Source organism: Streptomyces atratus, assembly GCF_040655115.1.
Taxonomy (GTDB): Bacteria; Actinomycetota; Actinomycetes; order Streptomycetales; family Streptomycetaceae; genus Streptomyces; species Streptomyces atratus_D.
The window spans coordinates 219701-275764 of the sequence record NZ_JBFAJH010000003.1; the positions used below are offsets into that span (position 1 = coordinate 219701).

Annotated in this window: 55 protein-coding genes, 2 tRNA genes and 2 pseudogenes (2 of these 59 only partly in view); 26 read left to right on the top strand and 33 right to left on the bottom strand. The window is 69.2% G+C overall.

Annotated elements, in window-relative coordinates:
• From bcp to AB0I23_RS06175, 3 genes and pseudogenes are all read left to right on the top strand, one after another.
• On the top strand, positions 1–333 hold the 3' portion of the coding sequence (gene bcp / locus AB0I23_RS06165; RefSeq protein WP_359107288.1) for a thioredoxin-dependent thiol peroxidase. The gene continues 135 nt to the left of window position 1, outside the view; the window shows 333 of its 468 coding nt (coding positions 136–468); its start codon lies beyond the left edge, outside the window; it ends in the stop codon at positions 331–333.
• 196 nt (positions 334–529) lie between these two features.
• Positions 530–637: pseudogene (locus AB0I23_RS06170) on the top strand (HNH endonuclease); the annotation flags it as partial.
• A gap of 51 nt (positions 638–688) precedes the next feature.
• Positions 689–771: transfer RNA gene (locus AB0I23_RS06175), tRNA-Leu, on the top strand.
• Positions 772–814: 43 nt separating this feature from the next.
• On the opposite strand, the gene rdgB is transcribed toward AB0I23_RS06175, so the two are convergent.
• The 4 genes from rdgB to AB0I23_RS06195 form a co-directional block, all read right to left on the bottom strand.
• Positions 815–1417 carry an RdgB/HAM1 family non-canonical purine NTP pyrophosphatase gene (rdgB, locus tag AB0I23_RS06180; RefSeq protein ID WP_359107290.1) on the bottom strand — a complete coding sequence of 201 codons (603 nt, stop codon included), beginning with the start codon at positions 1415–1417 and terminating at the stop codon, positions 815–817.
• A gap of 34 nt (positions 1418–1451) precedes the next feature.
• Positions 1452–1844 carry a hypothetical protein gene (locus AB0I23_RS06185; protein WP_359107291.1) on the bottom strand — a complete coding sequence of 131 codons (393 nt, stop codon included), beginning with the start codon at positions 1842–1844 and terminating at the stop codon, positions 1452–1454.
• A gap of 102 nt (positions 1845–1946) precedes the next feature.
• Positions 1947–2684: a ribonuclease PH gene (gene rph, locus AB0I23_RS06190; protein WP_359107293.1), complete on the bottom strand. Its 738-nt coding sequence runs from the start codon at positions 2682–2684 to the stop codon at positions 1947–1949.
• A 185-nt stretch (positions 2685–2869) separates the two neighbouring features.
• Positions 2870–3103: a PTS glucose/sucrose transporter subunit IIB gene (locus AB0I23_RS06195; protein ID WP_359107295.1), complete on the bottom strand. Its 234-nt coding sequence runs from the start codon at positions 3101–3103 to the stop codon at positions 2870–2872.
• Positions 3104–3324: 221 nt separating this feature from the next.
• Between AB0I23_RS06195 and AB0I23_RS06200 the strand changes: the two genes are divergently transcribed.
• Positions 3325–4635, top strand: coding sequence for a PTS transporter subunit EIIC (locus tag AB0I23_RS06200; RefSeq protein WP_359107297.1), 1311 nt, complete (start codon positions 3325–3327; stop codon positions 4633–4635).
• A gap of 424 nt (positions 4636–5059) precedes the next feature.
• Here AB0I23_RS06200 and AB0I23_RS06205 read toward each other — a convergent pair whose 3' ends face one another.
• The 3 genes and pseudogenes from AB0I23_RS06205 to AB0I23_RS06215 form a co-directional block, all read right to left on the bottom strand.
• On the bottom strand, positions 5060–6295 hold the full coding sequence (locus AB0I23_RS06205) for a lipase (protein ID WP_359107299.1): 1236 nt from the start codon (positions 6293–6295) through the stop codon (positions 5060–5062).
• Positions 6296–6447: 152 nt separating this feature from the next.
• Positions 6448–6956: pseudogene (locus tag AB0I23_RS06210) on the bottom strand (helix-turn-helix domain-containing protein); the annotation flags it as partial.
• A gap of 123 nt (positions 6957–7079) precedes the next feature.
• Complete coding sequence (locus tag AB0I23_RS06215; RefSeq protein WP_359107300.1) at positions 7080–7832, bottom strand: MBL fold metallo-hydrolase; 753 nt, start codon at positions 7830–7832, stop codon at positions 7080–7082.
• Between the two features lie 211 nt (positions 7833–8043).
• On the opposite strand from AB0I23_RS06215, the gene AB0I23_RS06220 reads away from it, so the two are divergent.
• The gene (locus tag AB0I23_RS06220) at positions 8044–8523 is read left to right on the top strand and encodes a type II toxin-antitoxin system PemK/MazF family toxin (protein WP_359107302.1); all 480 of its coding nucleotides are present in this window, start codon (positions 8044–8046) and stop codon (positions 8521–8523) included.
• A gap of 251 nt (positions 8524–8774) precedes the next feature.
• Here the strand turns inward: AB0I23_RS06220 and AB0I23_RS06225 are convergent, their stop codons facing one another.
• The 7 genes from AB0I23_RS06225 to clpS form a co-directional block, all read right to left on the bottom strand.
• Positions 8775–9725, bottom strand: coding sequence for a PLP-dependent cysteine synthase family protein (locus AB0I23_RS06225; RefSeq protein ID WP_037692510.1), 951 nt, complete (start codon positions 9723–9725; stop codon positions 8775–8777).
• Positions 9725–10003 carry a MoaD/ThiS family protein gene (locus tag AB0I23_RS06230; protein WP_037692508.1) on the bottom strand — a complete coding sequence of 93 codons (279 nt, stop codon included), beginning with the start codon at positions 10001–10003 and terminating at the stop codon, positions 9725–9727. Before AB0I23_RS06230 ends, AB0I23_RS06225 begins: the two co-directional genes overlap by 1 nt.
• A gap of 100 nt (positions 10004–10103) precedes the next feature.
• Positions 10104–10229: a putative leader peptide gene (locus AB0I23_RS06235; protein WP_359107304.1), complete on the bottom strand. Its 126-nt coding sequence runs from the start codon at positions 10227–10229 to the stop codon at positions 10104–10106.
• Between the two features lie 144 nt (positions 10230–10373).
• Positions 10374–10805, bottom strand: coding sequence for a M67 family metallopeptidase (locus tag AB0I23_RS06240; RefSeq protein WP_359107306.1), 432 nt, complete (start codon positions 10803–10805; stop codon positions 10374–10376).
• 78 nt (positions 10806–10883) lie between these two features.
• Positions 10884–12326, bottom strand: a complete 1443-nt coding sequence (locus AB0I23_RS06245) for an amino acid permease (RefSeq protein WP_359107308.1) — start codon at positions 12324–12326, stop codon at positions 10884–10886.
• 528 nt (positions 12327–12854) lie between these two features.
• A complete protein-coding gene (locus AB0I23_RS06250) occupies positions 12855–13436 on the bottom strand; it encodes a DUF2017 domain-containing protein (protein ID WP_359107310.1) in 582 nt (193 codons plus the stop codon).
• A gap of 80 nt (positions 13437–13516) precedes the next feature.
• A complete protein-coding gene (clpS, locus tag AB0I23_RS06255) occupies positions 13517–13822 on the bottom strand; it encodes an ATP-dependent Clp protease adapter ClpS (RefSeq protein ID WP_018555894.1) in 306 nt (101 codons plus the stop codon).
• A gap of 86 nt (positions 13823–13908) precedes the next feature.
• Here clpS and AB0I23_RS06260 point away from each other — a divergent pair, with 86 nt between their 5' ends.
• Positions 13909–15237 carry a nicotinate phosphoribosyltransferase gene (locus tag AB0I23_RS06260; RefSeq protein ID WP_359107312.1) on the top strand — a complete coding sequence of 443 codons (1329 nt, stop codon included), beginning with the start codon at positions 13909–13911 and terminating at the stop codon, positions 15235–15237.
• A 152-nt stretch (positions 15238–15389) separates the two neighbouring features.
• A complete protein-coding gene (locus tag AB0I23_RS06265) occupies positions 15390–15974 on the top strand; it encodes an isochorismatase family protein (RefSeq protein WP_359107314.1) in 585 nt (194 codons plus the stop codon).
• Positions 15975–16124: 150 nt separating this feature from the next.
• Here AB0I23_RS06265 and AB0I23_RS06270 read toward each other — a convergent pair whose 3' ends face one another.
• The gene (locus AB0I23_RS06270; RefSeq protein ID WP_359107315.1) at positions 16125–16457 is read right to left on the bottom strand and encodes a hypothetical protein; all 333 of its coding nucleotides are present in this window, start codon (positions 16455–16457) and stop codon (positions 16125–16127) included.
• A gap of 124 nt (positions 16458–16581) precedes the next feature.
• A complete protein-coding gene (locus tag AB0I23_RS06275) occupies positions 16582–18981 on the bottom strand; it encodes an immune inhibitor A domain-containing protein (RefSeq protein ID WP_359107317.1) in 2400 nt (799 codons plus the stop codon).
• A 373-nt stretch (positions 18982–19354) separates the two neighbouring features.
• On the opposite strand from AB0I23_RS06275, the gene AB0I23_RS06280 reads away from it, so the two are divergent.
• Positions 19355–19705: a hypothetical protein gene (locus AB0I23_RS06280; protein ID WP_359107319.1), complete on the top strand. Its 351-nt coding sequence runs from the start codon at positions 19355–19357 to the stop codon at positions 19703–19705.
• 49 nt (positions 19706–19754) lie between these two features.
• Here AB0I23_RS06280 and AB0I23_RS06285 read toward each other — a convergent pair whose 3' ends face one another.
• Both AB0I23_RS06285 and AB0I23_RS06290 read right to left on the bottom strand, forming a co-directional pair.
• Positions 19755–20435, bottom strand: a complete 681-nt coding sequence (locus tag AB0I23_RS06285) for an RDD family protein (RefSeq protein WP_359107321.1) — start codon at positions 20433–20435, stop codon at positions 19755–19757.
• Positions 20436–20738: 303 nt separating this feature from the next.
• Entirely contained in the window at positions 20739–22295 is a 1557-nt protein-coding gene (locus AB0I23_RS06290; protein ID WP_359107322.1) for an RDD family protein, read from the bottom strand.
• Between the two features lie 211 nt (positions 22296–22506).
• Between AB0I23_RS06290 and AB0I23_RS06295 the strand changes: the two genes are divergently transcribed.
• Entirely contained in the window at positions 22507–22983 is a 477-nt protein-coding gene (locus AB0I23_RS06295; RefSeq protein WP_359107324.1) for an SsgA family sporulation/cell division regulator, read from the top strand.
• 19 nt (positions 22984–23002) lie between these two features.
• Here the strand turns inward: AB0I23_RS06295 and AB0I23_RS06300 are convergent, their stop codons facing one another.
• Positions 23003–24370: an FAD-binding oxidoreductase gene (locus AB0I23_RS06300; RefSeq protein ID WP_359107326.1), complete on the bottom strand. Its 1368-nt coding sequence runs from the start codon at positions 24368–24370 to the stop codon at positions 23003–23005.
• A 97-nt stretch (positions 24371–24467) separates the two neighbouring features.
• Here AB0I23_RS06300 and AB0I23_RS06305 point away from each other — a divergent pair, with 97 nt between their 5' ends.
• Both AB0I23_RS06305 and AB0I23_RS06310 read left to right on the top strand, forming a co-directional pair.
• Positions 24468–26066: a tetratricopeptide repeat protein gene (locus AB0I23_RS06305; protein WP_359107497.1), complete on the top strand. Its 1599-nt coding sequence runs from the start codon at positions 24468–24470 to the stop codon at positions 26064–26066.
• 484 nt (positions 26067–26550) lie between these two features.
• Positions 26551–27510 carry a helix-turn-helix domain-containing protein gene (locus AB0I23_RS06310; protein WP_359107328.1) on the top strand — a complete coding sequence of 320 codons (960 nt, stop codon included), beginning with the start codon at positions 26551–26553 and terminating at the stop codon, positions 27508–27510.
• Positions 27511–27623: 113 nt separating this feature from the next.
• Here AB0I23_RS06310 and hppD read toward each other — a convergent pair whose 3' ends face one another.
• Positions 27624–28769 (bottom strand): 4-hydroxyphenylpyruvate dioxygenase, encoded by a 1146-nt coding sequence (hppD, locus tag AB0I23_RS06315; protein WP_359107330.1) that lies wholly within the window; start codon positions 28767–28769, stop codon positions 27624–27626.
• 121 nt (positions 28770–28890) lie between these two features.
• Here hppD and AB0I23_RS06320 point away from each other — a divergent pair, with 121 nt between their 5' ends.
• The 8 genes from AB0I23_RS06320 to AB0I23_RS06355 all read left to right on the top strand — a co-directional run bounded on the left by AB0I23_RS06320 (position 28891) and on the right by AB0I23_RS06355 (position 35366).
• Positions 28891–29364: an Lrp/AsnC family transcriptional regulator gene (locus tag AB0I23_RS06320; RefSeq protein WP_359107332.1), complete on the top strand. Its 474-nt coding sequence runs from the start codon at positions 28891–28893 to the stop codon at positions 29362–29364.
• A gap of 15 nt (positions 29365–29379) precedes the next feature.
• Positions 29380–30027, top strand: coding sequence for an ABC transporter permease (locus tag AB0I23_RS06325; protein ID WP_359107334.1), 648 nt, complete (start codon positions 29380–29382; stop codon positions 30025–30027).
• Positions 30020–31276, top strand: coding sequence for a betaine/proline/choline family ABC transporter ATP-binding protein (locus tag AB0I23_RS06330; protein ID WP_359107336.1), 1257 nt, complete (start codon positions 30020–30022; stop codon positions 31274–31276). The genes AB0I23_RS06325 and AB0I23_RS06330 overlap by 8 nt, the downstream gene beginning before the upstream one ends.
• An 11-nt stretch (positions 31277–31287) precedes the next feature.
• Positions 31288–32160, top strand: coding sequence for an ABC transporter permease (locus AB0I23_RS06335; protein WP_359107338.1), 873 nt, complete (start codon positions 31288–31290; stop codon positions 32158–32160).
• Positions 32161–32213: 53 nt separating this feature from the next.
• Complete coding sequence (locus AB0I23_RS06340; RefSeq protein WP_359107499.1) at positions 32214–33158, top strand: glycine betaine ABC transporter substrate-binding protein; 945 nt, start codon at positions 32214–32216, stop codon at positions 33156–33158.
• A gap of 91 nt (positions 33159–33249) precedes the next feature.
• A complete protein-coding gene (locus tag AB0I23_RS06345) occupies positions 33250–33858 on the top strand; it encodes an ArsR/SmtB family transcription factor (protein ID WP_359107339.1) in 609 nt (202 codons plus the stop codon).
• Positions 33859–33870: 12 nt separating this feature from the next.
• The gene (locus tag AB0I23_RS06350) at positions 33871–34083 is read left to right on the top strand and encodes a hypothetical protein (protein WP_359107340.1); all 213 of its coding nucleotides are present in this window, start codon (positions 33871–33873) and stop codon (positions 34081–34083) included.
• Positions 34084–34088: 5 nt separating this feature from the next.
• A complete protein-coding gene (locus AB0I23_RS06355) occupies positions 34089–35366 on the top strand; it encodes an MFS transporter (RefSeq protein ID WP_359107342.1) in 1278 nt (425 codons plus the stop codon).
• 19 nt (positions 35367–35385) lie between these two features.
• Here AB0I23_RS06355 and AB0I23_RS06360 read toward each other — a convergent pair whose 3' ends face one another.
• Both AB0I23_RS06360 and AB0I23_RS06365 read right to left on the bottom strand, forming a co-directional pair.
• Entirely contained in the window at positions 35386–36174 is a 789-nt protein-coding gene (locus AB0I23_RS06360) for a S16 family serine protease (RefSeq protein ID WP_359107343.1), read from the bottom strand.
• Positions 36175–36410: 236 nt separating this feature from the next.
• Positions 36411–37052 carry an IclR family transcriptional regulator gene (locus AB0I23_RS06365; protein ID WP_359107344.1) on the bottom strand — a complete coding sequence of 214 codons (642 nt, stop codon included), beginning with the start codon at positions 37050–37052 and terminating at the stop codon, positions 36411–36413.
• 721 nt (positions 37053–37773) lie between these two features.
• Here AB0I23_RS06365 and AB0I23_RS06370 point away from each other — a divergent pair.
• From AB0I23_RS06370 to AB0I23_RS06380, 3 genes are read left to right on the top strand one after another with little or no spacing between them, the layout of a single operon-like run.
• Positions 37774–38226, top strand: a complete 453-nt coding sequence (locus AB0I23_RS06370) for a hypothetical protein (protein WP_359107346.1) — start codon at positions 37774–37776, stop codon at positions 38224–38226.
• The gene (locus tag AB0I23_RS06375) at positions 38226–40523 is read left to right on the top strand and encodes a hypothetical protein (RefSeq protein WP_359107348.1); all 2298 of its coding nucleotides are present in this window, start codon (positions 38226–38228) and stop codon (positions 40521–40523) included. Before AB0I23_RS06370 ends, AB0I23_RS06375 begins: the two co-directional genes overlap by 1 nt.
• 8 nt (positions 40524–40531) lie before the next feature.
• Positions 40532–41230: a hypothetical protein gene (locus AB0I23_RS06380; protein WP_359107350.1), complete on the top strand. Its 699-nt coding sequence runs from the start codon at positions 40532–40534 to the stop codon at positions 41228–41230.
• Between the two features lie 62 nt (positions 41231–41292).
• On the opposite strand, the gene AB0I23_RS06385 is transcribed toward AB0I23_RS06380, so the two are convergent.
• The 4 genes from AB0I23_RS06385 to AB0I23_RS06400 all read right to left on the bottom strand — a co-directional run bounded on the left by AB0I23_RS06385 (position 41293) and on the right by AB0I23_RS06400 (position 45341).
• Positions 41293–43074, bottom strand: a complete 1782-nt coding sequence (locus AB0I23_RS06385; protein WP_359107352.1) for a DEAD/DEAH box helicase — start codon at positions 43072–43074, stop codon at positions 41293–41295.
• 151 nt (positions 43075–43225) lie between these two features.
• Positions 43226–43615, bottom strand: coding sequence for a type II toxin-antitoxin system death-on-curing family toxin (locus AB0I23_RS06390; protein WP_359107354.1), 390 nt, complete (start codon positions 43613–43615; stop codon positions 43226–43228).
• Positions 43612–43812 (bottom strand): ribbon-helix-helix protein, CopG family, encoded by a 201-nt coding sequence (locus AB0I23_RS06395; RefSeq protein WP_327274949.1) that lies wholly within the window; start codon positions 43810–43812, stop codon positions 43612–43614. The genes AB0I23_RS06390 and AB0I23_RS06395 overlap by 4 nt, the downstream gene beginning before the upstream one ends.
• A 47-nt stretch (positions 43813–43859) precedes the next feature.
• Positions 43860–45341: an MFS transporter gene (locus AB0I23_RS06400; RefSeq protein WP_359107356.1), complete on the bottom strand. Its 1482-nt coding sequence runs from the start codon at positions 45339–45341 to the stop codon at positions 43860–43862.
• A 186-nt stretch (positions 45342–45527) separates the two neighbouring features.
• Here AB0I23_RS06400 and AB0I23_RS06405 point away from each other — a divergent pair.
• Positions 45528–45599 (top strand) — tRNA-Cys (locus tag AB0I23_RS06405).
• A 209-nt stretch (positions 45600–45808) separates the two neighbouring features.
• On the top strand, positions 45809–46168 hold the full coding sequence (locus tag AB0I23_RS06410) for a hypothetical protein (RefSeq protein WP_359107358.1): 360 nt from the start codon (positions 45809–45811) through the stop codon (positions 46166–46168).
• A 327-nt stretch (positions 46169–46495) separates the two neighbouring features.
• Here AB0I23_RS06410 and AB0I23_RS06415 read toward each other — a convergent pair whose 3' ends face one another.
• Both AB0I23_RS06415 and AB0I23_RS06420 read right to left on the bottom strand, forming a co-directional pair.
• Positions 46496–46744, bottom strand: coding sequence for a DUF397 domain-containing protein (locus AB0I23_RS06415; RefSeq protein ID WP_359107360.1), 249 nt, complete (start codon positions 46742–46744; stop codon positions 46496–46498).
• Positions 46741–47517 carry a helix-turn-helix domain-containing protein gene (locus tag AB0I23_RS06420; RefSeq protein WP_359107362.1) on the bottom strand — a complete coding sequence of 259 codons (777 nt, stop codon included), beginning with the start codon at positions 47515–47517 and terminating at the stop codon, positions 46741–46743. Before AB0I23_RS06420 ends, AB0I23_RS06415 begins: the two co-directional genes overlap by 4 nt.
• Positions 47518–47640: 123 nt before the next feature.
• Here AB0I23_RS06420 and AB0I23_RS06425 point away from each other — a divergent pair, with 123 nt between their 5' ends.
• A complete protein-coding gene (locus tag AB0I23_RS06425) occupies positions 47641–48048 on the top strand; it encodes a hypothetical protein (protein WP_359107364.1) in 408 nt (135 codons plus the stop codon).
• A gap of 253 nt (positions 48049–48301) precedes the next feature.
• On the opposite strand, the gene AB0I23_RS06430 is transcribed toward AB0I23_RS06425, so the two are convergent.
• Positions 48302–49153 (bottom strand): hypothetical protein, encoded by an 852-nt coding sequence (locus AB0I23_RS06430; RefSeq protein WP_359107366.1) that lies wholly within the window; start codon positions 49151–49153, stop codon positions 48302–48304.
• A 6-nt stretch (positions 49154–49159) separates the two neighbouring features.
• On the bottom strand, positions 49160–50839 hold the full coding sequence (locus AB0I23_RS06435; protein ID WP_359107368.1) for a PHP domain-containing protein: 1680 nt from the start codon (positions 50837–50839) through the stop codon (positions 49160–49162).
• A 919-nt stretch (positions 50840–51758) separates the two neighbouring features.
• On the opposite strand from AB0I23_RS06435, the gene AB0I23_RS06440 reads away from it, so the two are divergent.
• A complete protein-coding gene (locus tag AB0I23_RS06440; RefSeq protein ID WP_359107370.1) occupies positions 51759–51950 on the top strand; it encodes a hypothetical protein in 192 nt (63 codons plus the stop codon).
• A gap of 81 nt (positions 51951–52031) precedes the next feature.
• Here the strand turns inward: AB0I23_RS06440 and AB0I23_RS06445 are convergent, their stop codons facing one another.
• The 3 genes in view from AB0I23_RS06445 to AB0I23_RS06455 are tightly spaced (each overlapping or abutting the next) and all read right to left on the bottom strand, a layout consistent with a single transcriptional unit that may run on beyond the window.
• Positions 52032–54359 carry a xanthine dehydrogenase family protein molybdopterin-binding subunit gene (locus AB0I23_RS06445; RefSeq protein ID WP_359107372.1) on the bottom strand — a complete coding sequence of 776 codons (2328 nt, stop codon included), beginning with the start codon at positions 54357–54359 and terminating at the stop codon, positions 52032–52034.
• Complete coding sequence (locus AB0I23_RS06450; RefSeq protein ID WP_359107374.1) at positions 54356–55900, bottom strand: 2Fe-2S iron-sulfur cluster-binding protein; 1545 nt, start codon at positions 55898–55900, stop codon at positions 54356–54358. Before AB0I23_RS06450 ends, AB0I23_RS06445 begins: the two co-directional genes overlap by 4 nt.
• On the bottom strand, positions 55897–56064 hold the 3' end of the coding sequence (locus AB0I23_RS06455) for an FAD binding domain-containing protein (RefSeq protein ID WP_359107376.1). Its footprint extends 729 nt past the window's final position; only the last 168 of its 897 coding nucleotides appear in the window; the start codon falls outside the window, past its right edge — the gene reads right to left on this strand; its stop codon occupies positions 55897–55899. Before AB0I23_RS06455 ends, AB0I23_RS06450 begins: the two co-directional genes overlap by 4 nt.

Genomic DNA, 56064 nt, shown 5'->3' on the forward strand with positions numbered 1-56064 from the left:
GGCTGCACCAAGCAGGCCTGCGACTTCACCGACAACCTGGAGCTCCTGACCGGCGCCGGATACGACGTCATCGGCATCTCCCCCGACAAGCCCGAGAAGCTCGCCAAATTCCGCGAGAAGGAGAACCTCAAGGTCACGCTCGTCGGCGACCCCTCCAAGGAAACCCTCGAGGCATACGGCGCCTACGGCGAGAAGAACTCCTACGGCAAAACGGTGACGGGCGTCATCCGCTCCACCGTCGTCGTCGACGAAGAGGGCAAGGTCGAGCGCGCCCTCTACAACGTCAGGGCCACCGGCCACGTCGCCAAAATCATCAAGGACCTCGGCATCTGACCGACGCCACGCCCCTGTGACGGGCGTCGCATTTTCACTCCCCATCGGTTTGCGACCGCCATGACCGCGCAGAGGCCCTTCCTGGAACACCCCACCAAGGAAAGGACCCGGCCATGGCGGCCTCCGACCTTCAGCAGGTGGCCGACCCCGAAGCGGCCAAACGCCACCCCACCCTCTTCCGCGCCATACGGAAACGGGTGACTGGAGCGACGACCGCGTCGAGAACCTGCGGCTGCTCTGTCCGAACTGCCACGCCATCACTGACACCTGGTGCCGAGGGGGCAGCCGCCGCAGCACGCGTTGACGAACCCTCTCTCGCGCACGGTGGCCGGGCCGATACCATGATTGACGGCTGGCGGCCGTGTCGGAATGGCAGACGAGCGGCGCTTAGAACGCCGTGGGAGAAATCCCGTGTGGGTTCGAATCCCACCGGCCGCACACAGGAGTGGGCCGCCTCGACAGGGCGGCCCACTGCCTTAGGTCACCCCACCAGCTCCCGCACCACCGGCACCAGCGCCCGGAACGCCTTCCCCCGGTGGCTGATCGCGTTCTTCTCCGCCGGGGTCAGTTCCGCGCAGGTCCGGGTCATGCCCTCCGGCTGCAGGATCGGGTCGTAGCCGAAGCCGTTCGTGCCGGACGGGGTGTGGCGGAGGGTGCCCAGGAGGCGGCCCTCGACCACGCGTTCCGTGCCGTCCGGGAGGGCGAGGGCCGCCGCGCAGGCGAAGTGGGCGGCGCGGTGGGCGTCGTCGATGTCGGAGAGCTGGGCCAGCAGCAGGTCCAGGTTGGCGCGGTCGTTGCCGTGGGTGCCGGCCCAGCGGGCCGAGAAGATGCCGGGGGCGCCGCCGAGTACGTCGACGCAGAGGCCGGAGTCGTCGGCGATCGCGGGGTGACCGGTGGCCTGGGCCAGGGCGTGTGCCTTGAGGAGGGCGTTCTCGGCGAAGGTGACGCCGGTCTCCTTGATGTCGGGGATCTCGGGGTACGCGTCCGCGCCGACGAGTTCGTGGGTGAGCCCTGCGTCGGCGAGGATCGCGTGGAGTTCGGTGATTTTCCCGGCGTTGCGGGTGGCGAGGATCAGGCGGGTCATGTGCCGATTATCGCGGGGTGCCGGGTGGGCTCCGCTAGGAGGTGCAGACGTTGCCGATCTCCTTGGCGGCGTCGGTGACCGGGGTGATGTCCGGGGTGGCGTCGCCCTGGTCGATGGCGTCGCGGACGTTCTTGACGCCGGTCCGGAGGTCGTCGACGGCCTTGGAGAGGTCGGCGTTGTCCGTCTTGTCGCCGAGGTTGCCGAGTTCCTTGTCTATCTCGTCGAGGGCCTCGGATGCCTGGGTGGGGTCGTTCGAGGCGTTGGAGACGGCCTGCTGGAGGTTGTCGACGCTGGTGGCTATGGCGTCGGCGGTACGGACGCAGTCGAGGGCCTTGTCGACGGCGCCGCAGCCGGCCGCGGCGGTGAGGGTGAGAGCGGTCAGGGTCAGCGCGACGGTGATGCGGCGGTGGCGGGTGGCCTTGGCCATGGTGCGGTTCCTCCCCGGGTGCGGATACGCGGACGGACGCACGGTTCGACCCGTGCGTCCGTACTCGTATCGACGCTCTGTGGTGCGTACTTGGTTGCTTCTTTACTCGCCGAGCGTGCGCGCGAGGGCCGCCTGCTGGATGGCGCGAAGGTCGACGCAGCCGCTGGTGGCGAGGTCGAGGAGCGCGTTCAGTTCCTTGCGGTCGAAGGGCTCGGCCTCGGCGGTGCCCTGGACCTCGACGAAGCGGCCGTCGCCGGTGCAGACGACGTTCATGTCGGTCTCGGCGCGGACGTCCTCCTCGTAGCAGAGGTCGAGGAGCGGCGTGCCGTCGACGATGCCGACGCTGACGGCGGAGACGGTGCCGGTCAGCGGCTTGCGGCCGTGCTTGATGAGCTTCTTGCCCTGGGCCCAGGCGATGGCGTCGGCGAGGGCGACGTACGCACCGGTGATGGCGGCGGTGCGGGTGCCTCCGTCGGCCTGGAGGACGTCGCAGTCGAGGACGACGGTGTTCTCGCCGAGCGCCTTGTAGTCGATCACGGCGCGCAGGGACCGGCCGATGAGGCGGCTGATCTCATGGGTGCGGCCGCCGATCCTGCCGCGTACGGCTTCGCGGTCGCCGCGGGTGTTGGTGGAGCGGGGCAGCATGGAGTATTCGGCGGTGACCCAGCCTTCGCCGCTGCCCTTGCGCCAGCGCGGAACGCCTTCGGTGAAGGAGGCGGTGCAGAAGACCTTGGTGTCGCCGAAGGAGATGAGGACTGAGCCTTCGGCGTGCTTGCTCCATCCGCGTTCGATGGTGATGGGGCGGAGCTCTTCGGGGGTGCGGCCGTCGATACGAGACATGGCGTCGAGCCTATCGGCTGGGCCGTGGGCGCCGGTCGGGGTGTGCCGGGGGCCGGGTGGGGGTGCGGCGGGGGTGGTGGGCGTGTCCCGCAGGCCCCGTTCCGGGTGGGATGCTGTTGTCCAACAGCATCCGGGTGGGATCGGGGCCTGTGGGCGGGGAGCCGGGCCGGCTCAGCGGGTGGTCGTCACATCATGTCTTCGATGTCGGCGGCGATGGGGTCGGCGTCGGTGCCGATGACGACCTGGATCGCGGTGCCCATCTTGACGACGCCGTGGGCTCCGGCGGCCTTGAGCGCGGCTTCGTCGACCTTGCCCGGGTCGACGACCTCGGTGCGGAGGCGGGTGATGCAGCCTTCGATTTCTTCGATGTTGTCGATACCGCCGAGGCCGGCGACGATCTTCTCAGCCTTGCTGGCCATGTGGTTCTCCCTGGTTCTTCACGTCCGGTGCCGGCCCACCATGGGTCCGTTTCGTCACGGTAACGCACGGTTGGCCCAACTTCGCGAGCGGACAACCTGATCATCACCAATGATGACGATCACCGGCGCCCTGTCCTCCGGGCGGGTTACGCGCCGTATCGCAACTGGTCTACACCACTTTGCGGCGACCGCCGAACGTGGCCCGTTCCGGGAGGATGCCGATGAGCTCGAGCAGCGCCGTCGCGCCACAGAAGAAGGGGTGGAACAGCTTCTTCCAGGGCCTGCAGAAGATGGGGCGCAGCCTCCAGCTCCCGATCGCGGTGCTGCCGGCGGCGGGGATCCTCAACCGGCTCGGCCAGCCGGACGTGTTCGGCGACGAGGGTCTCGGCTGGAACGACGTCGCGAAGGTCTTCGCCGCTGCCGGTGGGGCGCTCCTCGACTCCGGTCTCGGCCTGCCCTTGTTGTTCTGCGTCGGGGTCGCGATCGGCATGGCGAAGAAGTCGGACGGTTCGACGGCGCTCGCGGCGGTGACCGGCTTCCTCGTGTACTACGCGGTGCTGCACGCCTTCCCGGTGGACTGCGCACCGGGTTCCACCTTCACCGCGGGCGGCACCTGGTTCGGCACCTGTGTCACCGCCGGCGCGAAGGTGACGGTCGCCCAGTACCAGAACCCCGGGGTGTTCGGCGGCATCGTGATGGGGCTGATGTCGGCGTGGTTCTGGCAGCGGTACCACCGGGTCAAGCTGGTCGACTGGCTGGGCTTCTTCAACGGCCGCCGTCTCGTGCCGATCGTCATGGCGTTCGTCGGTCTGGCCTTCGCAGCCCTGTGCGCCTGGCTGTGGCAGCCGATCGGTGACGGTCTGACCAGTTTCTCCAAGTGGCTGGTGGACCTGAACTGGCTGGGCTCCGGCATCTTCGGTGTCGCCAACCGCGCACTGCTGGTCGTCGGCCTGCACCAGTTCCTGAACACGTTCGTCTGGTTCCAGTTCGGCGACTTCACCAAGCCGGACGGAACGGTCGTGCACGGTGACATCAACCGGTTCCTGGCGGGCGATCCGACGGCCGGGCAGTTCACCACGGGCTTCTTCCCGATCATGATGTTCGCGCTCCCGGCCGCGGCGCTGGCGATCTACCACTGCGCCAAACCGCATCGCCGGAAGGCGGTCGGCGGCATGATGCTCTCGGTCGGCCTGACGTCGTTCGTGACGGGTATCACCGAGCCGATCGAGTACTCGTTCCTCTTCGTCGCCCCGCTTCTGTACGCGATCCACGCGGTACTCACCGGTGTCTCGATGGCCGTGAGCTGGGGACTCGGAGTGAAGGACGGCTTCAGTTTCTCGGCGGGTCTGATCGACTACGTCATCAACTGGAGCCTGGCCACGAAGCCCTGGCTGATCATTCCGATCGGCTTCTGCTTCGCAGTGGTGTATTACATGATCTTCCGGTTCGCGATCACCAGGTTCAACCTCCAGACTCCCGGTCGAGAGCCCGACGAACTGGAGGCACAGATCGAGAAAGACCTCGTCAAGTAGGCCTTCGGCCGCCGACGACGGAGCTCTCGCCTTCCGGGCAGAAGGTGGGGGCTCCGTCGTGCGTACTAGCTGCTGGTGCCGCGACGCGACGAGTTTGCCGGGCGGGGCAGGGGGGTCGGCCGACCTTGCGACGCCTCTCGGGCTGCCGCGGCCCGGTGAAGCGGGAGCGCGCGGTGGCCAGGGCACCGGCCACCGCGTGTGTCACCGCCGGGGTGGACTGCTGCCGCGCAACTCAGAGTCTCCGTGGGGCTGCCGTCGGGGGCGAGCCGGGTGGGCTCGGGGCCAGTCAGGACGGCCAGGCGCCCATAGCAGCCCACGAGTAATCCGCTCGGGCTGCCCGACCGATCACGATCATTGACGAGTCGAGGTCGACCATGAACCGTAGGGCGATCACGCGCCGCCCGATATCACGAGGTCAACCCGATCAGAGCGATAGGAACCACTTCACGATCTGACTGGTGGCCGCCACGTTGGACCCGAAATGGCGTGATCCGTGCCACGCTTCGGACTGGACGTCGACAGTCGGAAACTTCGCGCCCTGCGACATGAAGTCGGCCAGGCAGTACCGAATATTCGCGTTGACGGCCTGATCGTCACCACTCGTGAAGTACATACGGCGTGGGACCTGCGGTGCCCATCCCTTGCAGGAGTTGTCCGCGGCCCGCAGTGCCTCGTCGAGGTTTCCCTGCGGGTGCTCTATCAGATCCCTGCCCTTTGCGGTGAGCAGCTCGTCAAGTGTGCCAGGAGTCGCCACAGCGAGTTCCTGCCAGTTGTGCTGCCCATCGGTCAGTCCCTCCACCTTGTCCGCGTACGGCTCCTTGAAGACATCGGTGGGCTTGTCGTAGACGTCGTAGGTACGGTCGAACGCCGCATAGGAGTAGGCCACGTTGAGCACACTCACCTTGGCGGAGACCTCGCCTGACAGCATCGCCGGTATTTCGGCGTCGCGGACGGCGTACGCGCCGCTCACCGGGGCGAGTGCCGCCAGCCGGAACCGTGGGTCCTCGCCCTGCTGCAGGGCACGGCCGAGCCCCAGAGCGGCCTCCGCTCCCTGGGAGAAGCCCGTCGCCAGTACGTCCCTCTTCAGGAAGCTGCCTGTGCGGGGAACGAACTCGCGTGCCGCGCGCAGCATGTCGAGCGTAGCGCTGGTCTCCGAGGGGACGTCCAGCCAGGGGTGGGTGCCGGGTCCCGTGCCCTGGCCCAGGTAGTCGGCGGCGATGCCCGCGAAGCCGGCGGCCGCGTAGGTGACGGGAGCGGCGGCGTTGAACCCCTGGGGATCGGTGGAAGGAGCGTCCTTGTCGAACAGCTCACTGCCATGCCCGTAGGAGACGGGCTTCAGTGTGCCCTTGAAGTCATGGGGGAGGACGAGCAGTCCACTGGCGGTGGTGGGGCTGCCGTGTGCGTCGACGGTGCTGTAGACCAGTCGGTACGCATCGACTCCGTATCGCACGGAATCGCCCTGGAATCCGAGGCTCTCCAGCTGCGACGTAACGTCCTGCGGCGTCGTCAACGTGTAGAGCGCCTCTGCGGAGATCAACTCCCCACGGGCCTTGGAACGGCTGAAATCGGTGGCGCCTTCGGCGGTGTAGGCGGTGGCGGAGCACAGAGCCAGCGCCATACCGGCGGCCACGGCGGCCTTTCTGCTTGCGGTGGTTCTCACAGATGTTCCTCCCTGCAGGTTCGAGACCGGATAAGACCGGTCAGCAACAGGTGCCGGAGAGCTGAGCGGCAGCAGAACGGAGACGGGTCCACGTAATCGTGGAGCTCTCTGCGCTCTGTAGCCCCGAAAGATACCGGGTCTTCGAATTTGGAGCGCCCGGCAGTAGGCACGTGCCAGGGACGGGTGCGTTTGTGTGAAACCCCCTGCTCCGTAAGGGAATTGCGCCACAGATGTGACTTGTAGCAGGCGCCGTTGTCGGTCAGGACCCGCTGGACGGTGATCCCGGCAGCGGCGAAGAAGGCATGGGCCCGTTGCCAGAATCCGACGGCGGTCTCCCGGTCAGGACACGGTGGACGGTGGCCGGGTTCAGCCCGAGCAGGTAGGCGATGCGGGCCGGTCCCCAGCGGCGCAGGACGCGGACCTTGATGATCCGCCGCTCGGTCCGGGTCGGGGTCCGGCGCGGGCTGTGGTGCGGGCGCGAGGACCGGTCGGTCATGCCTGCCTCGCCCAGCTCGCGGTAGCGGCCGGCCCACCGCTGAGCCGTCGTGGGCGAGACCTGGAAGCGTTCGGCGGCCCGCCGCGGCGGCCAGCCGTCCTCGACGACGCAACGGGCCAGACGCAGACGTCCGGTCTCGGTCAGGGGTGCATTACGGTGGGGCATGAGGGCCTTCTGATCGTTCGTGTAGATGTCGCAATCCACACCGAACCCGGAAGGCCCTCACTCGTTCAAGATCACCCGACCGTGATCGCTGTCACCAACCTCCATGGACAGAACAACTAGGGCCTAGATCTCGTAGACCGCGCCCGGGACCGCCAGCTCCGCCGGTCCGCGGTAGATCGCGCGGGCGTCGGCCAGGTTCCGGTCGCCGTCCGTCCACGGCGGGATGTGGGTGAGGACGAGCCGTCCCACCTTCGCGCGTGCGGCGATCTCGCCTGCTTCGCGGCCGTTGAGATGGAGGTCCGGGATGTCTTCCTTGCCGTGGACGAACGATGCTTCGCAGAGGAACAGATCGACGTCCTCCGCAAGTTCGTCCAGCGCCTCACAGATGCCGGTGTCACCGGAGTACGCGAGGGTGCGGCCGCCGTGCTCGATGCGGATACCGAAGGCGTCGACGGGGTGGCAGACCTTCTCCGTACGGACCGAGAAAGGGCCGATGTCGAACGAGCCGGGCTTCAGCGTGTGGAAGTCGAAGACCTCGCCCATGGCCCCGTCGGACGGGGTGTCGGCGTGGGCGGTGGTCAGTCGCTGTTCGGTGCCGTCGGGGCCGTAGACCGGGATGGACGCGGGGCGTCCGCCGTCGTGCCGGTAGTAGCGGACGACGAAGTACGCGCACATGTCAATGCAGTGATCGGCATGGAGATGGCTGAGGAAGATGGCGTCGAGGTCATAGAGACCGACGTGGCGCTGCAGCTCACCGAGGGCGCCGTTGCCCATGTCGAGGAGCAGCCTGAAGCCGTCGGCCTCTACGAGGTAGCTCGAACATGCCGAACCCGGGGACGGGAACGAGCCGGAGCAGCCGACGACGGTGAGCTTCATGAAGCGTGAACCTCCGAAACGTGGGAACGGGGAGGGTTCGTGCGATTTGTTGAGCGTAAGGCGCGAAACACCTGGTCGCTCCTCTGGGGCCTGCCGTTGTGGGCGAACTCACCTGCTCTGTCACCGGTTCGATGGAAGCGGGTGCGGGGGGGGCGGGTGCGGAGAGCGGGTACGGAGAGCGGGCCTGCGGGGGCGCCGGTACCGTCGGGGCATGGACATGTCCTGGTGGCCGGCTCTGGCCGTGGTCGTACTGCTCGCTCTCGTTGCCGCGATCACCGACGGGCGGGGGCGGCTCGGTCGGGGGCGTCAGCGCCCCGGCGGGCGTCCTGCCCGGCAGACGCGTCCGCCGGGCAGGCGGGAAGGGCCGCGGGGCGGGCCGGAGCGGGCGCCGCGGCCGGGTGAGATCTGGTGGGCGGAGGTTCCGTACGAGGACGGGCCCGGGGCGCAGGACCGGCCCTGCCTGGTGCTGTCGGTGCGGGACGGTACGGCGCTCGTCGCGAAGATCACCAGCAAGCATCACGAGGAGCGGCCCGGGGTGATCGTCCTGCCGCCTGGTTCGGTGGGGGATGCGCAGGGGCGCGCGAGTTTCCTGGAGACGGACGAGCTGCGGGACGTGGCGGTGCGGGGGTTCCGGCGGCGGGTGGGGACGGTGGACCCGGCGGTGTGGGAGCGGGTGCGCGGGATCGGCTGACGGTCGAATAAGAGTGCCCGGCAGTAGGCAGCGCGGGTGAAGGAGCGGGGCTGGGGTGCGTGCATCGCAAGGCGGAGGATTGAGCCAACGCGGAGCGTTGGTGATTGACGACAACGCCGCGAAGCGCGTGCCCCAGCCCCGCGACGCCGCGAAGCCTACTGCCGGGCACTCTGACGTCCTCGGCCGCCGGACGGGCTGGATTTCCAGCGGGTCCGGCGGCCGAGGACGGGACGGCACTCAGCGCCTTGGCGTCACGCCCAGAGCTGGCCGTGGAGCGTTTCGATGGCCGCTTCCGTCGTGGGGGCCGTGTAGACGCCCGTCGACAGGTACTTCCAGCCGCCGTCGGCGACGACGAAGACGATGTCGGCCGTCTCGCCCGCCTTGACCGCCTTGGTTCCGACGCCGATCGCCGCGTGGAGTGCGGCGCCGGTGGAGACGCCCGCGAAGATGCCCTCCTGCTGGAGGAGTTCGCGGGTGCGGGTGACGGCGTCGGCGGAGCCGACGGAGAAGCGGGTGGTGAGGACCGAGGCGTCGTAGAGCTCGGGGACGAAGCCCTCGTCGAGGTTGCGGAGCCCGTAGACGAGGTCGTCGTAGCGCGGCTCGGCGGCGACGATCTTGATGTCGGGCTTCTGTTCGCGCAGGTAGCGGCCGACACCCATGAGCGTGCCGGTGGTGCCGAGGCCCGCCACGAAGTGGGTGATGGAGGGCAGGTCGGCGAGGATCTCGGGACCGGTGGTGGCGTAGTGGGCGCCCGCGTTGTCCGGGTTGCCGTACTGGTAGAGCATCACCCAGTCGGGGTGCTCGGCGGCCAGTTCCTTGGCGACGCGGACGGCTGTGTTGGAGCCGCCGGCCGCCGGGGAGGAGATGATCTCGGCGCCCCACATGGCGAGCAGGTCGCGCCGTTCCTGAGAGGTGTTCTCCGGCATGACGCAGACGATGCGGTAGCCCTTGAGCTTGGCCGCCATGGCGAGTGAGATGCCGGTGTTGCCGCTGGTGGGCTCCAGGATGGTGCAGCCGGGGGTCAGCCGGCCGTCCTTCTCCGCCTGTTCGACCATGTGGAGCGCGGGGCGGTCCTTGATCGAGCCGGTGGGGTTGCGGTCCTCCAGCTTGGCCCAGATGCGGACGTCGTCCGAGGGTGACAGCCGCGGCAGGCGGACGAGCGGGGTGTTGCCCACCGCGGCGAGCGGGCTGTCGTACCGCATCAGTTCATGCCGCCGGCGACGGCCGGGAGGATGGTGACGCTGTCGCCGTCGCTGAGTTTGGTGGAGATTCCGTCGAGGAAGCGGACGTCCTCGTCGTTGAGGTAGACGTTCACGAAGCGACGGAGCTGGTCGCCGTCGACGATGCGCTCACGGATGCCGTTGTGGCGGCTGTCGAGGTCCGTGAAGAGGTCGGCAAGGGTCTCTCCGTTGCCCTCGACGGCCTTGGCGCCGTCGGTGTAGGTGCGGAGGATGGTCGGGATGCGGACCTCGATGGCCATGGCGTGGGCTCCTGTCGAATGCGGAGTGGTGGCGTGGGGCGCGCGGCTCTGCCCCCGCGCAGGGGTGTGGCGTGGACGGCGCTCGGGGCCGCGGCCCGGCTCAGGCGTTACGGCCGGCGGGCAGGCAGCTCGTACAGATCGCGCTGTGAAGCCTGCACAGGTCGACGTGCAGGCGCGCGACGAGCAGCATGCCCGGCGTCTTGTCGCTCACGTCATGGGGAACCATGGGCTCATCGTATCGATTCCCGGTCCGGACTCCGGTATGTGATCTCACCTGGTGGATGGTGAGCGTTCGCCTGGTGGACGGTCAGGGTGGGGCGGGGGAGCGCGGTGGGCCGGGGACGGGGTTTCGCCCCCGGTCCGCAGGAGGTCAGGCGGGTTCGTACGCCTCGACGACCTCGACGTCCTCCTCGGTGATCACGCCGTCCACGATGCGGTACGAGCGGAACTGGAAGGGGCCCGCGTCGTCGGTGTCGGCGGTGGAGACGAGGACGTAGTGGGCGCCGGGCTCATTGGCGTACGTGATGTCGGTACGCGAGGGGTAGGCCTCGGTCGCCGTGTGCGAGTGGTAGATGATCACCGGCTCCTCGTCGCGGTCGTCCATCTCGCGGTAGAGCTTCAGCAGGTCCGCGGAGTCGAACTCGTAGAACGTGGGCGAGCGGGCGGCGTTGAGCATGGGGATGAAGCGTTCGGCGCGGCCGGTTCCGGCCGGGCCCGCGACCACGCCGCACGCCTCGTCGGGGTGATCCGCGCGGGAGTGCGCGACGATCTGGTCGTACAGCGCCTGGGTGAGGGTCAGCATGGCGCCAGGATAAGCAGAGGGCCCCCGCGCACCGAGGAGTGGTGCGCGGGGGCCCGCATGCCGGACAGCCGGGTCGGGTCAGCGCTTGGCGAAGGCCGTGCTCTCGGGGTTACGGGCCTTGAGGACCAGGTACGAGACGCCGAGGATGAGGGCCCAGAGCGGGGCGCAGTACAGCGAGATCCTGGCGTCCTTGTCGATGCCCATCATCACGATGACCATGCCGATGAAGGCGAGGGCGAAGACGCTGGTGTACGGGGCGCCGGGGGCCCGGAAGGTGGACTGCGCGAGCACTCCGCGGTCGGCCAGGCGGCGGTAGCGGATCTGGCAGACGAGGATCATGATCCAGGCCCACATGCCGGAGATGGTGGCGAAGGAGACGACGTAGGTGAAGGCGTCCCCGGGCCACTGGTAGTTGATCCAGACGCCGACGAGCATGAGGGCGGCGGAGAAGGTGGTGCCGACGAGCGGGGTGCCGCTCCTGGTCAGCCGAATGAAGAACGTCGGGCCCTGTCCGTTGAGCGCGAGGTCGCGCAGCATGCGGCCGGTGGAGTACATGCCGGAGTTGCAGGAGGAGAGGGCCGCGGTCAGGACGACGAAGTTGACGATGCCTGCGCCGATGCCGAGACCCATCTTCTGGAAGGCGGCGACGAACGGCGAGATGCCGGGCTGGAATTCCGTCCACGGGACGACGGCGAGGATCATGATGAGGGCACCGACGTAGAAGACGGCGATGCGCCACGGCACGGTGTTGATGGCCTTGGGCAGAACGGTCTTCGGGTCCTTGGACTCGCCCGCGGTGACGCCGACGAGTTCGACGGCGAGGAAGGCGAACATCACGATCTGCAGGGTCATGAGGGTGCCGCTGATGCCGTGCGGGAAGAAGCCGCCGTCGGACCAGAGGTGGGTCACGCTCGCGGTGTCCCCGGCGTCGGAGAAGCCGAGGGTGAGAATTCCGGCGCAGATGAGGATCATGCCGACGATGGCGGTGACCTTGACCATCGAGAACCAGAATTCGAGTTCCCCGAAGAGCTTCACGGAGATCAGGTTCACGCCGTACAGGATGATCGTGAAGATCAGTGCGGACACCCATTGGGGAATGTCGAACCAGAACGTCATGTACTGGGCTGCTGCGGTGACTTCGGTGATTCCGGTGACGACCCAGAACAGCCAGTAGGTCCAGCCGGTGACAAAGCCTGCGAAGGGGCCGACGAATTCGCGGGCGTACTCCGAGAATGAGCCCGAGACCGGGCGGTACATGAGGAGTTCGCCCAGGGCCCGCATGATGAAGAAGATCACCAGGCCTGCGATGGCATAGGCCAGGATGAGGCTGGGTCCCGCCTTGGCGATGGCTTTGCCCGCGCCGAGGAAGAGGCCGGTTCCGATGGCCCCGCCGATCGCGATCATCTGGATCTGACGGGCGCCGAGGGCGCGCTGATAGCCCTCGCCCGAGGCGGTGCCATCCGCGGCTTCTGCGGCCTGATGCGGGCCGCCCTGCCCGTTGTCGACCTGCGCCGATGTCATGTGTTGCGCCTTTCTCCACGCCGATCCGCGCCTTACGGCTGCGGATCAGGTCCTGATCCCCCCGGATACGGATGGAGTGCGACCGGCGGTCCGCCGGTGGTAAGCGCCCCCGGGAACAGGGATGGCGTTCCCGGGTGGTCGTGAAGATTTATCACGGAGCCGCCGGTGGTCCACCGGACATTGTGTGATGCACACCACAGGAAAAAGCGGACAAGAGTTTCCAGCCGCCACAAAAAAGGCCATTCAGGTGACGGGATCGTTATTGGGATTTGAATATTCGTTGCGCAAACACCCCGACCCGGCCCCAAGGGGAGGTAAAACCCGATCAAGGGAAACGTGAATCGCGGCGTCCGGTGCGGTGCATCGCCACGGGGCGGCCCTTGGGTCGGGGCGTCGGAGCATGCTCACAGCGAAGCCGTGCGGGCGTTTCGGCAGCGCAGCGAGTGAGGCCTCCCCCGTTCGAGCGAAGCCGGGCACGTGAGGAAGTGCCAGGCGTCGCGGCACCGGCCGCGATCCGCCGGACAGCCCCTACGTCATCAGGGTCTCGACGAGCGTCTCCTGGAGCGCGCCCAGCCAGAGATAGGCCATGACCATCGGCTTGCGCGGGTCGCTGTCGGGCAGCCGGTAGAGCGAGCCCTCACCGCCCTCGTCCTGGTCGGAGACCTCCAGGCGGGTGCCGATGGTGAGGCGGAGGTCGTTGAGGGCGCCGAGCCAGTTGCGGCATTCGTCGGCGGTGAGCGTGAGGACGGCGCTGTCCTCGCCGGACGGGAGTGCGTCGAGGGTACGGACGACGGTGAGCGCGTCGTTGCGCTTGCGGGTGCGCAGATCGTTCTCGGTGAAGCGGCGGAACTCGGCGGACGCGGCGCGCAGTTCGCCGTCCTCGTCTCCGTAGGCCTCCGGGAAGAGGCGGGCCAGGGCCGGGTCGGTCGGCGGTTCGCTGGGCCCTTCGGCGAACAGGGCGGCGAGCGGGTCCTCGCCGTCGGCCGGCTCGTCGCCGGGGCCGATCAGTTCCAGCAGCTGGACGGCGAGGGAGCGCAGGATCGCGATCTCCACCTCGTCGAGCGCGACGGCCGCACCGCCGCGGGGGGTGGCCTCGAAGTGGCCGGCCATGGGTTTTCTCCGATGGTGGGTCGGGCGGGGCAGAGGGTGGAGGCTAGTGCCCTTCCGGGCAAACATTGCCGGTCACGGCACTAGTTGCGGTCCTGGGTCAGGGTGGCCCAGAGCCCGTAACCGTGCATGGCCTGGACGTCGCGCTCCATCTCCTCGCGGCTGCCGCTGGAGACGACGGCGCGGCCCTTTTGATGGACGTCGAGCATCAGCTTGTGGGCCTTGTCCTTGGAGTAGCCGAAGTAGGCCTGGAAGACATAGGTCACGTAGCTCATGAGGTTGACCGGGTCGTTGTGGACCAGCGTCACCCAGGGCACGTCGGGCTCGGGGACGACGAGGTTCTCCTCGGCCGATTCGGGGCGCTCGATCTCTACGGGGGCGACACTCACCTACCCCATGCTGCCACCCAGGAGGGGGCATCGCACAAACGGCATAGATTTCGTCACTTTGACGAAATAGGGGTAGCATCCTCGCCATGAACTCTGCGGACCTTGGGCGACGGGTCGGTGTGCCGTCGACAGCGCTCTTCACCGACCAGTACGAGCTCACGATGGTGCAGGCCGCGCTGAAGGCGGGCACCGCCGACCGGTACGCGGTCTTCGAGGCGTTCACCCGCCGGCTGCCCGAGGGGCGGCGCTACGGCGTCGTCGCGGGCATCGGACGCGTCCTGGACGCGGTGGAGAACTTCCGCTTCGACGACGAGATGCTCACCTTCCTGTGCGACCGGAACATCGTCGACGGACCGACGCTCGGCTGGCTGGCGGACTACCGCTTCAGCGGCGACATCTGGGGCTACCCGGAGGGCGAGGTGTACTTCCCGGGCTCACCGGTCCTGCGGGTCGAGGGCTCCTTCGCCGAATGCGTGATGCTGGAGACGGTGATCCTGTCGATCCTCAACCACGATTCGGCGATAGCCGCGGCGGCGTCCCGGATGTCCGCGGCGGCGGGCGGACGCGGACTGATCGAGATGGGTGCACGACGCACCCATGAACTGTCCGCCGTGGCGTCGGCGCGGGCCGCGTACATCGGTGGCTTCGACACGACATCCGATCTGGCGGCCGGGTTCCGCTACAACATCCCCACGGTCGGGACGAGCGCGCACGCGTTCACGCTGCTGCACGACAGCGAGCGCGACGCCTTCCACGCACAGGTCGACTCGCTGGGCCGGAACACGACGCTGCTGGTCGACACGTACGACGTCGCCGAGGCGGTCCGTACGGCGGTCGAGGTCGCCGGGACCGAACTGGGGGCGGTACGGATCGACTCCGGGGACCTGCTGCTGGTCGCGCACCGGGTGCGGCAGCAACTGGACGAGCTGGGCGCCACCAGGACGAAGATCGTGGTGACGTCGGACCTGGACGAGTACGCGATCGCGTCGCTGGCCGCGGCACCGGTCGACGCGTACGGCGTGGGCACGCAGCTGGTCACCGGCAGCGGGCAGCCGACCTGCTCCATGGTCTACAAGCTGGTCGCCCGGGGGGACTCCGCCGATCCCGCGGAACCTCTGCGGCCGGTCGCGAAGAAGTCGCTGGGTGCGAAGTCCTCGGTGGGCGGTCGCAAGTGGGCCGCGCGGCGGCTGGACGAGAACGGTGTGGCCGAGGCCGAGGTGGTCGGCTCCGGTCCGGTGCCCGACGGGCTGGCCGGGCGACAGCTGCTGGTCGAGCTGGTCAGGGGTGGTGAGGTGGTCGCGCGCGAGCCGCTGGACGCGGCGCGGGAGCGGCACATCGCGGCGCGGCGGGGGCTGCCGATGTCGGCGATGCAGCTGTCCAAGGGGGAGCCGGTGATTCCGACGGAGTACGTGTAAACGCGCCGGGGCGGGGAAAACCACGGTCGCTGCCGGCAGCGATGCGCCCCTCCCGCAAGGCGGTCTTTGTCTCTAGGCTCGATGTGCGGCCCGCGAACTTCACCGTTCCCCTCTCCTCCCCCGCTTCTCTCCCCCATCGAAGGACACCCGCCATGCACCGCGCGTTGATCGTCGTGGACGTTCAGAACGACTTCTGCGAGGGCGGCAGCCTCGCGGTGACGGGAGGCGCGGATGTCGCCGCCGCCATCACCGACCTGATCGGTGAGGCCCAGGCCGGATACCGCCATGTGGTCGCCACCCGTGACCACCACGTGGACCCGGGCAACCACTTCTCCGCCCAGCCGGACTTCGAGCACTCCTGGCCCGCGCACTGTGTCGCCGGCACGGAGGGAGTGGGCTTCCACCCCAATTTCGCCCCGGCGGTCGCCTCCGGTGCGATCGACGCGGTGTTCGACAAGGGGGCGTACGCGGCGGCGTACAGCGGCTTCGAGGGGGTCGACGAGAACGGGGTGGGGCTCGCGCAGTGGCTGCGGGACCGGAAGGTGACCGAGGTCGACGTCGTCGGCATCGCCACGGATCACTGCGTACGGGCGACGGCGCTGGACGCGGTCCGGGAGGGGTTCGCGACGCATGTGCTGCTGGACCTGACCGCGGGGGTCGCCGCCGCGACCACGGGACGGGCGCTGGAGGAGCTCCGGGAGGCCGGGGTGGAGCTGTCCGGCAAGCCGGTGGTGTAGGGCGGCGGCGGGGTGCCGGGGTCGTCCGGCGGCCGCGTTGTCCTCGATCGCCGGACGGGCTTGTCCTTGCCGGCATGGCGCTCGATGTGCGGGCCGGTTTGCGGCCCGGGGCCTGTTCTCGAGACGTGGCAGGGCGGGACGCAGGCGCCCTCAGGGCTGGTGGACTGGTACCGGTGGGCGCAGGAGTGCCCGGATGGGGTGCCAGAGTTCCTGGGCCTTCTCCGGTGTCGCTCGCCAGAGCAGCCCGTCCGGGTGGTGCAGCACCGCCGTGATCTCGTCCGGCGTGGGCGGTTCCGCGTTGCCACGGAGGTAGACCGCCCGTAGGCCCACATTGCGCAGTCGGGTCAGTGCGCGGGCCCGGTTCGCCGCGTACACCAGGACCCGTACCGGGATTCCCGGGCCCGTCCCGTCCGCCGGGCCGTTCAGGGTGATCGCGACCACCACACTGCCGTTCGGCAACCTGCTGAATCCTCCGCCTGCCATGCTCCGCACTCCCCCGTGAGACATCGCGTCAATAAGAATCCGAACAAGAGGCACCTAAACACGATCGGCCGCCGCCCGCTAGAGGGCGACGGCCGATCACGCTTTGACCTGCGGTGATGCGGACCTACTTGTGCGAGGCGCCAACCTTGACCGTGATCGTCGAGCCGCTGAGCGGCTCGCTGACGATCGTGATCCGGGTGTTGGTGTCAGCGACCTGCACGCTTCCGGTCTTGTTCTCCGCGTACCAGTAGGTGCCCTTGTGGTCGTCGAAGACCGGGACGCCCGACTGGGCCTTGATCTTGGTCGCCACGTCGGCCTTGTGCAGCGTGAAGCCGTCGGTCGGCCGCCAGCTGAACGGTGCGTCGAAGGGCTGGATCTTGTTGCGGATGACCGTGCCGTCGGCCCACTTCAGCGGCTTGGCGTGCGCGTCGATCGGCAGGATCAGGCCCTGGCCCGGGTGAGTGGAGACGTTGTTGTCCTTCTGGGACTGGTCCCAGAGCCAGATCAGCAGACCGTTCTGGTACGGGTAGTGCTCGACCCAGTCGGGACGGGTCGTGGAGAAGCCGAAGTTGTACGGGCCGACCTTGAGGGTCCGGTCGTACGAGACGTACTGACGGTTCTCCGCGATGTAGTACTGCGGGTAGTCCTTGGTGAACGACGCGCCGACCCGGGAGAAGCCCTTGGCGGTCCAGCCGTTGTCGTCGCCCTCGGCGTTGTCCGAGAAGAGCACGGCACCGTCGGCGTTGACCGCGATGGTGTCGGCCGCGAAGCCCACGCCGCCCGCGCCGCCGTCGGTGGTGTAACGGAAGCGGATGTCGATCTTCTTGCCCGCGTAGGCGTCCAGCGAGTACGACAGCTTCTGGTACGTGCCGGAGACGTCGGTCAGCGCCGGCTTGTCACTGGCGTCGCGCGGGATGGCCCGGCCGTCGGCCGTGCCGTCGATCGCGGTCCAGCTGGCGCCGCCGTTCTCCGACACCTCGGTGTAGAGGTAGTCGTAGTCCTTCTCGATGTCCCACCAGCCCGAAAGGTCCAGGGACGCCTTGGACTTGCCGGTCAGGTCGACCGAGCGGGACAGGGTGTTGTTGAGGTCGTCACCCATGTCGCTCCACCACTGCTTGGCGCCCTCAGCGGGCGTCGTGACAGCGGTGGTGACGGCCTTGTCCGGCAGCGAGACGACGAGCGCCTGCTTGTCCTTGGTGTTGTACTCCGAGACACCCAGCTTGTGGACCGAGCTCGTCGCGGCCTTGGCCGAGGCGTAGTCGAGCCAGCCCAGCTGCAGCTTGTCCCAGGCGGTCATGTCGCCGGGCATGTCGCCGATGGCGTTCTTGCCGGTGCCGAGCCAGGAGCCGGCCGACATCAGGGACCAGAAACCGACCGAGTTCTCGGCGCGGTTGGTGGTGTCGTAGAGGTCCGGCAGACCGAGGTCGTGGCCGTACTCGTGGGCGAAGACGCCCAGGCCGCCGTTCTCGGGCTGCGCGGTGTAGTCACCGACCCAGATGCCGGTGTCACCGATCTGGGTGCCGCCGGCCTTGTTGCCGGCCGGGCCGGTCGCACCGGCGTTGGTGCCGTACGCGTACCAGCGGTGCGCCCAGATGGCGTTCGAACCCTCGACGCCGCCGCCCGCGGACTCGTCCTCACCCGCGTGCACGACCTGGAAGTGGTCGATGTAGCCGTCGGGCTCGTTGAAGTTGCCGTCGTTGTCGTAGTCGTAACGGTCCCACTGGTCGTACTGCGCCAGATCAGCCTTGATCTGGTCCGCGGTACGGCCCTTGGCCTTCTGGTCTGCGGCCCAGGTGTTCACGCCGTCCCTGACCATGTCCCAGGCGTTGGCGCAGTTGGACGAACCGCAGTAGTTGGAACCGTAACGGGCCTCGTTGTACGGGACCTTGACCCAGTCGGAGACCTCGCCGTCGACCGAGTAGCGTCCGGAGGACGTCTTCTCGTAGTACGTCTTCAGCGAGTTCGTGCCGGCGCCCTCACCGAAGTAGAGGTCCTGGAAGTGTGCCTGGTTGTAGTCGGCCTGCCAGGCGGTGCTGTTGTCCTTCGCCGGGTCCGGCTTGGCTATCTTGTTGTGCAGCGGTCCGGGCGTGCCGCCGTACTTCTTGACGGGCGGCTTCGGCCCGTCGCCGTCCGGGTCGAACATGGTCGTGTCGTCGACCTTGTCGCCGAACTCCACCAGGATCGTGAAGATCTTGTCCGTCTTCTCGCGGCCGAGCTCGACGTACTTCTCGTCGTCGAGCTTGACGACGTTGGAGCCGTCGCGGTTCGTCACCTTCTTGTCGCCGGATACGACCTGCTCCAGGGCGGCCTGACGCTGTGCGTCCTGCTGCTCGCTGAAGGGGCCCTTCAGGTTGTGCGCGTTGCCCTCGGCCGACCCCGGATCGCGGCGGTCGATGCTGGATGCGCTGGCGCCTGACGCCTTGTCCTCGGCCTGCGCGGTGGCGAAGGCCGACGCCGTGGCAGCCGTGGCGGCCATGGCCACGACAACCGCCGCAGCGCGAAACGCCCGTCTCTTAGTGGTCACTTGATGCAGTCCTCCCCGGCGCCCGCGGCTGCGACCTGGGAGTGTGGAAGAGGTCGCGCGCGGATACGCGTCACAAGTGACGACATTCGACCGGAGTTACAGGAGAAAAGACAGACCTTGACTTGAACAGGCCAAGTGCATTATGTGGGAGTGCGGTTCCGTTAAACGGACGTTCACCGAACAGGCAACCGGCGCGCCAATGCCCCCTTTTGGAGCGCCGGATGACTCAGTGCGCCCCCCCTGCACCGGCACCGCGGGTTAGGTCACGCTTACTACCGTTTCCTCCAGGGCATCCACCGTCGTAGAGTCGCTTGACAGTGCGACCGCGTTGAGAGACTGCCCCCAATCCGATGCCCCGAGGACGGATACCGCCATGCCGCGCCCCACTGCTGCACAGCTCTCCTACGGATCGGTCACCGTCGTCTTCTCGACGCTCGCCATGCTGCTGCTGTCCCGCACGAGTTCGGGCATCGGCATCGCCGTCATCGGCACGGCGGCGCTGGCGCTCGGTCTGCTGGTGGCCGTCACCGTACCCCTGCCGCTGCGGACGAAAACAAGGAACGCGGCGAAGACGGCAAAGACGGCGACCGTGGTTCGTACGAACCACGGCGCCGCCTCCGCCGTCGGCGCAGCCGAGGACATCGAGCTCGACGGCGTCCCGGCGGCCAGGATCCCGGCCGCCGGCCCCGCCGAGCGTGTGGGCGAGCACTCCCTGCGCCACTGACCGGGCAACCTGCGGCGCACCTCTCGGGCGGACCGTTCGCGTACGTCGGTCACGCGGTCGAGACCACCACCGTCTTGGCCGCCTTGTCCTGGAGCCCCTGCCGGTACGGCTTGTCCGTGAACATCAGCACGATGTTGATCAGCCACCACAGACACGGGCAGCACAGCAGTGCCGGCAGCCACAGCACGACGGCCCGCAGGAACGAGGCACTGGTGTCCGGCACCCGGCCGTCGTTGAGCATCGCGACCCGCAGCTTCAGCAGCCGCTTGCCGATGGTGCGGCCGTCCTTGTGCGTGAAGTACGTGTCGTACGCCACGTAGGCCACGAGCCCGATCAGCGACCAGAGCAGCTGATGGCCGCTGTAGGTCTGGTTGAAGACGTTACTGAAGTTGTCGTTGTTGCCGTTGTTGTTGTTCGACGACACCTCGACCGCTCCACCGAACGGCAGCGAGATCAGATACAGCGGGATCGAGATGATCAGGAAGTCGATCAGCCGGGCCAGGATCCGCTTGCCGGGCTCGCCGAGCGGCGGCATGCCCGCCAGCGGGTCCGTGCCGCCGTACGGGCCGCCTCCGTACGGGCCGCCGCCGTACGGACCGCCGCCGGACGGGGGCGGCGGCGGAGCGCTGTCGTAGGGCGAACCCGACGACGGCGGCTGAGGCTCCCGCGGCTTCTTGAGGAACGGGTCGTCCTCGGGAGGCTGACCGGACGTCGGCTGATCGTTGCTCATGGGGGCAGTGCACCCCGGCCCACGGGCGCCCGCAACGGCTCAGAGCCTGTCGGGTGACCTTCGATCGGAGAGCGGGCGCGGCATGGTGCGTACGATTCCAAGGCGCCAAAATGACCTCGTAGCGGAGCTACTAGGGCATTTCGGCAACGCCGGAAGCGTGCGTGCCAGGGCGTGGCCGCCCGATCAGAGGTCACCCGACAGGCTCTCAGGTGCGTTCGGGCGAACGGGGCACGGAGCGACCGCCGCCCACCCGAAGAGCCGTCAGCCGTGCGGGGCGCTCACGCGGCGTCGTCGTGCTCGTCGTCAGCCCGCCACGAAGGTGCGGGCCGCCTTGTCGTGCCAGCACTGCCGCCACGGGCGGTCGAACAGACACCACAGGACGTTGACCACACCGATGACCAGAAGACCGAGCAGGCCGTAGACCAGCCAGCGGCGCAGCGCGGCACCGAAGGAGGGCGGCCCGTGGGACTCGATGTCCCATACCTCCAGACCGCAGAGCTTCTTGCCGAGCGTACGGCCCCACTTCGCGGTCGGCAGCACCTCCAACAGCAGGCCGAGCACCAGGAACGCACCGAGTACCCCGCCGAAGAGCGCGGCCGTGGTGGAGTCCACCAGCCAGACGGTGACCGTCTGGCCGGACAGCTTCGCCGCGTCGATCTTGTCGCCGATGTGGTCCATCGCTCGGGAGACGAGCGGGAACCCGATCGCGCCGACGAGCGCGCCCAGCACGACCGTGTCGACGAGCCGGGCGGCGAACCGCTTGCCGAGCCCGGCGGGGCGGGCGGCCGCCTGCGCCTGTGCGAGCTGCTGGAAGTGATCGTTGACCGGGGGCTTCCAGGGCACGACGGGGCCGTCCGGCTGAGCCGGCTGCGCACCGGCACGCCGCTGGGGCTGCTGGGGTGGGAATTGCCGCTGTTGCGGGGTCTGCGGCTGCGGGTGGACGGCCTGCTGGGGCGCGGCGAGCTGGTGGGCCTGCTGCGCCCAGGAAGCGGCGCCGCCGCCGGGGCCCGGGGTGAGCGGATCGGCCGGGACGGGCGCGGGTGCCGGATCCGGTGCGACGGCCTGGGCGGGCGCGGGTGCCGGTGCGGAGGGCTGCGGGGCGCTGGTGCCGGTGGGGATCGCGCGGATCCCCACCGTCCCGTCGGCCGGTTCCTGTTCCGCGTTGCGGGGACGGGGCGACAGGCCCCCCTGACCCACGGGGCGGATCGTGACCGGACCGTCGGCAGGCCGGCGTCCCGCCTCACCGCTGCCGCCTCCGGACTCGGCCGGGCGGTCGGCCCGGATCGCGACCCTTCGCCCGGGGACCTGGCTGCTGCCTCCCCGCATGCCCGGCAACGCACCGCCCGTGGGGTCCTGCGGCGCGGGCAGGCGCGGGTCGGCGGGGGCCCGGCCGGCGGGGGCCTCCCCGCTCGGCGCCCGGTCCGCCCGGACCTGGCCCGCTGCTTCGGCCCCGTCCGGCTGCCCCGTACCGCCCGTGCCGCCCCAGGAGACCCGCCGGTCGCGTTCCCCGCCGAAGCCGGTCTGCCGGGAGGCGTCGGCCTGCCAGGCGGACGAGGGTTCTTGTCGGTTGCCGTCGGACGGCTCCTCGTCGAGGAAGACCGGACCGGTTTCGTCCACCGGCGCGTAGGTCGGACCGGACGCCTGGGCGGACATCGGTGCCGAAGGCTGTGGCCGCGGTTCGGGCGTCGCCCCCTCGGAGGGCGTCGCGGCCGTCGATTCGCCCTGCGGGGGCGCAGGACGGCTCGTACCGGGAACCCACGAAGCGCCGTTCCAGTACCGGACATATCCGGGAATGGACGGGTCGGGGTAATACCCCTCGCGGGGCCTGTCGTCACCGGGTGCCGGGGTTGGGGCGCTCATCACCGTGGTCCCGTATCTCTTCGAAGCCTCAAGTCAACGGACCACATCTATCAGACAGCCACGTACCCCCGGGCCGGTCCCGGCGTTTGGCGCACTTTCCGGTCACGGTGAAGTTCCTTCCCGAAGTCGCGTCATACGTGGCGGGGAGGGCGCTCTCTCCATGTGCGGGCCGGTCAGGGGACCGGGCCACAGGCACCGGAAGGACGCACTCATGCACACCGTCGTGGAACGCGAATTGGATCTCGAGCTGGTCCTGTCGCCGGAGCGGAGCATCCCCGTCCCGGCCCGGCTGACGTACCGCACGGAGGATCCGTACGCCGTGCACATCGCCTTTCACATCCGCTCCGACTTCCCCGTGCACTGGACGTTCGCCCGCGATCTGCTGATCGAGGGTGTGTTCCGGCCCTGCGGGCGCGGGGACGTGCGGATCTGGCCGACCAGGATCGAGCGTCGCAACGTCCTCTGCGTGGCGCTGAGCTCGCCCGACGGCGATGCGCTGCTGGAGGTGCCGTCCGCCGCCGTGGCCGCGTGGGTGGAGCGGACGCTGCGGCTGGTGCCACCCGGCACCGAGACCGAGCTGCTCGGCATCGACGCCGCTCTCGCCGAGTTGCTCGCGCCGCTGCCGGCCGACGACCCGTGGCTGAGCGACCCGTGGCCGCCGGACGAGTCGACGGACGGCGAGGTCTGACGCGCGGTCCGCTCGCGGCTCAGAAGACCTTGCCCGGGTTGAGCAGTCCCAGCGGGTCGAACGCCGCCTTGATGCCCCGGTGCATCTCGACGCCCACCTCGCCGAGTTCGCGGGCCAGCCATTCCTTCTTCAGAACGCCGACGCCGTGCTCGCCGGTGATGGTGCCGCCGAGTTCGAGGCCCAGTGCCATGATCTCGTCGAAGGATTCGCGGGCCCGGCGCGACTCGTCGGCATCGGTGTGGTCGAAGCAGACGACGGGGTGGGTGTTGCCGTCGCCCGCGTGGGCGCAGACGCCGATGGTGAGGTCGTACTTCTGCGCGATGGCCGCCGTCCCCTCGATCATGGCGCCGAGCCTGGAGCGCGGTACGCACACGTCGTCGATCATCGTGGCCGACTTGACGGCCTCCAGGGCGGTCAGCGACATCCGTCGGGCCTGGAGGAGGAGTTCGGACTCGGCGGCGTCGGCCGCGGGGACCACGTCGGTGGCACCGGCGGTGGTGCAGAGTCCGGCGACGGCGGCGAGATCGGCCGTGGGGTCCGGAGTGTCGAAGGCGGCGAGGAGCAGCGCCTCGGTGGAGTCCGGGAGACCCATGTGGGCCATCGTGTTGACGGCCTGGACCGTTGTACGGTCCATCAGTTCGAGGAGTGACGGAGTGTGGCCGCGCTCCATGATGCGGCAGACGGCGTCGCAGGCGGCTGTCGCGGACGGGAATTCGGCGGCGAGGACGAGCTGCTGCGGCGGCTGCGGCTTCAGGGCGAGCACGGCGCGGACGACGATGCCGAGGCTTCCCTCGGAGCCGACGAACAGCCGGGTGAGGTCGTATCCGGCGACGCCCTTCGCGGTCCGGCGGCCGGTCGTCAGGAGGCGTCCGTCGGCGAGGACGACCTCGAGGCCGAGTACGTACTCGGCGGTGACGCCGTACTTCACACAGCACAGCCCGCCGGACGCGGTGCCGATGTTGCCGCCGATGGTGCACATTTCCCAGCTCGACGGGTCCGGCGGGTAGTACAGGCCGTGTTCGTTGACCGCGCGGGACAGCACGGCGTTGATGACGCCCGGTTCGACGACGGCGATCCGGTCGACCGGGTTGATCTCCAGGATCCGGTCCATCTTCACCAGGGACAGCACGATGCAGCCGTCGGAGGCGTTGGCCGCGCCCGACAGGCCGGTACGGGCACCCTGCGGGACGACCGGTACCCGCAGCGCGGTCGCCGTGCGCATGACGTGCTGGACCTGCTCGACCGTGCGCGGCAGCACCACCACGGCCGGAGCGCCCGCGTCACAGAAGCTCGCCATGTCATGGGCGTACGAGGCCGTGACGTCCTGATCGGTGATCAGGGCCTCGGCGGGAAGGCCTGCGCGCAGTCGTTCGAAGAGATCGTCCATGATCCAAGCGTGACACCCGGGGCCAATGGTGTGAACCCGTCTGCGGCAGCGTTCACACAACGCCGTGTGCTGATCATATCAACGCAGAGTGATCGACATGGATGTCATGCCGCAGCAGCCTCCGGAGTCTCCCACGTCGGATCCCCCTCTCCGCTCGTCCGATCCATACGGTTCCCCACCGCCGACGCCGTCGCCCCCCGGCTCCGGACCGCCGCTCGCTCTGGACCCCCCGCCGCCCTCGTTGCACACGACGCTGCGCCGGGCGGCGGTCGGCCTGGTGGCGGGTGCCGTGCTGGTGACGGGTGCGGTCGTGTCCGTACCGGACGACGAGAAGGAGGCCGCGTCGCCGCCCATGCCGGGACCGGTGATGCGCGCCCTGACGGCGACGAACGGGGGCGCCCCCGTCTCCCTCTCCGATCTGACGGCGCTGATCGGGAACCGGCAGAGCTGGGTCGGCACGCATCCGTCCGACGCGCGGTCGTGGGCGGTACTCGGATCGGCGTACGTGGAGTGGGGGCGGCGCTCCGCGGACGCGGCGTACTACAGGCGGGCCGAACAGGCGCTGAGGCGCTCGCTGGACGTACAGCCGGGTGACCGGGGGAACGTGGCGGCGTGGGTGGGGCTGGCGGCGCTCGCCAATGCGCGGCACGACTTCGTGACGGCGAAGAAGTGGGGCGAGACGGTACGGGCCCGGCAGCCGAAGGACTGGATGGCGTACCCGGTCCTGATCGACGCGTACAACGGGCTCGGCCAGTACACGGCGGCGGGCCGGGCGGTGGAGAGGTTCACGGCGCTCCGCTCGGGCGTACCCGCGCTCACGCGGACGGCGCAGATGCACCGGAACGAGGGCCGGCGCGAGGACGCCCTGGCCATCGCACAGGATGCGGCGAAACGGGCCACCACCCCCGCCGAGAAGACGGACTGCCTGTTCCGGCTGGGCGAACTGGCCTGGGAGCGGGGTGCGCCCGAGGAGGCGGTGGCCCAGTACGGTGCGGCCCTGCGGAGCGACCGCGCCCACCCGCCGTCGCTCGCCGGCCGGGCGCGGGCGCTGGCGGCCCTGGGCCGTACGGACGAGGCGCGACGCGACTACCGGGCGGCGCTGTCCCGGCTCCCGAACCCCGAATACATGCTGGAACTCGGCGAGTTGTACGAGTCGCTGGGGCGGGGCGACGACGCCGTCGACCAGTACACGAAGCTCCGCACGACCCTGACCCGGGAAAGCGGCTACGGGGTCGACGACTCCCTCCTCCTCGGCCGCTTCGAGGCCGACCACGGTGATGCGTCGCAGGCGGTGAAGGTACTGCGGGCGGAGTGGGACCGACAGCACCACAGCGCGGCGGTGGCGGACGCGCTGGGCTGGGCGCTGTACCGCTCGGGCGACTCCCGGAGTGCGCTCACGTACGCGCGGCAGGCGGTGGACACGGGTGGTCGGACCGCCCTGTACGCGTACCACCTGGGCATGATCGAAGGGAGGCTGGAGAACCACGACCCGGCCCGCCGTCACCTGGAGGAGGCCCTGCGGATCAACCCCCACTTCAGCCCGCTGGAAGCCCCGAGGGCCCAGGAGGCCCTGGACACCCTGGGCCGGTCCCCTGCAGACGGCTCCCAGGACGTGCAGCCGCCGGCGGCACCGGCCGAGGAGGCCCCCGTACGGACGCCGCCCGCGTCCGACGCCGAACTGTCGGCCGGTCACTGACACACGACCCGGCTCCGCGCTTCTCCTTGCGTCGGGGCAGGACGGGGCGGGTGTGCGGTCCGAGAAGCCGCCGCTCGGCCTGTCCAGCGGTTCGGCGACGAGGTCGGCGAGCCGGTCGGCCGGACACCGGACCCGCGCCTCCTCCGGCGCGGGGCAGCCCCCGTGCCGACGGCCCCCACGGCCGTCGGCACTGCCGCTGTGGTGTACGTACCGCACACCTCGGCCCCCCTCGGGCGGAACCTGAGCGCCTGAGTGACACGGGTTGGCGCCGCAGGTTCTGCCGACGACTTTAGGACGGTCGCACCGCCCCGACTTGGTCGTGTGTGCGCGGGACTTGGTCAGGAGTGAACGCCGGCCATTCCTCCTGTCCGTTGAACGTCGGAGCGGGCGCTGACATCCTGTACTCCGAGCCGTCTGTGGAGGAAAGCTCTGTGTCGGAACAGCACTGCGGCAGCAGCACCGGACCGCGGTGCGGGGTGGCCCTGTGAACGCGATTCTGGACACCGCGTCCATACCGCCCCGCGACCGGGCGGAGAAGCTGCTTCAAGCCATCCGGGAATCGGTCGTGCGGATCGATGTGGACCACCACGTTCCGCCGCGGAGCCTTTCCGCGAAGATCAGGCTGGCGGCGGTCGGGTCCATAGGTGTCTGTTCCGTACGGTCGACCGGCCTGACGGTGCGGCGCACACCGCAGTTGGCGCGCGAGGACACCGAACCGGCCGTCTTCCTCGGCCTCCAGCTCGCGCGCACCAGCCTCGTGATCCAGCACGGCCGCCAAGCACTGCTGAAACCGGGGGACTTCGCGCTCTACGACACGACGGCCCCGTACACGCTCGCCTGCGACGCCGGGGTCGATCACCATTTCCTGCGTTTCCCGCGGGCGGCACTCGCCCTCCCCGAACGGGCCTTGCGGGAGATCACCGCGGTAACGCTCGGCGCCGGCAACCCTCTGGCCCAGCTCGCGTCCGCGTACTTCTCCCGGCTGGCCACCTCGGACGAGCTGCCGGGCAGCCACCATGCCGACACGGTGGTCGCCCCCAGCGTCGATCTGATCCGCGCAGCCGTCACCGCCCAGCTCGGAAAACCCGGACTGGCTCAGGACTCCCTGGAGGAGACCTTGACTCTGCGGATCAAGGAGTACGTGCGCGCGCATCTGCGAGACCGGGACCTTTCGGCCCAGCAGATCGCCGCCGCGCACCACATCTCGGTCCGGCGCCTCTACACGGTCCTGGCCCGGTCCGGCATCTCGCTCGGCGAGTGGATCCGTACGCAGCGCCTGGAGGGGTGCCGACGGGAACTGGCCGCTCCGGCGGCCCGGGACCGGACCGTGGCGTCCATCGGACACAGCTGGGGCTTTGTGGACGCGACCCACTTCAGCAAGGTCTTCAAGCAGGAATTCGGCGTCTCGCCGAGGGGTTGGCGTGATCTCAACCACAGCTCCTGAGGGCTGTCCCGTCCTTTCCGTTCCGGCGCTCCGGGAGGGCCGGGCCCGGCCGTACGTACGTACGGCCGGAGGGCGGGGTCCCGGTCGCACCGGAGCCCCGCCCTCGTACCCCGTCAGAGATTGCCGCGCTTCTCCTGCTCGCGCTCGATCGCCTCGAACAGGGCCTTGAAGTTGCCCTTGCCGAAGCCCATCGAGCCGTGGCGTTCGATCATCTCGAAGAAGACCGTCGGGCGGTCCTGGACCGGCTTGGTGAAGATCTGCAGCAGGTATCCGTCCTCGTCGCGGTCGACCAGGATCTTCAGCTCACGCAGCGTCTCGACCGGTACGCGGGTCTCGCCCGCCCATTCGCCGAGGGTGTCGTAGTACGAGTCGGGGGTGTCCAGGAACTGGACGCCGGCCGCGCGCATCGCGCGGACCGACGCGACGATGTCGTTGGTGGCGAGGGCGATGTGCTGGACGCCCGCGCCGCCGTAGAACTCCAGGTACTCGTCGATCTGCGACTTCTTCTTCGCGATCGCCGGTTCGTTGATCGGGAACTTCACCTTCAGGGTGCCGTCGGCGACGACCTTCGACATGAGGGCGGAGTACTCGGTGGCGATGTCGTCGCCCACGAACTCCTTCATGTTGGTGAAGCCCATGACCTTGTTGTAGAAGCCGACCCACTCGTTCATCCGGCCGAGTTCCACATTGCCGACGCAGTGGTCGATGGCCTGGAAGGTGCGCTTGGCGGGCGGTTCGACGATCGGGTCCACGGCCACGAAGCCGGGGAGGTACGGGCCGTCGTAGCCGGAGCGCTCGACAAGGGTGTGGCGGGTCTTGCCGTACGTGGCGATCGCGGCGAGCACGACCGTGCCGTGCTCGTCCTTGACCTCGTGCGGCTCGGTGAGACCCAGGGCGCCGTGCTCGACGGCGTACGCGTACGCCGCCCGTGCGTCCGGGACCTCGATGGCCAGATCGACCACGCCGTCGCCGTGCTCGGTGACATGGCCGGCCAGGAAGCGGCCGTGGTCGGTGGATGCCTTGATGACGGAGGTGAGGACAAAGCGTGCCGAACCGTTGGTCAGCACATAACTGGCGGTCTCGCGGCTGCCGTTCTCCGGTCCGGAGTAGGCGACGAGCTTCATGCCGAACGCGGTCGAGTAGTAGTGCGCGGCCTGCTTGGCATTGCCCACGGCGAACACGACCGCGTCCATTCCCTTGACCGGGAAGGGGTCGGCCTGCCGGACGGTGTCAGGGGTGTTGTACAGCGTCTCAGTCATAAGGGAAGGCTCTCCCCGAGTCGCAAGATGCGCAATAGTTCGCGTTTTTGCTGAGCAGTCTGCACACGGGTTTGCTTGGATGGGCGGACTATCTGTACATGGTGACCATGGGGAGGCCCGTATGGCGATCGATCATCTGGACGGGCGGCTCATCGTGCTGCTCGCGCGCGAGCCGCGGATCGGCGTGCTGGAAGCGTCACGCCGGCTCGGGGTGGCCCGCGGCACCGTGCAGGCGCGCCTCGACCGGCTTCAGTCGAATGGAGTCATCCGCGGATTCGGCCCCGATGTCGATCCGGCGGCCCTCGGCTACCCCGTCACCGCCTTCGCCACCCTGGAGATCAAGCAGGGCCAAGGCGCCGATGTACGGGCCCACTTGGACGGCGTCCCGGAGGTCCTGGAGCTGCACACCACCACCGGGCACGGCGACATGCTGTGTCGGCTCGTCGCCCGGTCCAACGCCGACCTTCAGCGGGTGATCGACCGGGTTGTCGGTTTTGATGGCATTGTCCGGTCCTCCACGGCGATTGTCATGGAGAACCCGGTGCCTCTGCGCATCATCCCACTCGTCGAGCAGGCCGCGGAGGACAGCGACTGAGCCGAGGAGTGACGCGTGAGCTTCTGGGAGTATCTGGGCAATCGGCACCAGCAGCTGCTCACCGACGCGTACCAGCACGTCAGCGCCGTGTTCCAGTGCATGGTCATCGCCACCGTGCTCGGCATCCTGATCGGGGTCGTCACCTATCGCAGCAGTTGGGGCGGGTCACTGGCCATCACCACCACGGCCACCATCCTCACCATCCCGTCCCTCGCCGCGATCGGTCTGCTGATCCCGCTGGTCGGGCTCGGCGTCCCGCCCACCGTGATCACTCTGACGATGTACGGGCTCCTGCCGATCGTCCGCAACTCCATCGTCGGACTGCGCGGCGTCGATCCATCCCTCGTCGACGCGGCGAAGGGCATCGGGATGTCACGGATCGCCCGGCTCTGCAGGATCGAGCTGCCGCTCGCCTGGCCGCCGATCCTCACCGGCATCCGGGTCTCCACGCAGATGCTGATGGGCATCGCCGCCATTGCCGCGTACGCCTCCGGGCCCGGACTCGGCAACGAGATCTTCCGCGGCATCGCCTCGCTGGGCAGCGCCAACGCGCTCCATCAGGTCCTCGCCGGCACGCTCGGCATCGTCATCCTCGCGCTGCTCTTCGACGCCGCGTACGTCCTGCTCGGGCGGCTGACCATTCCCAGGGGAATCCGTGTCTGATGCCCACACCGGGGGAGCCGGGACGCCCGCCGCCACCTCCGGTGCCACCATCCAGCTGGAGGACCTGACCAAGCGCTACCCGGGCAATCCGAGCCCGGCCGTGGACAACGTCTCGATGGACATCAAGGCCGGCGAGACGGTGATCTTCGTCGGGCCGTCCGGCTGCGGGAAGTCCACCACCCTGAAGATGATCAACCGGCTGATCGAGCCGACGTCCGGCCGGATCAGGATCAACGACGAGGACGTCACCGACATCGACCCGGTGAAGCTGCGCCGCAAGGTCGGGTACGCCATCCAGTCGTCCGGGCTGTTCCCGCACATGACGGTGGCCGAGAACATCGCCCTCGTACCGAAGATGGTGGGCTGGTCGAAGTCGAAGGTGAAGGACCGGGTCGAGGAGATGCTCGATCTGGTCGGGCTCGACCCCCGGGAGTTCCACGGGCGCTATCCACGGCAGCTGTCCGGCGGTCAGCAGCAGCGGGTGGGCGTGGCGCGGGCGCTGGCCGCCGATCCGCCGGTGCTGCTGATGGACGAGCCGTTCGGCGCCGTCGACCCGATCACCCGCGACCACCTCCAGGACGAACTGATCCGGCTGCAGCACGAGCTGCACAAGACGATCGTCTTCGTCACCCACGACTTCGACGAGGCGATCAAGCTGGGCGACCGGATCGCCGTGCTGCGGGAGCGTTCGCACATCGCGCAGTTCGACACCCCGGAGGCGATCCTCACCAACCCGGCGGACGATTTCGTCTCCGGGTTCGTCGGGGCGGGCGCGGCGCTGAAGCGGCTCAATCTGACCCGCGTACGGGATGTGGGGATCGCCGAGTTCCCCACGGTGACGGTCGACGACCCGCTCCAGTCGATCTTCAACAAGCTGCGCCGCGGCTCGCACAACGAGCTCCTGATGCTGGACCGCAGGAACCGCCCGTACAAGTGGCTGCGGCGCGGCGACCTGATGCGGGCCCGGGGCTCCCTGGCGCGTGCCGGGCAGCTGGTTCACGACACGGTGACCCTGGACGCCACACTGCACGACGCTCTGGAGGCCGTACTGATCGACAGCGGCGGACGGGTCGCGGTGACGGGGCGGCGCGGCGAGTTCATCGGGGTCGTCGACATGGAGACCCTGATGAACTCCGTTCATGAGCTCCTGGAGGCCGACCGGCTCGCCGCCATCGAGCACCAGCACGATCTGGAGGAGCTGCGCGTCCATCAGACCGAGCAGGAGCTGGAGGGCGGTGCGGGCACATGAATCCCCCTGGCATGAATCCCCATCAGCCGGTGCCGCCGGGACCCTGGAACCGCCCGTCGTCGTCCCGGCTGCCGGGCGAACACGACGTCCAGGGGCATGACTTCGGCGACGAGGAGGAGCCCGCGCCGCCGCCGGCCGGGCCACGGCGCCGGATCACCTGGCGCAAGCTGGTGCTGGTGCCGGCCGCCCTGGCGGTCGTCCTCGTCATCACCTATCTGTGGATCACCCACGTCCACCTCGACTCGATCGCGAAGAACTCACTGACCGGCGGCAATGTGCAGTTGCGCTGGTGGCAGCACGTCTGGCTGACCGCGATCTCCACCTTCTGGGTGCTGATCATCGCCATTCCGCTGGGGATCGCGCTGACCCGGCGCAGGCTGCGCCGGGGCGCCCCGCTGGTCACAGCGCTCGCCAACGTCGGCCAGGCGACCCCGGCGATCGGCCTGCTGGCACTCCTGGTGATCTGGCTGGGCATCGGCCCGGCGACCGCGATCATCGGCATGGTGATCTACGCGGTGCTGCCGGTGTTCTCCAACACCGTGGCCGGTCTCCGGGCGATCGAGCCGAATCTGGTCGAGGCCTCGCGCGGCATCGGCATGTCGGCGGTGGGGACGCTGACGAAGGTCGAACTGCCGCTCGCCGTCCCGCTGATCCTGGCGGGGGTACGGACGGCGCTGGTCCTCAATGTCGGAACGGCGACGCTGGCGACGTTCGTCGGCGGCGGCGGGCTGGGGGACCTGATCACGTCGGGCATCCAGACGCAGCGGATGCCGGTGCTGGTGCTCGGGTCCGTGCTGACGGTGGTGCTGGCGCTGCTGGTGGACTGGCTGGCCTCCCTGGTCGAGGTGGCATTGATGCCACGCGGGCTGGAGGTGGGGGTGTGAGCACGGGGAAGGGGACGGTACGGGGACTCAGGGCGGCCGGCCTCCTCGGCACTCTGGTGCTGCTCGGGGTGACACTCACCGGGTGCGGACTGAAGAGCGGTTCGCCGATGGCGGACGACGTGGTGCCCGGCTCGGTCGGTCGGGGGCGGCCGCTGGACGGCGCCTCGCTGACCGTCACCTCGAAGAACTTCAGCGAGAACATCATCCTCGGCCAGATGATCGGTCTGGTCTTCAAGGCCGCCGGTGCCGAGGTCCTCGACCGGACGAACCTGCCCGGTTCGATCAGCGCGCGCGAGGCCATCATCAAGGGCGGCGCCGACGCGATGTACGAGTACACGGGCACCGCCTGGATCACCTACCTCGGCCACGCGAAACCGATCACCAGCCCACTGAAGCAGTGGGAGGCGGTCCGGGACGAGGACCGCGGGAACGGGGTGACCTGGCTGCCGCAGTCCACCCTCGACAACACCTACGCGCTGGCCATCAGCAAGAAGAACAACGCGGAGTACCACCTGAGGACGCTCTCCGACGTCGCCGCGCTGGCGAAGATGGACCCGGCGGCGGTGACGGTCTGTGTGGAGAACGAGTTCGCCTCGCGCGACGACGGACTGCCGGGGATGGAGAAGGCGTACAGGATGTCGATCCCGGCCTCCCACATCAAGAAGATGGACGCCGGAATCATCTACACCCAGGTCTCGAAGTCCGACTCCTGCCTGCTGGGTGAGGTGTTCACCACGGACGGCCGGATCAAGGCGATGGACCTCGACGTCCTCGAAGACAACAAGCATTTCTTCCCCAACTACAACGCCGCGCCCGTCATCCACACCGCGACCTTCGACAAGTACCCCGAGATCGCCGGGCTGTTGGACCCGGTCAGCAGGCGGCTGACGACCGAGGTCGCGCAGCAGCTGAACGCCAAGGTGGATGTGGACGGGGAGGACCCGCACGAGGTGGCGAAGGACTGGCTGATCGCGGAGGGGTTCATCAAGAAGGGGTAGCAGGCGGCCGGGGTCTACGCCTCACCGAGTTACAAAGAAGATGTTGCAAAGAAGCGTTGCAAAGACACCTTTGCACGTCTACAGTCGAGACATGGCAGCGAACGAAGCGGGCGGCGAGAAGCCGCTCGACCCGAACATCCACCGTGTCGACGTCCGCACCCTGCGCGTGCTGGCCCACCCCCTCCGGATCCGTCTGCTCAGCGCCCTCCGGGAGTTCGGCCCCGCCACCGCGTCGAAGCTCGGCGACCGGCTCGGCGAGTCCAGCGGCGCCACCAGCTACCACCTGCGGCAACTGGCCGCGCACGGCTTCGTCGAGGACGACCCGACGCTCGGCAAGGGACGCGAACGGTGGTGGCGGGCCGTGCACATGGGCACCGCGTTCGACCGCAGTGCGGACTTCCTCCGCGACCCCGACCCGGAGGTGCGCGGCGCCATCGGAGTCGTCCTGCACGAGGTCGCCACCACGCACACCCAGGAGCTCAACACCTGGCTCGGCACCATGCACGAATGGCCCGAGGAGTGGCTGCGTGGCTTTGACGTCAGCGACTTCAAGGTGCGGCTCACGCCGGAGCTCTCACTGGAGCTGGCCGAGAAGATCCACGACCTGGTCGACAGCTACAGCGACCGGGTCCCCGAAGGCACCGAGGGTTCGGCTGTCGTCCGCACCCATCTGCACGTGTTCCCGCGCCCCACCGACTGAGAGGAATCCACCATGCACCCCGACACGCACCTGACACTGCAGCGGCTCCGCGGCACCGAACTGCGCCGGCAGGCCGGCGAGTTCCACATGGCGCGTACGGCCCGGACGCCTCGGGCACCGCACCGGACCCTGCGTACACAGCTGGGCTGGGGACTGGTCGAGCTGGGCCTGCGCGTCCTGCCGGACCGGCACGTCCTCTCCACGTCCTCCCCTCGCGCGGTCTAGCCGCCATGGACGGGGGGAACCGCAAGCCGCTCGCCGCGCTTCTCGCAGCCAACTGCATATCCACCGCGGGCACTTCGCTCACCCTGATCGGGGTCCCGTGGTTCGTCCTGCAGACCACGGGCAGCGCCGGCCGGGCCGGCGTCGTCGCCTTCTGCGCCACACTGCCGATCATCATCTCCGCGGTCGTCGGCGGGCCCGTGATCGACCGGATCGGACGGCGCCGGATCTCCGTCGCCTCCGACACCGTCTGCGGACTCGCCATCGCCACCGTTCCACTGCTCCACTACGCCGGGGCGCTCGAATTCTGGATGCTCTGCGCCCTGATGGCAGTGAGCGGACTCGTCCACACCCCCGGCAACACCGCGCGCTACGTCCTGCTGCCCGACCTCGCCGAACATGCCGGGACCACGGTCACCCGCGCCGCCAGCCTCTTCGACGCCGCCTCGCGCGGCGCCAGGATGACCGGCGCGGCACTGGCCGGGGTGCTGATCGCGCTCGTCGGCGCGGAGACCGTGCTGCTGCTGGACGCGGCGACCTTCGGCGCGTCCGCGCTGCTCATCGCGGCAGGCGTACGGGGGGTACGGGCGGCCGAGCCGCGAAAGGCGGCGGCCCCGGCCTCACTGCGCACGTACAGCCATGAACTGCGCGAGGGATACGCCTACTTGTTCTCCAACCGGCTGCTGCTGGCCGTGGTGGTGATGGTGCTCTTCATGAACGGCACCGATCAGGGCTGGAACGCCGTACTGCTCCCGGTGCACGCCGAGCGTGAACTGGGCGGTGCACCCCAACTCGGCCTGCTCACCGCACTGTTCGGGGCGGGTGGGCTGACGGGCGCGCTGGTGTACGGGGCGGTGGGACACCGGTTCTCGCGGCGTGCGGTGTTCACGGTGTGCGTGGTGCTGTGCGGCGGACCGAGGTTCGTGGTCGCCGCGCTGACGGACACGACGCTGCCGCTCGCGGTGACGATGCTGCTGGGCGGTCTCGCGGGCGGGGTCCTGAACCCGATCCTGACGACGATGACCTACGAACGCGTACCGCAGCGGCTGCGCAGCCGGGTCTCCGGGGCGCTCACCGCAGGCTGCGAGCTGGCGATGCCGGTGGGCGGGCTGCTGGCGGGTCTGCTGGTGGAGAGCATCGGGGCGGACGGCGCGCTCCTGGCTCTCGGCGCGGTCTACACGCTGGCGACGGTGAGCCCGATGATCTTCCCGGTGTGGCGCACGATGGACGACCGGCCGTCCGCGGAGGAGCGTGCGGAGGCGAAGGCCGACGCCGCCCGCACGTAGGGCACCGGCCCGCCCTGCGTCAGCAGCTCGGAACCTTGGCCCCCTTGTCCAGGGCCGTGAGCGAGGACACCGCGCTCTTCAGTGTGGTGACCGGAATCAGCTTGAGTCCCTTGGGGAGTTCGGCGCCCGCCTCCTCGCACTCGGCCTTCGGCACGAGGAAGACAGTGGCACCGTCGCGCCGGGCGGCCTGGGTCTTCAGCGAGACCCCGCCGACGGCGCCGACGGTACCGTCCGGCTCGATCGTGCCCGTGCCCGCAATGGTGCGGCCACCGGTGAGATCGCCACCGGAACCGTTGCCGTCGAGCTTGTCGACGATGCCGAGCGCGAAGAAGAGACCGGCACTGGGCCCGCCCACGTCGGCGAGGTGCAGGGTCACGTCCACCGATCCGGGCGCCTTGCCGAGGTACCGCAGGGCCGCGTCCGCGGCGGAGTTCTGCGACTTCTTCATGTCCTCGAGGTTGTGCTTCTCGATCTCCTTCTCGGAGCCGCCGGTCGGGTAGACCGAGTCACGGGGCAGGACCGCCCGGTCGGTCCGGAACCAGCCGTCGATCACGTCGCCGATGCCGACGTCGGCGGTCGGCCCGGTCGCGAGGATGGTCGTCATCCGCAGCTGACCGCTGGTGGGGCGGGTCGGTGCGCCCTTGATGCTGATCACGGGCGTTCCGTGGACGTCCCCGAGTACGTTCGCGGTCGTGCCCGGCTGCGCCACGGTGAACGGCAGCGGCGCGAAGGCGGCGACGCCGAAGAGGGCGACGACGGGCAGGGCGCACAGGGCGAGGGCGCGGGGGCGCGAGAGACGAGTGAGCACCCGCCCAATCTAACCCGGCCGGGTCCGCCCGCCCGGCCGGTCCGGGGAGAGGCGGCTCCGTCCGCCCGGCCCGCTCGTCCTCGATCTCCCCCACAGCCTCATGGGCATGGGAGGTAGCCGTTCGACGGCCCGATAGGCCCGCCCGGGCACGAACCAGCCCGCCCGAGCGCGATCCGGTCAACCCGACTCAGCCCGTCCGGCGATGGAGGACGTACCGGCACCGGGCAGCCCCGGTACTACCGCAACGCGTCCGCCACCTCGCGTGCCGCGTCGACGACTCGAGGGCCGACCCGTTCCGGCACCGCGTCCACCAGCATCACCACGCCCACGCTGCCCTCCACGCCCGTGACCCCCATCAGTGCCGCCGCGGCGCCGCTCGCGCCCGCTTCCAGTTCGCCGTGCGTGAGCGTGAACGCGGGCTCGGACACCGGCTTCGCCCGTGCGGCCAGGATCGCCCGGCCCGCGGCGCCCTTGTCGAGCGGATGACGGAAGCCGGCCCGGTAGGCCACGTGATAGTCGGTCCAGGTCGGTTCGACGACGGCAACCGCCAGCGCATCGCTGCCGTCGACCAGCGTGAGGTGGGCAGTGGCTCCGATGTCCTCGGCCAGGGACCGCAGCGCGGGCAGCGCGGCCTCCCGTACCAGCGGATGCACCTGGCGGCCCAGGCGCAGCACGCCGAGTCCCACCCTGGCCCGGCCACCCAGATCACGGCGCACCAGGGCGTGTTGTTCCAGTGTCGCCAGCAGACGGTAGACCACGGTGCGGTTGACGCCGAGTTTGTTGGACAACTCGGTGACGGTCAGCCCGTGGTCGGTGTCGGCGAGCAGTTTGAGGACGCGTAGTCCCCGGTCGAGCGTCTGGGAGGTCTCCGCGGTCACGACGCCCTCTCCTCTTCGGTGAGTGGCGGCACCCTCACGGAGGTTGCGTCGCCGGTCCCACGGCGACGCACGGAGAGGCCGCCGGCGGCCAAGGCACCGGCTGCGCTCCGCGGCGGCGTTGCCACGGGGCGTTCACTTTTTCTGGGGACAGTAGCGAGCCAGTCCGCTCAGCGGAAGACCTCGTCCAGAATCCGGGCGCCTGCGGAAGAGCGGCGGCACCGCAGAAACATAAGCGCCGGTCAGCGCGGCGTCGACCGGATCCGGAATATCTACGCGCGTTCAGGTCGGCCGACACCATTGCGACGCTCCGTGCACAGAGGTGAACCATCGTTAACTCACGGTGAACGAATGATGCGATATTTTTCTGTCGTCCAGGGCCCCGCAGACCCTGATCGCCAGGTGCCGCCGACTCCCTGGCGGTGAGGTGGGGTACGACACCGACCGGCCTCCCGCAGCCGTCGACGGACTCCGAACCGGTGCAGGCGCGGAGGCGTCGAGGCGGACGGGTCGGCAGGCGGTCGGCATGACGGCCGTACCGATCATTTCAGAAATGACCGAAAAGTATTTCCGCGCACTCTTTACGGCTGCGGCGACCGCCGCTTTCGACCGCAGTCGGCGCGCAGCGGACAGCGGAGCCGTAATTGATAGATTGACACGATGGTTCACCTCTCACAAGACGGGCATTCAGCAAGCATTGCGACATCAGGAAAGGTATCCGTAAATGGCGTGGGATGAGTGGGAGAAACTGAAATCCGAGGCGGCCGACAGGCACGCGGTCCGGATGCGGCTGAACCAATTACCGGTCGAGCCGAGTGGTGGTGGGCCGGTCGCTCCGGGCGATCTGAAGGTCGATCAGCAGGACCTGGCGGCGATCGGCAATACCGCATACCGGATGTACGGAGATCTGGAGAAGGCCGGTGACCACGCCCGCGCCGCCACCCAGAAGGCCGCCGGAGGCCTCAGGACGGAGACCTTCGCCATAGGCGCGGCCCTCGATCACGTGGCCTCACGGTGGATCGACCAGGTCCGCTCCCTGCTGGACGCCTGCGCCCACATCTCGAACCACCTCGATTACACCAAGGGGGCCCACGCGGGCGACGAGGTCTACATCGGCACGATCATCAGCAACATCGACACGCTCGACAAGGGCTTCGACGAGAGGTCGGGCCACTGATGGACCTCGACTCCCTGCGCTTCGCGAACTTCTCCGACCTGGACGCGGCCATCACCGACTGGGAACAGATGGTCGCAAAGCTCAAGGCCCTCCAGGGCGACGCCAAGGACGACCTCAAAGCCAAGTCGGACAAAGCGAACTGGGCCGGCGAGAACGCCACCGTGACCCGCGCTTTCGTGGACAAGACGGCCGGAGAGTTCTCCGACGCCCACACGCAGGCCGAAACCATCACAAAGATCCTCACCGACACCCGTGGGGAGCTCGTCGGCTACCGCACAGAGCTCAACGACGCGATCCACCGAGGGGTGCAGAAGAACCTCACCGTCCAGGACACGGGCGAGGGATCCTTCACCGTCACCATGAACATCCACCCCGACCGGGCGGCGAAGGGCACCACGCTGCCCGAGCACACCCAGCAGGACGTCGACACGTTCCGGGACGAAATCCAGAACATTCTGAAGAAGGCCACGGAGAGCGACACATCGGCGGCGAAGGTACTCACCCTCATCGTCGACCAGGCCAAGTACGGCTTCTCCGGTGCCAGCTACTCGGACCGCGACTCCGCGGCCAAGGCGGTGGCGGAGGCGGAGAAGGCGGCGAAGATCCTCAAGAAGGACCCGCACGACGTCACGCTGACCGAGCTCAACACGCTCAACACCACTCTGGCCGCCTACAAGAACGACCCGCTCTTCGCCGAGCGGTTCGCCACTCAGGTGGAGCCGAAGAAGGTCCTGGAGTTCTATGCCGGAATCGCCGATCCGTACCAGGGATACGGGACCGACCGGGACCGGATCGAGCAGGCGAAACGACTCCAGAAGAATCTCGGTATCACGCTGGGCACGGCCACGCTCTCCGACAGCGACACGATGGAGCGCTGGGAGCGGCAGATGGTGAAGCTGGGCCCGGACCGGCTCGGCATCGACGACGCCAACGACCCGACGGGCTTCGGCGTCATGAGCAACCTCATGCGCTTCGGCGACTACGACGACCAGTTCCTCAACGACTACGGCGACAAACTCATCGCCTACGACAAGGAACGCAACGTCAAGGACATGAGTCCCTGGATCAACAACTGGAACCAGGGAGACCTCAACTTCTACGGGAAGAACGACCGTGGCCGGGACCCGATGACCGGCTTCATGGAAGCCCTGGGCCACAACCCCGACGCCTCGACCCAGTTCTTCGCACAGCCCGACGGCGCGGGGGCGACGGTCGACAAGGAGAGCGAGGTGAACGATCACCTCAAGTACCTGACCAAGGACCGGATCTGGCTGTCGGACTCCCCCATGATGGGCGGGGACAGCAAGGTCATCGCCGGTCACGATTCGCTCGGTCACGCCCTGGAGTCCGCCACCACCGGTTACGCGTATGACGCCGACCCGATGTCCGGCAAGGACCCAATGGTCCCCGGCAGCAGAGACCACCGGACGCCTGCGACAGCAGGCGTCATGGAGCAGGTGGCGTTCCTGTACGGGAGCGAGGACGGCCCCAAAATGCTGCATGAGCAGTCACAACTGGCCGACAGCCTGGGGAAGATGGGCGCGGCCTACATCGACGACATCGACTACAGCCTGTCGGGAATCGGGGACCACGCGAAGGACAGCGGATCCTTCCCCGCCAAGTACGAAGGACGGGCGAACTTCGGCGAGCAGGGCGCCATCAATTTCCTCAGCGTGCTTGGACAGGACGAGACCTCGCACGGTGTCGTCACGGCGGCGCAGCACCTCTACACACTGAGTGCTCTGGACGCCAACCCGGCCACGAGCGAGGAGAACATCAACCACGCCAAGGACGCGCTTACGACGGGCGCCGAGGCCCGCGGCATCCTGGACCACTCACGCGTGCAGCAGGCGGAGACCACGTACAAGGACGACGCCGAGCAAGCCAACAAGTCTCTCGGCCGGTCCGGGGACTGGGTCAAGCTGGGCGCCGGCGTGGTGGTGGGAGGCGGAATCGCGGCGATCCCGCTGCCCGGCTCCACCGCCGCAGCCCTGGTGGTCGCTCCCATGGCGGCGGACACCGTCGGCGACATGGTGAATACATTCATCGGCCACGAGGTTGACAAGAGCATCGACAAATCCGAGCAGGACGCCACCGAGAAGTCGCAGATGACCAGTCAGAAGTTCTACCAAAAGGGTGCCGACGAACTCGGCTCCGCCTACACCACCTACGGCGAAAACAATCCGAAATGGGAAAACAGCGAAGATTCGGAGTGGGCGAGGGACATCGAGAGCAGCTACATCAACACCGGTTCGAATCAAAACGACTTCCGCGGGCGCGCCCCGTACAAGGGTTGACCAGCGGTGTGGCAGCAATCGGCTATGCACATGTCGGAGCGTTCATGAAGGCAAAAACGTGCTGGGCTGTATTCGTGACTCTTGTCGTCACCGGGGTGACCGCATGCAGCAACGACAGCAGTGAGGAAGGAAAACCGGACGTGCTCTCGGCCTCCCAGGTCTGCGACGGGACGCTGGACCCGGCGGCGGTGACCGCGCTGGAAAGCCTCGGCGGCACAGACCGTTTCACCGAACTCCAGGGGACCAAAGCGTCCGGGGCCCCGTACAAATTCTCCTTGGAACTTGCGGCGGAGACCCTTCACGACAAGCCGACCGAGAAGAACGTCTGCCTCATCTACAAAGCCGATGGCGAGAACGATTTTCCGCTTCTCGACATCAGCTTCCAGGCGCATAAAAGCCACCCCGACCTAGCCGAAAAAAACAAAGCGAGCCACTCGGGGGAAATGTTCTTTCCCCTCGGACTGTTCGCGTCCGCGCAGGGCGATAATGGCACCTCGCTCTACTTCGCGTGCCCCACGGAAGGGTCCGACGGAAAGACACCCTATGTGAGGGCGGAAATGTTTTCCGCACGGGGCCAGGTGAACCCCGACGGAAAGGGACGTATGTCGGTCCTCAACTCCGTTTCCCGCGCCCTGGCCGAGGAGCTGGGCTGCGCGGCACAGGCGAAACTGCCCGCCGAAGTGCCTGACGCCCTGGCCGCCGGCTGACAGCCCGGCCCCCGGTGCGCGCGGATCGCTCCGCCCGCACACCGGGGGCCGTCGGCGCCGGGTCACCTCATCCGGGTGGCCCACTCCTGGACCTTCTTGATCCGCTGCTGGATCTGCCCCGCCGTGGCCTCCGCGCTCGGCGGCCCGCCGCAGACCCGCCGCAGCTCGGTGTGGATCACCCCGTGCGGCTTGCCGCTCTGGTGCGTGTACGCCGACACCATCGTGTTGAGCTGCTTGCGCAGCCCCAGCAGCTGCTTGTGCGTGACCACTGGCCGCGCCTCGGCCGGCTTCTCCAACAGGTCGGCCTCCCCGGCCGGCTTCTGGCGGCTGTGCGCGATCTGCCGGGTCTGCCGCTTCTGGAGCAGCAACTGCACCTGATCGGGTTCCAGGAGCCCCGGAATCCCCAGGTAGTCCTGCTCCTCCTCGCTCCCCGGGTGCGCCTGCATGCCGAATTCGGCACCGTCGTACAGCACCCGGTCGAAGACCGCGTCGGATTCGAGGGCCTCGAAGGGCAGCTGATCCTCGGTCTCCTCGTCCTCCAGCTTCTCGGCGTCGGCGAGGAGCTTGTCCTCCTCCGCGAACGGGTTCTCCTCGTCGCTGCCCTTCTTGGGCTTGTCGAGGACGTGGTCCCGTTCGACCTCCATCTCGTTGGCGAATTCGAGCAGCATCGGAATGGTCGGCACGAAGACCGAGGCCGTCTCGCCGCGCCTGCGCGAGCGCACGAAGCGCCCGACGGCCTGGGCGAAGAAGAGCGGCGTGGAGATGGTGGTGGCGTACACGCCCACGGCGAGGCGCGGCACGTCGACGCCCTCCGACACCATGCGGACCGCGACCATCCAGCGCGAATCGTCCTCGCTGAACTTGTCGATCTTCTTCGACGCGGCCTTCTCGTCGGAGAGGACCACGGTGGCCTTCTCGCCGGTGACCTTCTTCAGGATCTTCGCGTACTCGCGCGCCGATTCCTGATCGGTGGCGATGACGAGCCCACCCGCGTCCGGAATGCCCTTGCGGACCTCGGTCAGCCTCTTGTCGGCGGCGCTGAGCACATTGGGGATCCAGTCCCCGGTGGGCGACAGGGCGGTGCGCCACGCCTGCCCGATGGCGTCCTTGGTCATCGGCTCGCCGAGCCGGGCGGCGATCTCGTCACCGGCCTTGGTGCGCCAGCGCATGTTGCCGCTGTAGCTGAGGAAGATCACGGGGCGGACGACGCCGTCGGCGAGCGCGTTCCCGTAGCCGTACGTGTAGTCGGCCGAGGAGCGCCGGATGCCGTCGTTGCCCTCCTCGTACACGACGAAGGGGATCGGGTTGGTGTCTGACCGGAACGGCGTACCGGTGAGCGCGAGCCGCCGGGTGGCCGGGTCGAACGCCTCCTGGCAGGCCTCGCCCCAGGACTTCGAGTCACCGGCGTGGTGGATCTCGTCGAGGATCACGAGGGTCTTGCGCTGCTCGCACCGGTTGCGGTGCAGCATCGGCCGGACGCCGACACCCGCGTAGGTGATCGCGACCCCGTGGTACTCCTTGCTCACGGGGCCCGCGCTGTACTCGGGGTCGAGCTTGATCCCTATCCGCGCCGCTGCCTCGGCCCACTGCTTCTTCAGATGCTCGGTCGGCGCGACGACGGTGATCTGCTGCACGACGTGGTGGTGCAGCAGCCATGACGCGAGGGTCAGCGCGAAGGTGGTCTTCCCTGCGCCGGGGGTGGCGACCGCGAGGAAGTCGCGCGGCTGCTCCTGGATGTACTTCTCCATGGCGCCCTGCTGCCAGGCTCGCAGCTTGCCGGCCGTGCCCCAGGGGGCGCGGCCGGGATAGGCGGGTGAGAGGTGGTGGGAGGCGGTAGTAGTCACGGTCTCCGGTTCGGGTCTCTCGGGTACGTGGGGCGCTGTCCGTACGGGCCGGGAGGTGCTCGTACGCGATACGACAACCGGGCCACCTTACCGGGGGGCCGGGCGTGAACCGCCCCGAACTACGCCGCCCCACTCGGAATTGCGATGGCTGTCACACGTCGTCGACGACCAGCTCGCGCAACCCCTGAGAGATGGCTTTCACCTCGTCCATTTCCCCCGTGGCCACCGCGATGACCAGGCGTTCCGCGGCATCGATGTCGGGACGCAGATCCACCCCGTTCATCGCCAGGAAGGTCACGCACGACAGCCAGGCCGTGCGTTTGTTGCCGTCGAAGAGCGGACGGTTGATCGCCAGGGACTGCAGGAGCGCGGCGGCCTTGTCGATCAGCTCCGGGTACGCCTCCTCGCCGAACATGGCTGCGGAGGGACGGTGCGCCGCCGATTCGAGGAGTCCGGCGTCGCGCACGACGACATGCATGTCCGCGCAGGCATGTTCGGCGATGACGAGGATGTCCTCGGACGTCAGGTAGACACAGGTCACTTGAGCCGGTCCATCAGCTCGCTCCACTTGGCCGCCTGCTCCTTGGCCGTCTTGCGGACGATGGCCTGCTGAGCCGTCCTGGCCAGGTAGTCGTCCACAGCCTGCAGCAGTATGGCGTGCATGCTGGTCCCCTCCTGCTCCGCTCGCTGCTTGAGGGCCTCGGTCTGATCGTCACGGAGACGCAGGTTCATAGCCATACCAAAACGGTACCACCGAGTGGGGCCAGAGTGGTACCACGCGGCACCTAAGGCTTTGTCCTCACCCGCGCCGCCACCCACGCCCCCGCCAGCGCCACTCCCGCCATCGGCAGGAAGACCACCGCGAACGCCCCCGGATGAGACCCCGAGGCCCCCGCCTCCACCGCCCCGTGCACGGCCCCCACCGCACCGCCGCCGAGCGCCGCGAAGGCCGCCCCGCCCGCGGCCAGCAGCAGGACGTTCGACAGCCCGTCGGAGATCTGGAGAGCGGCCGAGTTCGCCCCCGCCTCCTGGGGCGCCGACAGCTTCAGCAGCAGCACGCTCGTCGACGCGATCACCATGCCCATGCCGAAGCACCCGAAGGCCCAGGCCACGGCCACGGTCCAGACCGGCACCGAGTCGATCAGCACGGACGGCGCTGCCGCTATCGAAGCGGCGACCAGCACCATGCCGCCCACCATCAGACGCTCCCGGTACGGTTCCAGGCGCGGCCGGGACTGTACGTACGAACCGAGCGCCCAGGTCCCGCCCCCGGCCGCGAGCGACAGCCCGGCCAGCGTGGGGCTCAGCCCGCGCTGGGTCACCAGCATCAGCGGTACGAACGACTCGGCGGCGATGAACGACCCGGCCGCGACCCCGCGCAGCAGCACCACCGAGGGCAGCCCGCGCGCCGCCCGGCCCGTGCCCGGGGGCAGCAGTCCGCGCACGGCGGGTACGAGCAGAGCGACACCTGCGACGGCCGGAAGCAGCGCGAACCAGTCCCGCTCCTGCCCGGCGTACTGGAGCAGCGCCGCCCCCAGCGAGATCCCGAGCGCGAGAAGGATGCGGCGCCGGTCGTACGGCTCGACGGGCGCCGCGGGATCGGCCGGCCCCGACGCCCGGCGCCGGATCGCGGGCAGCGCGAGCGCCAGCGGGAACACCACGAGGACGGGGATGCCGATGAAGACCCACCGCCACCCCAGGTGCTCGGTCACGCTCCCGGCGGCGAGCGGCCCGACGACGGACGGGATCACCCAGCTCGCGGCGAACGCGGCCATGATCGACGGCCGCAGGTGCTCCGGATACGCCCGGCTGATCACCACGTACAACGCCACGATCACCAGCCCGCCACCGAGCCCCTGCACGGCCCGCCCGGCGATGAACATCCACATGCTGCCCGCCGTACCCGACAGCAGCAGCCCGGCCCCGAACGCGCTGATCCCGGTGGCGAGCGGCGCCAGCGGCCCGCGCCGGTCCGCCCACTGCCCGGACAGGACCATGGCGAACAGGCTGGTGGTGAAGTACGCGGAGAACGCGAACGCGTAGAGCGGGATGCCGTGCAGCTCACGGGCGGCGACCGGCATCGCGGTCCCCACGGCGGTCGCCTCGAAGGCGATCAGGAAGACGACGGAGACGATGCCGACGCTGAGCGCCCGGTAGTCCCGCCCGAGCACCCCGCCGGACGCGGCACCCGGGACGGGCAACGCCGCGTCGGCATCGATCCCGGTGTCGGCGTCGGCGTCGGCGTCTCGTGGTTCCAGGGCACTCATGAGCCCAAGAGTAAGGGGCAAGATCTCAGTTGAGCCCTGTCCCGAGGCGGTCCGCCTCTCGTCCGTTGGTCGTAGGACCGCAGAGCCGATCGTGAACGGAACATGGCAGTCGCGTTGCGGCCCGGCCCGCGCTCTTGAGCAGCGCGGACACCCGCCCCTACGGTCGAACCACGACGAGGAACACACGGCCGTGTGCCCGAGTGGTTCAGGGGCTCGACTGCAACTCGAGTTACACCGGTTCGAATCCGGTCACGGCCTCGCAGACGAAGCCCGCCCGCCCCGGGGAAGTTCCGGGGCGGGCGGCTTTCCCGGGTCCAGGGGGCGCGCCACGGTGTCCGGCGTCCTCCGCCGCGAACCCGGCCGTCCCCGACAGCGTCCTCGCCGACGGCCCGGCCGTCCCCGACAGCGTCCTCGCCGACGGCCCGGCCCTACCGCCGATGGAAGCTCGCGCCGTATTGCTGCCCAGCGTGAACGCCGACAGCCTCCGGGACGAGCTGCGTGCGCACCTCGCCCACGGCAAGCCCGTCGCGGTGACCGAGTACGGAACCTGCGCATACCAGGGCGCGGGAGAGCGCGGCGGCATGGCCTGGCAGGTGCCGCACGGCGCGATGCCGGACGGGGAGGAACAGGTGCGCTACTTCACCGAGCTGCTGAACATCTTCGAGGAGGAAGGCGTGGACACCGCGCTCTGGTTCACCTTCGCCGGTTACAGCAGGCCCAGGGAGCAAGACCTTGGCTCCTACGGCGTCGTCCGGATGCTCGATGAGACCCGCTGGGAACCGAAGAAGGTATTCCACGCAGTGGCGGACAGGTATCAACGTAGCTGAAGCGCCAAGCCCCCAGCCCCCAGCCCCCGGCAGTACCTGCTCTGCAGCGCCCGATCGTCCGTCAGGTCGGGGTGCGGACTGCTCGGAATCGCCGACGCGGCCACTGGAGGGTCTTGACGAAGTTCAGGATGCACGTCCGTCACGCCACCCTGCTGCTGCGCGCGTTGCTGGTGCTGACGAACGCCTAAGTCCACCGGCGACGAACGATCACCGAGACGATGAACGGCCCGACCGGCCAGAGCATCCCACCCGCCACTCACGCCAGACGAATGACCTGCGACTTCAGGATGGAAAATCCTCCGTGACAACGGCTCGAAACGCCCGCGGTCAGCCCGTGACGGCACCCGCCAGGAAGGCGGTCCAGGCGGCGGGGGCGACGGCGAACGTGGGGCCGTCGGTGACCTTGGAATCGCGGACGTGGACGGTGTGGGGGCAAGTGGCGACCTCCACGCAGGCTTCGCCCTCGTTGTTGCTGTAGCTGGACTTGCGCCAGCCGTAGGCGACTTCGACGCAGGCGCCGCCCTCGTTGTTGCTGTAGCTGGACTTGAACCAGAAGAGCTCGGGCCCGGTGGTCACAGTTGCCTCGCCTTCGTTTCGATGATCTCCGCCGACTTCCAGGGGTTGAGCGCCTGGGCCCGGAGGATGCCGAAGAGGTCGAACATGTCGCCCACCTGCTCCGGCCTGGCGATCAACCTATCGCCGCCCTGGCTCTCCGCGAAGACCAGATTGCGGCCTTCCGCCGTACACATCAACTGCATCGGCCCGTTCAATCCCGCGTGCGTGTGCTGATCCGAGGGCATCACCTGCACCGTGAGGTGGTTCATCCGCCGCATGCACTCCAGCAGATGCAGCAGCTGCTCCTTCAGCACCTCTGCGCCGCCGAGCGTCCGGTCCAGGATCGACTCCTCGATGACGAACCCGACGTACGGCGGAGGCTTGCGCATCAGCACCGCCTGCCGTTCCAGCCGCGCCTCGACGTGCCGGACGATCTCGTCCTCGGTGTACGCGGGTTTGCGTGCCCGGTACAGGGCGTACGCGTACGCCTCTGTCTGGAGCAGCCCCGGGATCAGCATCGTCTCGTACGCGCTGACGACCCGCGCCTGCCGTTCCAGCCGCGCCCAGTCCAGGAACTTCGCCGGGTACTTCTCCTCGTCGATCAGCTCGATGCACGCCTTCAGCGCACCGCCCGCGACGAAGACCCGGTCCGCGTCGGCCAGCAGCTCCAGCGTCGGGATGCGCTCCGCCCGCTCGACCGCCCCCATCAGCGACTCCGAGATCAACAGCTTGTCCGCAGCGTCCTTCTGCGTGAACCCCGCCCGTACCCGATGGATACGTATCAGGTCCCCCACAAGCCTCCGCACCTGCGACGGCTCACCACTGGTCCCCACAGCCACCACCACCCTCCCTACATCCCGTCGATGTGGACCGCGTCCTCCTGGTCACGCTACGCAGCCATCGGAATCCTTGGAGTCATGACGAGCGAGAAACGCCCCGAATGGGTACCCGCCGACGGCCACCAACTCCACCTGACCGGCATCCACTTCGACGCCATCCGGCTGCGCGGCGTACGGGGCGAGGCAGTACTGCACCACCTCGGAACCCTCACCGAGGGCGAACCGGGCCCGGTCGTACGGGAGATCGCGGGCGGCCGATGGATGTACTTCCTGATCCCGCCCGGGTCGAGCAAGGAGTACGACTGGCCGCCGGGTGCCAGGTGCTACGGGCCGGCCGCCCGTGACCAGTACGTGGGAATCCCCGCACCGGACGGCAACACCTACCCGCTGAGCTGGCGGTGCGGGGCGCCGCGAGAAGGTGAGTTCGTGGACGTGGAGCTGCTGTACGGGCTGGTGATGGCGCAGCCGGCGCCGGAGGAGGGGTAAGGAGGGACGTACAGCGGGAGGTTGGCGGGCCTGCGGCCCCCTGCTCCGGACCGGCGGAAGGCCGAGCCATCCGCCGTGCACCTCCGCAACGGTGGCGGCGAAATGCGCGTACCCGGTGACCTCACCACCAGGACCCGCGCGGCTGCGCCGCGTCCCTGTCCGCCTGGCCCTGGACGGCCCGGACGGACAGGGAGCCGAAGACCGCCACACCGTGGCATCCGCTATCCGATCGAAGGTCGCACCCGACAGGCTCTCAGCGGGCGCTGTAGGTGTAGACGGCGGTGGAGGCGGCGCACTCGCCGGGCGGGATCATCTCGACACGCAGGGTGCCGGTACGGGCGGCGTAGTCCAGACCTTCGGTCTCGAAGCCGGTTCCGGCGCACGTGGAGCGCTGGGGGAGGGCGAAGAGGACCGAGACATGGCCAGTGACGGGCCTGCCGTCGAGCGCGTGGTCGAGGTCCAGCTGGAACAGCGGGCGCTCCACCGGCCACAGGGACAGGGTGCTGTCGTCGGAGGCGCACACCAGGCGCGTCGCCGAGACGAAGTCACAGCCCTGGATGTCCCGGACCGGGTGGTCGAGGGAGATCCGGCCTGCCTCGGGAAGCTCGCCGCCACCCGCGGGGGCCTCGGCGTTGAAGAGCGGTGCGGGAAAGACCAGGAGCCGGTCCTGCTCGTCCCACTCGCCCGAGACCAGCCACTGCGCGTCGGGAGAGACGGCGGCGAAGGAGTTGTTCATCCGCTCGTCGCCATCCAGTTGGTGCGTGTAGACGAAGCGCTTTCCGCCCGGCGTGGTGACGGCGAACATCTTGGCCGTCGCACCGCCGTTGCCCTGATAGGCGTCGATGATGTGATCGCGGACGATCTCCGGGTCACCGATGTGGGTCCAGCCCTGGTCTCTGAGGTCCTGCGGGATGGAGCCGTTGCCGCGGAAGAGCAGCCTGCTGTTGCTCCAGGACGCCAGGCCCTGGCCGCCGGCGCGCGAGTCGACGTAAGCGGCGCCGGTTTCGGTCCACGTGCCGGTGGGGGACGGGGTGGAGGCGGCGGCGGGTGCCATTCCCGCGGCGGCGAGGGTGAGCGCCCCGAGGAGCACGAGGAACTTCTTCATGGCTTGTCAGCCCTCCGTCTTGATGAAGATCGGGTTGGTGTAGAACCACGTGTCGAGCCAGGGGTCGCCGTCGCCCGGCATGTGCGGTACCGGTCCGTTGGGGTCGTTCGAGGCGCCCAGGTAGCCTGCCCCGTTGCGCTTGCCGTCGCTGCCGCGCAGCCGCAGATAGCAGGACTCCTCCACCGGCCCGACCGGGATGGTGAGGGTGTACGTCCCGGTGCGTTCCGACACGTGGGAGGTGTGCATCACCCGGGTGTCCGGTGCCCGCCACTCGTCGCGGTCGGCGACGGGTCCGCGCACCGCACCGCGGATCACGTCGACGTGCGCGAGCTGCGGGAGTTCGCCGTACGGGTTGCGGCGGGTCGACGTCGTCACCTTGACGGTCAAAGTGAGCTGCTCGCCGCGCCGGACGTGCAGCCGGCCGCCGAGCGTGGTGCCGCGGCCGGTGCCGTTCTCGCCGTGCAGCCGCACGTCGAGGCCGTCGATGAGGTGGCCGTGGTCGACCCACACCCGGCCGGCCCTCAGTCCGGCCATGACGTCCCGGTAGCCGTACTTGGTGACGCCGACGTGGGTACGGCTGAACTGGCCGGGCCAGAAGTCACCGCCCGGCTGCGGTTCGGCCGTGTTCACCGGATCCGGGAGATGGCCGGTGTTGTCGAAGTTCTGGCCGGGCAGCCAGTCGCCGTTCTTCCAGGTGTCGTACGCGACCCGGTGGACGTCGGAGTTGGACGTGATGGTGAACAGCCTGCCCTCGGCCAGCATCGCGTCCCACAGGCCGCCGACCGTCGCAGTCGCCCAGTCGAAGCCGCCGTAGGTGACGTACGCCTCGCGCGGATAGCCCGGCCAGGAGTTCCCCGACGGGGAGTTCGTGTACTCGCCGCGGATGCTGTTCGGCCCCGCCCAGCCCGGGAACGCGCCGGCCTGGGCGCCCGGGGCGCCCTCCATGCCGATCATGATCTCGGGAGCCGCGTCCCGCCAGTTGCGCATCTCGTGCGGGGAGTCGATGCCAAGACGCATCGGGTGGTTGGCGAAGACCAGCACGTCGTCGACGTAACCGGTACGACGCTGTTCTGCCAGCCACTGGAGGGCCTTGACGGCGTGCGCCTCGTTGCGCGCAGTGTCGGGGTCGGCGGGGCCGCCCGCGGTGTAGCCGAGGAGCTTGCCGTCGTAGGCGGTCTCGAACCGGGTGAGGAGGTCGACCTCATGCCGTCCGGGCGGCGAGAAGACGGTGCAGTGCTCGGCGCCGGGGATGTACCACTCCAGGCCCTGGAAGATCAGCATGCGCTTGTTGTCGGCCCGGGCCTTGAGGATCTCCTGGTGTTCCCGAGCGGCACCGAACTCGGCGTGGCCGAAGTTGCTGTGCTCCGTGAAGACCATCCAGTCCAGGCCGTACCTCTCGCCTGCGGCTGCCAGTTGGGAGAACGTGTACTTCGCGTCGTGGCTGTAGACGGTGTGGTTGTGGTGGTCGCCGACCAGGTAGACGAGGTCGGGGTCGTTGCCGCCGACCGGGGGAGGCGTCCAGGCGTACGCCGCGGTGGACGGCAGCAGCGAGCCGGCCGCGAACGCTGCGCCGAACAGACCGGCGCGACGCAGGAGTCCGCGGCGGCTGAGGGACTGGGCGTCGAGTGACGTCGTGGGGGTCTGCGGATCGGCCCATTTGGGCAGGGGGTGGCGCTGTGCGGGCATGGTGGGCGTGTCTTTCCTCTTCGGAGGTGAGCAACGGGTGCTGAAACGAAATGACGGTGCGGTCCGTGTAGTGGGTGCCCGGTGCGACCGGCCCCGTCGGCCGGAGCGGGAACCGCATGGGGCGGGTACCGATGTCGCGGTGGGCGACGCCGGCGTGGATCACCGGCGGTCGATCGATGTCGGTTCGTCGTGGTGCGTGGCACTGCCGTCGGACAAGTGCCGTTCGAAGAGAGGGCCGTCGGACCGGGATTGGCTCGCGTACGAGCGGGTCGGCGCACCTCATGAGGGCGGTCCGCTTCAGCCACTCGGTGGGCCGCTTCCGATCGGCGCACGCTATCGGCTAAGCGCCGGACGGGGGGTTCATGCGATTCATGCCTCGCAGGTTGGTTGTGCGGTCAAACCGGAGCAGGCCGCCCGCGATGAAGACGTCGACCTTCGGGATGTCGCCGAAGCCCCCGCCGTATGCCCGGCGGCGGCCGCCGACGGCCGCTCCCTTCAGTTACGCGCAACGGGCGGCCTCCCCGTGGGACAGCTGTCCGCCGACGGCTGCAGCATCCCGCGATCCGGTAGCGCCCCGGTGAATCCGCCCTGAAAGCCGGGGATGAGCCAGGTGACGGTCCGGCGCCTGCCGGAACCCTGCCGGCGTCCTGCACGGTTCCGGCCCCGTCCCCGCCCCGCTCCCTGCGTCGCGTTCCTTCGCCAAATGGGACAAGATCTCCGCCGACCCCAGGCTCTGCAAGGCCGTCGCCGACCGAATCACGGACCTTGTGAACGGCCTCGGCCCCCTGCCCGAACAGATAACTGTCCACCCCGATGTCGGCTACGGCAGTGCCCATTGCCGCACCCTGCTCGCCCGACGTCAGCTGCACGGACGGATCGCCCGCAAGGGCGAGAAGGCACCGATCCAGGCCGGCTGGCGGTGGCATGCGGAGCGTGCTCTGCCGGTCAGAACGTACTCCACCGTCTCGCACGCTGCGCCGAGCGTCGCACCATCGTCATCGACGCCTTCTTCGACCTCGCCGGCACCATCGTCATCGTCGGCACAGCCTCATCCGCCGGGCATGGAACGCTCACCGCCGGCACCCCACCACCGGCCCTGAACAGCGTCTGAAACGATCAGTTGGTCAGCAGCGGCGACAGTGTGCACCTCCGGGTTGCAGGTGCGACCCGGATCACGCCATCCGTGCAGGGCTCAGGACTTGGGGGCCGCCACCGCCGCCTGGGGCCTGATGGGGAGGCGGTTGATCGGGCGGCCGGTGGCGGATCGTACGGCTGCGGCTACGGCGGCCGGGGAGGTGACCACGGGGATCGCCGAGGCGGGCTTGGCGCCGAAGGGGGCTACCACGTCGCGTTCTTCGACGAGTTTGACGATGCGGATGTTTGGGGCGTCCAGGGCGGTCGGGAGCGCGTAGCCGGTGAGGTCGGGGTGGCGGATCAGGCCGCGGGCGCTACGGAGGTTCTCGGTGAGGGCGGCGCCGATGCCCTGGGTGATGCCCGCCTCGATACGGGTCGTCAGCTGGGACGGGTTGAGGATCCGACCGACGTCCTGGGCGACCGCCATCTCCACGACCCGTACGGAGCCGAGTTCGATGTCGACGTCCACGACGGCGCGGATCGCGCAGAAGGCGAGGCCGACGAAGGCGTCGCCCTGGCCCGACTCGTCCAGGGGTTCGGTCGGGTGGGGGCGGCACTGGGCGGTGGCCCAGAGTTCCTTGCCGTCCATCGCTTCCGTGACCGTCGTGGACAGCACCCCGTCGTACGAGGTGATCTTGCCGCCGGCGATCTGCAGCAGCTCCGTGGACATGCCGAACTTGTGGGCCAGGGGCTGCAGAAGCTGAGTACGGACCATCTTCGCGGCGCGTTCCACCGCTCCGGCGGAGACCCAGGTGTGGCGCCCGTGTGTGGCGGGACCCGCCGGGGGCTGGTCGGTGTCGACCGCGGCCACGTGGACCTCTTCGATGCCCAGGGTCTCCTGGACGACTTGGCGGGCCAGGGTGCTGAAGCCCTGGCCGGTTTCGACCGCGGCGCAGATGACCGTGGCGACGCCGTTGTGGACCCTGACCGTGGCCGTGGAGACCTCGTCCGTGCCTTCGGCTCCGAGCATGTGGACCATGCCGAGTGCGTAGCCGACGCCGCGGCGCACCGCGCCCGGTTCGCCCGCGCCCTCCGGGCCGCCCGGGAGCAGCCAGTCGTCCTCCGGGGAGTCCTTGGGGAGAGCGGGGAGGGGGAAGTCCCGCACGGATTGCAGGAGTTCGGTCACCGGTGCCGGGCAGGTCACCGTCTGGCCGGTGGGCAGGATGTCGCCGGTGGACAGGGCGTTACGCAGGCGCAGTTCGGCCGGGTCGATGCCCAGCTTGGCGGCCAGCTTGTCCATCTGGCCCTCGTACGCCGCGCAGACCTGCATGGCGCCCTCGCCGCGCACATGGCCGGACGGCGGGTTGTTCGTACGGACCGCCCAGCCCTCGATGAAGGCGTGCGGGACGACGTACGGACCGCAGGCGAACGCGACTGCGGCGGCCAGCGACTCGGACGAGGCGTCGGCGTACGCGCCCGCGTCGAGGAGGATCTGCGCCTCGACCTTGACCAGCCTGCCTTCGGCGTCCGCGTGGTGGCGGTAGCGGAGCAGCGTCGGGTGGCGGTGGGCGTGGCCGAGGAAGGACTCCTCGCGGGTGGCGGCCAGTTTGACCGGGCAGCCGGTGCGCAGGGCGAGCAGGCCGAGAGGGAGCTGGAAGCCCGGGTCCTCGCGGTCGCCGGTCGCGCCGGGGACACCGGTGACGACGATCTTCACCCGGTCCGGTTCGAGGCCGAAGCAGGCGGCGGCGAGGTCGCGGTCGGTGTGCGGGTCGGTGGAGGCGGTGTAGATCTCCACTCCGCCGTCGGGGCGCGGCACGGCGAGGCCGGCCTCGGCGCCGATCGGGGCGGGGTCCTGGCGGCCGATGCGGTACAGGCCCTCGACGATGACGTCGCCCGTGACGTCCGGGTCGCCGTAGCGCAGCGGGATGTGGCGGATGAGGTTGCCGTCGGGGTGCAGGGGCTCGGCCTCGAAGGCCTTCTCCGGGTCGATGACCGGTTCGAGGACCTCGTACTCGACGACGATCGCCGCCGCGGCGAGGCGGGCCGTGTCGGGGTGGTCGGCGGCGACCGCGGCGATCGGTTCGCCGTGGTGGCGGACCAGTTCGGAGGCGAAGACGGGGCGGTCGACCACCCGGCGTCCGTACGCCCCGTCCCCGGGAACGTCCTCGTAGGTGACGACCGCACGTACGCCGGGCATCTCAGCGGCGCCCGTGGTGTCGATGGACAGGATGCGGGCGTGCGGGTGGGGGGAACGGAGCACGGCCGCCCAGAGCAGTCCCTCGGCCCAGAGGTCGGCCGCGTACGGGAAGGTGCCCTCGGTCTTGGCGCGGGCGTCGGCGGGCGGCAGCGAGGCGCCGAGGCCGAGTACGGGCGGCTCGGCTCCGGGGCCGTCCACCGGCGGAATGGTGAGCGCCGTGTGGGTCGCGGTGGCTGCGTCGTTGCTCACGCCATGCCTCCGTCCTGCAGATGGGGCTGGACACTACCGGCACCGGGCGCTGCCTGGTGCGGGATACGGGCCTCGGTGGAATGCGCGTCCCCGGACGAGGCGGCGGCGCCGGGCGCCGTGTCCGCCTCACCGCTTGCCTCGCGGCCCGCGATGACCTGGCTCACGGCGTCCAGGACGCCGCGGTAGCCGGAGCAGCGGCAGAGGTTGCCGCAGAGCGCCTGGCGGGTCTCCAGTTCGCTGGGGGCGTGGTTGCCCTCCAGCAGGTCATGGACGGTCATGGCCATGCCGGGGATGCAGAAGCCGCACTGGACGGCGCCGCAGTCGGCCAGGGCACGCTGCACGTCGGACGGTTCGCCGTCGACGGCCAGGCCCTCGACCGTACGGACCTCGCTGCCCGCCGCGGTGGCCGCGGGGACCAGGCAGGAGACGACGAGGCGGCCGTCGACCTGGACGCTGCAGGCGCCGCACTCGCCCTGCGAGCAGCCGTCCTTGGCTCCGGCGAGGCCGAGGCGCTCGCGGAGCACGTAGAGCAGGGACTCGCCGATCCAGGCGTCCGTGACGGGGCGGTCGGCGCCGTTCACATGCAGGACGTAGGAGGCGGACGGGTGCTCGCTGGTGGTGTCGGGGGGTGTGTCGAGGGGGGCCTCGAAAATGGTCTCGTGAGGAGGGTCGGTGGTGAGGGCCTGCTCGGGGGTGGCCGTGGTGTCGGCCGCGGGTTCCGCCAGGGGCTCGGGGGCCGTCTCCGACGCGGTGGCGTCCGGGGCCGGGAGCTGCGTCAAGTCCGTGCCGAGCGCCGGGGTGTCCGCCGCGCCCTCCGCAGCCGTCCCGACCGTCTCGGGGACCTCGGGAGCCTCCGGCTGCGTCGCCCACGGTCCGGACGCCGGGGTGTCCGCCGCGCCCTCCGCAGCCGTCCCGACCGTCTCGGGAGCCTCCGGCTGTGTCGCCCACGGTGCGGGCGCGCCGCCCGGCAGCGTGGCCGGTGGTGTCCGGTCCGCGTACCACTCGGACGCCAGGGCCGAGGCCGCGAACTCGCCGGACTCCTCCGGCAGGTCGCCATCGGCGACCGGGACCGTCCACCGGCCGGTGTGGCCGGGCGTCTCGGCGGCCGTCGCCCCGGCGAGGTTCCACTGGCCGGTCGAGGCCGATGACTCGGCCTGCTGCGGGTACTGCTCGTGCTGCGGGTACTGCTCGTGCTGCGGGTACTCCTGGAGCTGCTGGTGCTGCTCGTTCGGGTCCGGCCAGTGCACCGCGCCCGTCGCCTGCTGCTCCGTCTCCTGGTCCTGCGTGCTCTGCGTCCGCACGACCCAGCTGCCCGTCGCCGCCGGGTCGAGCCCGGCCGCGGGGGTCAGCGGCAGGATCATCGGCGGTACGTAGCCCTGGCCGGGCGCGGCCAGCGGAATGTTCGCCAGGTCCTCCGGCGGCAGCTGGACGAAGGCGGTCGCCTCGGCGTCGTACTCGCCGCCCTGCGCGGTCGGTTGCCAGCCGCCGTGCTGGTCGGCGGGGCCCTCGTTGTTCCTGTTGTCGGCGTTGCCGTTGCTCACGACAGTGCCCTCCCCAGCGCGCGTCGGGCGAGCGCGGCGACCGTGCGCCGCAGATGAAGTACGGCGGGGGGCAGCGATGGCGCCTCTCCCCCGTCGGCGGGCGGCGGCTGGTCCGGGATGCAGGCGGCGGCGACGTACTCGCCGAAGGCGGCCAGCGCGTCGGG

Coding starts and splice junctions, on each gene's coding strand:
- rdgB (WP_359107290.1), bottom strand. CDS start 1,417: ATGACCCGCCTGATCCTCGCCACCCGCAACGCCGGGAAAATCACCGAA.
- AB0I23_RS06185 (WP_359107291.1), bottom strand. CDS start 1,844: ATGGCCAAGGCCACCCGCCACCGCCGCATCACCGTCGCGCTGACCCTG.
- rph (WP_359107293.1), bottom strand. CDS start 2,684: ATGTCTCGTATCGACGGCCGCACCCCCGAAGAGCTCCGCCCCATCACC.
- AB0I23_RS06195 (WP_359107295.1), bottom strand. CDS start 3,103: ATGGCCAGCAAGGCTGAGAAGATCGTCGCCGGCCTCGGCGGTATCGAC.
- AB0I23_RS06200 (WP_359107297.1), top strand. CDS start 3,325: ATGAGCTCGAGCAGCGCCGTCGCGCCACAGAAGAAGGGGTGGAACAGC.
- AB0I23_RS06215 (WP_359107300.1), bottom strand. CDS start 7,832: ATGAAGCTCACCGTCGTCGGCTGCTCCGGCTCGTTCCCGTCCCCGGGT.
- AB0I23_RS06220 (WP_359107302.1), top strand. CDS start 8,044: ATGGACATGTCCTGGTGGCCGGCTCTGGCCGTGGTCGTACTGCTCGCT.
- AB0I23_RS06225 (WP_037692510.1), bottom strand. CDS start 9,725: ATGCGGTACGACAGCCCGCTCGCCGCGGTGGGCAACACCCCGCTCGTC.
- AB0I23_RS06230 (WP_037692508.1), bottom strand. CDS start 10,003: ATGGCCATCGAGGTCCGCATCCCGACCATCCTCCGCACCTACACCGAC.
- AB0I23_RS06235 (WP_359107304.1), bottom strand. CDS start 10,229: ATGGTTCCCCATGACGTGAGCGACAAGACGCCGGGCATGCTGCTCGTC.
- AB0I23_RS06240 (WP_359107306.1), bottom strand. CDS start 10,805: ATGCTGACCCTCACCCAGGCGCTGTACGACCAGATCGTCGCGCACTCC.
- AB0I23_RS06245 (WP_359107308.1), bottom strand. CDS start 12,326: ATGACATCGGCGCAGGTCGACAACGGGCAGGGCGGCCCGCATCAGGCC.
- AB0I23_RS06250 (WP_359107310.1), bottom strand. CDS start 13,436: ATGGCCGGCCACTTCGAGGCCACCCCCCGCGGCGGTGCGGCCGTCGCG.
- AB0I23_RS06260 (WP_359107312.1), top strand. CDS start 13,909: ATGAACTCTGCGGACCTTGGGCGACGGGTCGGTGTGCCGTCGACAGCG.
- AB0I23_RS06265 (WP_359107314.1), top strand. CDS start 15,390: ATGCACCGCGCGTTGATCGTCGTGGACGTTCAGAACGACTTCTGCGAG.
- AB0I23_RS06270 (WP_359107315.1), bottom strand. CDS start 16,457: ATGGCAGGCGGAGGATTCAGCAGGTTGCCGAACGGCAGTGTGGTGGTC.
- AB0I23_RS06280 (WP_359107319.1), top strand. CDS start 19,355: ATGCCGCGCCCCACTGCTGCACAGCTCTCCTACGGATCGGTCACCGTC.
- AB0I23_RS06285 (WP_359107321.1), bottom strand. CDS start 20,435: ATGAGCAACGATCAGCCGACGTCCGGTCAGCCTCCCGAGGACGACCCG.
- AB0I23_RS06290 (WP_359107322.1), bottom strand. CDS start 22,295: ATGAGCGCCCCAACCCCGGCACCCGGTGACGACAGGCCCCGCGAGGGG.
- AB0I23_RS06295 (WP_359107324.1), top strand. CDS start 22,507: ATGCACACCGTCGTGGAACGCGAATTGGATCTCGAGCTGGTCCTGTCG.
- AB0I23_RS06300 (WP_359107326.1), bottom strand. CDS start 24,370: ATGGACGATCTCTTCGAACGACTGCGCGCAGGCCTTCCCGCCGAGGCC.
- AB0I23_RS06305 (WP_359107497.1), top strand. CDS start 24,468: ATGGATGTCATGCCGCAGCAGCCTCCGGAGTCTCCCACGTCGGATCCC.
- hppD (WP_359107330.1), bottom strand. CDS start 28,769: ATGACTGAGACGCTGTACAACACCCCTGACACCGTCCGGCAGGCCGAC.
- AB0I23_RS06320 (WP_359107332.1), top strand. CDS start 28,891: ATGGCGATCGATCATCTGGACGGGCGGCTCATCGTGCTGCTCGCGCGC.
- AB0I23_RS06335 (WP_359107338.1), top strand. CDS start 31,288: ATGAATCCCCATCAGCCGGTGCCGCCGGGACCCTGGAACCGCCCGTCG.
- AB0I23_RS06345 (WP_359107339.1), top strand. CDS start 33,250: ATGGCAGCGAACGAAGCGGGCGGCGAGAAGCCGCTCGACCCGAACATC.
- AB0I23_RS06350 (WP_359107340.1), top strand. CDS start 33,871: ATGCACCCCGACACGCACCTGACACTGCAGCGGCTCCGCGGCACCGAA.
- AB0I23_RS06355 (WP_359107342.1), top strand. CDS start 34,089: ATGGACGGGGGGAACCGCAAGCCGCTCGCCGCGCTTCTCGCAGCCAAC.
- AB0I23_RS06370 (WP_359107346.1), top strand. CDS start 37,774: ATGGCGTGGGATGAGTGGGAGAAACTGAAATCCGAGGCGGCCGACAGG.
- AB0I23_RS06375 (WP_359107348.1), top strand. CDS start 38,226: ATGGACCTCGACTCCCTGCGCTTCGCGAACTTCTCCGACCTGGACGCG.
- AB0I23_RS06395 (WP_327274949.1), bottom strand. CDS start 43,812: ATGGCTATGAACCTGCGTCTCCGTGACGATCAGACCGAGGCCCTCAAG.
- AB0I23_RS06400 (WP_359107356.1), bottom strand. CDS start 45,341: ATGAGTGCCCTGGAACCACGAGACGCCGACGCCGACGCCGACACCGGG.
- AB0I23_RS06425 (WP_359107364.1), top strand. CDS start 47,641: ATGACGAGCGAGAAACGCCCCGAATGGGTACCCGCCGACGGCCACCAA.
- AB0I23_RS06430 (WP_359107366.1), bottom strand. CDS start 49,153: ATGAAGAAGTTCCTCGTGCTCCTCGGGGCGCTCACCCTCGCCGCCGCG.
- AB0I23_RS06435 (WP_359107368.1), bottom strand. CDS start 50,839: ATGCCCGCACAGCGCCACCCCCTGCCCAAATGGGCCGATCCGCAGACC.